Consider the following 57,671-nt stretch of genomic DNA (forward strand, 5'->3'; position numbering starts at 1 on the left):
GTTCGCGCTTCGTTCTCCGTTTGCCACACTCATATAACAGTTTCCGCTGAAAGAAACACATAAAGCTCCGGTTACGAAAAACTCTAATTCAACATCAGCGTGATCGTATATAGTTTTAATTTGATGCAAGTTTAATTCACGTGCTAAAACGACACGTTTGATACCAGCGTCTTTTAAGAATTTAATTTTATCAGCATCACGATTATTAGCTTGTGTACTGGCGTGAAGTACGATAGGAGGCAAGTCCATTTCCATAATCGCCATATCCTGAATAATCAAGGCATCGACACCAATATCATATAACTCCCAGATCATGGCACGACAGGTTTCTAATTCGTTATCATACAAAATGGTATTGATAACTACAAAAACTTGAGCGTTAAATAAGTGTGCATATTTTACCAGTTCAGCAACATCTTCAATTGAGTTGTTGGCATTTGAACGTGCTCCAAATTGCGGTGCGCCAATATAAACTGCATCGGCACCACTATTTATGGCTGCGATTCCTCCAATTAAATCTCTAGCAGGAGCTAATATTTCGATTTTCTTCTTCATTTCTAAAACTTTAGACTTTTGTGGTATTCCCGAAAAAAAGTGTGCAAAGGTCTAATAAATTATTCGAGTTTGCTAGTGATGAAGCGATTTTTTTGAAATTGTTAACTTAATATAGGACGATTCTGTAGTCACGGAATCTTTTATTAATTATTTTTTCTTTTTCTTATCAGCTCTTAAAAGTTTTTTTTCGTCTCCATCAAGTTTTCGTTGAAGTTTTTTTACATCTTCAGCTGGAGGCAGATTTTCAGGTATTATACCTCTTTTAGTCAACATATCTCTAACAGCAATATTATTGTCAGTATGTTCTATTTCTATTTTGTTTTGCCCTTTTAAGTCTTTACTTTGGACATTTAAACCTGTCATTTCTGCAGCTAAATCTTTTGCTTTTATGCTTATTGTAGGTAAGAAATCTGCAATGGGTCTATTTTCAGGAATTCCCATTTTCTTTTTCAACATATTAGTGGTCAATCTAAATAAAGCTTGATCTCCTTTGCTTCTTATTATTGCAAACCCATGATTATCAACTCCTCTTTCATACAAAATACCTGATAATTGTTTTTCGGTTTGGCTTAGTTTTTCTCTGGCTTTTATTCTCTCGAATTCCAAGAGACGTTGTTCAACCATTTCTGCTTTACGAGTTTGGACTGCAAAATAATTTTGTGCGAAAGCAATTTCCTCTTTTCGGCTGTCTCCATTCTGAGCAATCAAATAACATGCATAACGTGTTAATGCAATATCATTTATTGATCTTTCGGAATTAGAACCAAGTTCAACCATTTTCCTGACGTCAGGAAAATGGTTGTCTATTGTTTCACCAGCATTTTTACAGGCATCTTTAGCTTTTTGAATTACTTTTTCAAAATTTTCCCATTTACTATAACCTAATAATATTTGTAAATCACGAGCGCTCCAACATTCGATGCCTTCTAATTCTAATGTAGCAGATTCAAATTTTTCAAAAAGTTTTTTTATTTCGTCCGATTTCATATTCGTTTATTTTATAATCTAAGTGGCTTAAATATATAAAAAAACAAAAACAATAAGTAAGTTATTTCTTGTTTTTTTTTTTGAGATAAAAGATGAATAGCATAAGACCCAAAAAAACCACCCAATCCGAAGACTGAGCAGTTTTAAAAAAAAAAGCATGAATCGATCGACTAATTTGCTCTCATTTTAATTTGTGATAAAGTATTTTGAATACTGTTTAATTGTTTCGAAACAATGTAAACTTGATTGTGTTCAAGGTGATTCTCTTCGAGTGCATTTTTGTATTTTTCGATCGCTGCTTCTTCACCGGTAGCGCAGGCGTTGATGATTGCTTTGGTATCGCCTCCTGAAAATGATGATTTGATGTCAATCGAAGCTCGGTGTAAAGCGCCTAATGGCCCACCACCCGAAGTATCTGTTGATTTACCAAGTTTATTGATTTCGTCTTGTAGTTCTACAATGAATAGGGCACGTTCGCGGGCGTAATCAAGGAAATCGGCTTTCATGGCTAGATTTTCGACATGTTCAGCGGCGTTTGTATATCCTAGTTTTCCGTCTTCAAGAATTGAAATTAATCCGTTTAGTGTTTTTACGGTTTCGTCTGTGTTTACATCTGTATTTGTCATGACTAATAGTTTTTTAATTAATACATTACAAAGTTGATGATTTATAAAACGTTCTGTTTTACAGGATTATAGTTGAGGTTTTATAATATTGTGGAATGGGAATTTTGAAAGTGTTGATTTGAGTTTCACGCAGATTTAACAGATTTTAGCAGATTTTTTCTTTTGTAAATGATATTTCTCGTTTACGGTTTGCGTGAGGGATAGGAGCGGTATCCTTTTATGGCGGGGTTCGCCATAAAAGATATAGCGGATAGCCCGGCCGTAGGACACGCCCATAAAAAAAAACAGCTTAAAGTATAAAAGTGATGAAACTTTTGAACCTTAAGCCGTTTTAATAAAACTTATTATATTGTTATGCAGTCAAAGCTTCTTTGATTCTGCGTAATGCTTCTTTTAAAATATCGTCGCTTGTTGCGTAAGAGAAACGAATACAGTTTGGATTTCCGAAAGCATCTCCTGTTACTGTTGCAACGTTTGCTTCGGCTAAAAGATACATTGAAACGTCGTTTGCATCTTTAATTTCGTGTCCTTTTAATGTTTTTCCGAAGAAAGAAGAAACGTCTGGGAATACGTAGAATGCACCTTCTGGAACGTTGATTTTTACGCCTGGAATTTCTTTTAATAATCCAACAACTAAATCTCTACGTGTGTGGAAAGCCTGAACCATGTGGTTTAAAACGCTTGGATCTGCATCTACAGCTGTAATTGTTGCTCTTTGTGCTATAGAATTTGCTCCAGATGTTACTTGTCCTTGGATTTTTGTACATGCTTTTGCAATAAATTCAGGAGCTCCAATGTAACCAATTCTGTATCCTGTCATTGCAAATGCTTTTGCAACTCCGTTTACAGTGATTGTTCTGTCTAACATTCCTGGAATTGAACCAATACTGCAGAAAGTTCCTGAGAAATTGATGTGCTCATAAATCTCATCTGCAACTACGTAGATATTTGGGTGTTTTTCTAAAACTTTTGCAAGCGCTGTTAATTCTTCTCTGCTGTAAACTGACCCAGAAGGATTACATGGAGAAGAGAACCACATCATTTTTGTTTTTGGTGTGATGGCAGCTTCTAGTTGCTCTGGAGTGATTTTGAAATCTGTTTCAACAGAAGTTGGAACTTCAATAGGAACTCCGCCAGAAAGTTTTACGATTTCGAAATAAGAAACCCAGTATGGTGCTGGCAAGATAACCTCGTCACCATCGTTTAACATTACTTGCGCAATGTTGTATAAAGATTGTTTTGCTCCTGTAGAAACAACAATTTGAGTTGGTTTGTAATCTAATCCGTTGTCTCTTTTGAATTTTCTGCAAATTGCTTCTCTCAATTCAAGGTAACCTTCTACTGGAGAATAGGTGCTATAATTTTCGTCTACTGCTTTTTTAACAGCTTCTTTGATGAAATCTGGTGTATTAAAGTCAGGCTCACCTAAACTTAAACTGATAATGTCTTTTCCTTGTGCTTTTAATTCTCTTGCCAAAGCGGCCATTGCTAATGTCTGCGAAGTCGCAAGGTTGTTGATTCTGTCCGAAAGAATATGATTCATTATAAAAATTTTGAATATCCTTAAATTTGCTGTGTTGTTTAAGGAAGGTTAATTATTAATAGATTTTTTTTAGTTTTTATGCTAATTCTGGCTTCATTCCCAACTCACGTAAATGCTTGAAGTGAGCAATAACAGCACTTCGCATTGTTTTATATTCATAATAAGGCAAGTTGCACTCTTTTGCTGTTTCTTTTACAATTTTTGCAATTTTACCGTAGTGGATATGACTGATGTTTGGAAAAATATGATGCTCAATTTGATGGTTTAATCCTCCAGTGTACCAATTTACAATTGCATTTTTTGGTGCAAAATTAGTTGTAGTGTACAATTGATGAATGGCCCAAGTATTATCCATTTCGCCTAATTCGTTTGGTTCTGGATTAGTTGTATGATCCACAACGTGCGCTAATTGAAATACGATACTCAAGATTAATCCTGTTGTATAATGCATTACAAAAAATCCAAGAAGCACTTTCCACCAAGTAATTCCAATTACAATTGGCAAAACGATCCAGATCGATGCGTAAATGATTTTTGTGATGATTAAAGTTGTCCAAAGAATTTTTGGGCTTTTTGGTTCTCCATAAGATAATTTTCTTTTTAAGTAATTTCTCATTTGCTTGAAATCAGTTGTAATTGCCCAATTGAAAGTCAATAAACCGTATAAGAAAACAGAATAATAATGTTGAAAACGGTGAAAACTATGCCATTCAGCATGTTTTGTGAAACGGATGATTCGTCCCGCATCTAAATCTTCATCGTGGCCTGGGATATTTGTGTATGTATGGTGCAATACATTGTGCTGTACTTGCCAGTTGTAGACATTTCCAGCCAAAACATAAATAGTACCGCCCATTAATTTGTTGATCCAACTTTTGTTTGAATAAGAACCATGATTCCCATCATGCATTACATTCATTCCAACGCCGGCCATGCCTATACCCATTACGATAGATAATAAAAGCATTACCCAGAAAGGCATTGGAAGTGTAAGGATTAAAAAATATGGAGTCAAAAAGACAGCAAAAAGAATAACAGCTTTTAAATGCAGTTTCCAGTTTCCAGTTTTCTGAATATTATTTTCCTTGAAATAATTGTTTACGCGAGAGTTAAGCGTTCTAAAAAACTTCAGATTGTCTTGTCTTGCAAATGTAGGCGCAGGGTTATTCATAATTATTTTAAATAGGTTTCAAAGGTAATTATTATAAATTTTCAATTTGCAAAATTGAGTTAAATATTTCAATCGTAAAGTAGTACTTTTGTTAAAAATTTGAGCAATGGATGAGATATTGAAATATTTTCCTGATTTGACCGATATTCAAATCAAACAATTTCAGCAATTAGACTTTTTATACCACGATTGGAATGAAAAAATCAATGTTATTTCTAGGAAAGATATTGATTCATTATATACGAAACATATTTTGCATTCGCTAGGAATTGCAAAAATCATGAAGTTTGAGCCAGGGACAACGGTTTTAGATGTTGGAACAGGCGGAGGTTTTCCTGGAATTCCGTTAGCGATTCTTTTTCCTGAAACCCGTTTTTATTTAATTGATGTTATTGCAAAAAAGATAAAAGTGGTTCAAGGCGTTGCAGATGCATTAGGATTAAAGAACGTAAAAGCTGAGCAAAAACGTGCTGAATTGGTAAAAGGGGATTTTGATTTTATCGTAAGCCGTGCCGTAACTAATATGCCAGATTTTGTTTCTTGGGTACATGATAAAATTAAAAAGCAGCACAAACACACTTTGAAAAACGGAATTCTGTATTTAAAAGGTGGTGATTTGACCGAAGAGCTTAAAGATTTTCCAAATGCTACTTTATATGATTTGGCTGATCATTTTGATGATGAGTTTTTTGAAACTAAAAAAGTTGTGCATTTACCATTAAAATTTAAACCATAATCTTAAAGATTGAAAATAAACAACCCGGATTGAATTAAAAAAATTCTTCCGGGTTATTTTTGAATTAATAATTTGTTAAAATTAAGATGCCTTTTGAGATAAATGCAAAAACGGATTTGCTTTGTGATCTAAATTATTAATGAAATTATTTAGTGCTATTTCGCAGGCTGCTGGCGTATATTGAAATTTTGAATCAAAGAAAAATTCTCTGCATATCATAGTTTCAGAAGATGAATCATAAACATCTTCATCATTTTGATCTACATCTTTATAATTATATGGACATGGGTAAGCGTTTAGTAAAGCTGTAATGGTGTTGTTGAACCATTTGTCGAAAAACTTTTTCTTTGGCGTAATATGGCGTGCAAGCAAAACTAGCCCTATAAGTTCACTTTGTAGAAAGTAAGAGCCTTTTCTGTATCTTACATCTACCATTCGCACATTCATAAGTGCAACCCACAGAGGTCCATTTACCGAGCCAGTATCAGAAACATTCAAATCAGTATCAAAAACCAAGGGGTCTGTGTCATGACTATCATGAATAGAACACCAAAGTGCTTCTATGCGTTTTTGAACGTCATTTGTTGATATTGAATATCCAGCAAAACGCCATGAAACCCATTCTAATAGAGCCGCTGTTAGCCCCATACAAGCTTTGTGCCCTATTTTAGAAAGGACGTGTTCTAAATCTTCATTTCCTTCTAATGGATCCAAAAACTTTTCCATTTTTTTATTATTCCATTTAAAGTTGATTGGATATCCAATACTTTTTGATTTTAAAATTACTTCAGGTACATTGTTTAAGTTTCTCATATACTGTTGTTTATTTTGTTAGAGAATATTTTTGGCAAATTTATGGAGGTATCCTTTTTAGGAATGGAGCAAGAAGTTTAAAAAATAATAGAATAAGCTTTTTTGGATTTGTATTGTATTGATAATTAATATTATAAGAAAAGTATTACATTTGTATTTTGAGAAAGATGCTTCTTACAGAATGACTTTTTTTCCTTAATTTTAAGTTCACAAAAAAGAAAGAAAAATCGTTTATAGTTACTTGTTTTTAATCCATTTTTTAATTGTTAAACTTTTAAAATTATCATCAATGAATAAAAAAACACTTTTTACGATTATGTTGGCATCGATTTTTGTCGTTTCCTGTCAAAAGAAAGAAGCAAAAGATGCTAAAGAAACTGCGAGTGTAGATTCGTTACCAAAACAAATTCCTTTAAAAGAAAAAGTTCTTACTGCAGAAGAACAAAAGGCACTCACTCCCGATTATGTAATTCAGAGTTTAAAAGATGGCAACAAACGCTTTCGCAATAATGATTTGACTTTAAGAGATCATTCTGCATTGGTTCGTGACGCTACTGAAGGACAATTTCCAAAAGCAGTTATTCTTTCTTGTTTAGACAGCCGAATTCCAGTAGAAGACGTTTTTGATAAAGGAATTGGGGATCTTTTTGTTGGAAGGGTCGCCGGGAATTTTGTCAATGAAGATTTGCTTGGAAGTATGGAATTTGGATGCAAAGTTTCTGGAGCAAAATTGATTTTAGTGTTAGGTCACGAATCCTGTGGCGCTATAAAATCGGCAATTGATGAGGTGAAATTAGGAAACATAACGGCAATGCTTTCCAAAATAAAACCTGCAATAGCCAAATCACAAGATTTTAAAGGAGACAAAACTTCTAAAAATGATGAATTTGTAGAGTACGTTGCTAAGAATAATGTTCTTGAAACAATTGAAAATATTAAAGCCCGAAGTCCAATTTTAAAAGAAATGTCAGACAAAGGCGAAATAAAAATTATTGGAGCCTATTATGATCTTCATACTGGAGAAGTGGTTTTTCTTTAATTAAGTAAAAATAAAATCGGGTAATTTCAAATGAAATTACCCGATTTTATTATAATCTAAAATCTGAACTCTAAAATCTAAAATCAGATTACCCTAAGAAAGGATATCTGTAATCTTCAGGAGTTACAAAAGTTTCTTTGATAGTTCTTGGAGAAGCCCAACGCAATAAGTTCAGTGCAGAACCTGCTTTATCGTTAGTTCCAGAAGCTCTTGCTCCACCAAACGGCTGCATTCCTACAACAGCTCCGGTTGGTTTGTCATTAATATAGAAGTTACCAGCTGAATTTTGCAATTTAGTTGTAGCCACTTCGATAGCATAACGATCTTGGCTGAAAACAGCTCCAGTTAAAGCATATTCAGAAGTAGTATCAACTAATTCTAAAGTCTCTTCCCATTTAGCATCTTCGTAAACATAAATAGTGATAACTGGTCCAAACAACTCGGTTTCCATTGTAGTATATTTTGGATTTGTTGTTACAATAACCGTTGGTTCAATAAAGTACCCAACCGATTTATCGTAATTTCCTCCAACGATGATTTCAGCGTCAGCATCTTTTTTAGCTTGGTCAATATAACTTGCTAATTTGTCAAAAGAACCTTCGTGTATAACTGCTGTAATGAAATTTCCGAAATCTTCTGGAGAACCCATTTTCATAGATTTTACATCAGCAATTAATTGCGCTTTTACAGCTGGCCATAAACTTTGTGGAATATAAGCTCTAGAAGCGGCAGAACATTTTTGTCCTTGGAATTCAAAAGCTCCACGAGTAATTCCTGTAGCTACTTGTTTTACGTTTGCACTTGGATGCGCAATGATAAAATCTTTACCTCCAGTTTCACCAACAATTCTTGGGTAAGTTTTGTAATTGTGAATGTTTGCACCAATTTTAGCCCAAATATCTTTAAATACGTGAGTTGATCCTGTAAAGTGAATACCAGCAAAATCACGGCTCGCTAAAACTGTATCAGTAATCATTAAAGCATCTCCAAAAACTACGTTGATTACACCATCTGGAACTCCAGCTTCTTTGAATACATCAATGATAATTTTTGCAGAAAATACTTGGCTATCACTTGGTTTCCAAACTACAACGTTACCCATCATTGCTGCACTTGCAGGAAGGTTAGCAGCGATAGCAGTAAAGTTAAATGGAGTAATTGCATAAACAAAACCTTCTAATGGTCTGTATTCTACACGGTTCCAAACAGTAGAATCTGATTTTGGCTGATCGTTGTAGATTTGAGTCATAAACTCAACATTGTAACGTAAAAAGTCGATTAATTCGCAAGAAGAATCGATTTCTGCTTGGTGAATATTTTTAGATTGACCAATCATTGTTGCAGCGTTGATACGCGCTCTGTATGGTCCTGCGATAAGTTCAGCAGCTTTTAAGAAAATAGCAGCACGTTGTTCCCATGCCATGTTTGCCCATGCTTTTCTTGCTTCAAGTGCATTCGCAATCGCTTTTTCAATATGTTGTTTTTCAGCTAAATGATATTTTCCAACAACGTGTTTGTGATCGTGTGGAGCTGTAATGTTTCTTGTATTTCCAGTTTTGATTTCTTCACTTCCAATATATAAAGGAACGTCAATTTGAGAGTTCCACATTGTAGTGTAAGCTGCCTGAACTGCGGCTTTTTCTGGTGAGTTCGGTGCATAGCTTTTAACTGGCTCGTTTACCGCTTTTGGTACATGAAAGAATCCTTTTAACATGGGATAAATTATTTTAAAATTACGATTTTGTTCAATTTTTTACAAAAGTACAAATGATAATTTGAATTTATCACAATACAATATTAAAAAGTTGTATTTTGATAAACGGATGATTCAGGTTGCAGAATAATTAACATTTTAATTGTATAAAATCGAAATGATTTAAACAAAAATTAAATGTTTTCTTGAGTTTTATGAAATGAAAAAAAGATTGCTTAAACTATAAATTAGTTCAATGCAAAAGGAGCACACATTCTAAAAGTAGGAACAATTACTTTGAATGTTTTTGTCGTAGTAAAATTGATCATATTAAAATGACCTTTCATAGCGCCGTAAGGTGATGATAATAAGCAGCCAGAACTATAAGTATGATTTTCGCCTGGTTTTAGAACTGGTTTTTTACCAATTACGCCTTCGCCATCCACAATGTCTAAGTCGTTTAGCGAATCAAAAATTTCCCAGTGACGAGAAGTCAATTGAACAGAATCTTTGCTGTGGTTTTCAATTGTAACTACATAACTAAAAGCAAAATGAATCTTGTAGTTTTTGAAGTAAGTTCCTTCAAAACTAGTTAAAACTGATATTTTTATGCCTCTTGTAATTTGAGAAACCATACTAAAGTAGTATATATGTGTACGTTATAGTTGCAAATCTACGAAAAAAAATGATTGAAGTGAAAACGTTAACATTGTTTTAATTTACGATGTTTATTGAGTTTCCGTTTCCTTTTCCAATGACTCTTTGATAACGATCTGAAGTTTCTTTGTAATACACTAAGATGGTGTATTCATTTTCAGTCTGATAAAAATTTCCATCAACAGCATTTTCGTAATCGATATTTCCTTTTTTATCAACGGTTCTGTATTGATAATTGGTAAAACCTTGTTTGATCATGACAGCTTTTTCAAAGATTGCCTTGTCAGGATTATAATCCATTTTATATTCTGGTGAAAGGCTGTAATTATTAAACATTCCAGCAATATAGATGTCTTTGTTCAATTGAAAAGCTGGCGCCGATAACGTGAAATAAACCCAAGCATAATCAGCTTCGATTTCTTGTTTGAATCCGTTGATGTTTTTCACTACAAAATTTCCATTTACATCTTCATAAAGTGTGTAAATTTGGTTGCCTCTTGCGTGATTGGTGTACAAATAAGAACTGTAAACGTCATTGTTGGAACCCATTTTGGCGACATTATTGCTAGCCGCGCGAATGTCTTTGTTTTCAAAACACAAAAATTCATTACCTCCCCAAAATTGGGTTTCTTTATCGTATTTATACACCATTTGATTTCCTATGGTATATTGTGGAGGAACATTTTTGATGCTGGTTTTAAAATCACCATTTTGCAATAAAAGCACTTTTACGTTCTGCAAAGGGGTTTGAAAAGTAATGTCATTTGACAAAATAGTAAATTCAAGATTTTGCTTAAAATCAATATTGCTGAGGTTTCGGGTGCGTTTTACCAAACATGCAACTGTCGAATGATTTTCGTAAAGAACAAATTTTCTGGAGAAAACAACTTCCTTATCTTCATTTAGGATTTTCAACATATAATTACCCGAAATTCTAAGCTGTGTTGTGAATTGATTTGGAAAAGTCAATGTGTAATGCGTGTAACCTTGAAGCGTGTTGAATGAATTAGAAAAATCAGTAATTCTTTGATTATCAAAACCGCGAATGTATTCCGTTTTCGGAATATCTGACGGAATCCAATTGTAATCACAATGAACCAATTCAAAATAATAATTCGCTTCGTTGCCAAATAAATCATCAAATTGAAAGGAAAATACAGAGCCCAATTCAAAAATAGGAACCACATTTGAATCATTTTGAACGAATGATGCGGTCTTGATATTATATGGAGGATCTACTTCGTTTTGTACTTCTTGGGCTTTCGCCGAAGTAAAAATAAAAAGCAAAAGAAAGCTTATAGATAAAAATTTTGGCATTTGATAGATTGTAAGATTTGTAAATATAACAATTTTATACAACGAAAAATATGCCAATCTATTGGATTTAACAATTTACGAACCCAAAATGTATTCTAAATTTCCTTCAATTTCATCATTGATGTAGCTTTCCTCTAAGAGAGAATCCGATAACAGTTTTTTGTTTTCCTGAAGTTTGATGATTTTTTCCTCAACTGTATTTTTCGAAATAAAACGAATCACGTTTACTTTATTCATTTGTCCAATTCTGTGTGCTCGCCCAATACCTTGTTTTTCAGCAAAAGGATTCCACCAAGGATCTAAAAACAAAACATAAGAAGCTTTGGTGATATTTAATCCAACGCCTCCTGCTTTAAGCGAAATAAAAAACAATAGTGGATTTTCTTTTTCCTGAAAACGTTTTACTTCTTGTTCTCGTTTGCTGGCTGGAGTTTCTCCAGTAATTTCACAGAATTCAATTTTGTTTTCTTTACACCAATCAGTATAGAAATTCAAATTCGTAACAAATGAACTAAAAATGATTACTTTTTGTTTTGCTTTGACTAAATTTTCAAGATAATTGGTAACAGCAATAAATTTCCCAGAATCAATTTCCGATTCCTGATCAACCATTTTTGGATGATTGCTCAGTTGACGTAATTTCATTAAGGTGTTGATTATGCTGATTTTGTCAGGAGATCCGTCCGTTTTAAGCAAGAAATTACGAGCTTTAGATTTTTCTTTTTCGTATAATTTTTCCTGTTCAGGATCCATATCGCAATAGTAAATTTGCTCAGTCAATTCTGGTAAATCTTTTAAAACCTGTTCTTTGGTTCTTCGTAAAATATAAGGAGCGATAAGGTTTTTTAATTCACTTAAAACTTCTTCATTTTGTTTTTTCTCAATCGGATTTTTGAAGTTTTCCATAAAGAAGGCATAGCTTCCCAAAATATCCGGATTGATAAACTGCATTTGCGACCATAAATCGTCAAGCGAATTCTCAATCGGTGTACCACTCAAGGCAATTTTATGTCCCGTGCTGATTTTATTTATGGCTTTAAAAATCTTAGAGTTTTTGTTTTTGATATATTGACTTTCGTCCAAAATCAAATAACGGAAATCGTATTTTTCTAAAATAGAAATATCTCGGTGAATGATGCTGTAACTTGTAAAAATCAAATCAGTCGAATTGATTCTACTTGCTAAAATTTTACGGTCATTGCCGATATATTGCATTTTCGAAAAGTGCGGCGTGAATTTTCCGGCTTCATTAAACCAGTTAAAAACCAATGAAGAAGGCAAAACAATCAAAGCTTTTAAAGGCTCTCTTTCGACAGTTGTTTCGTTTGAGAATAAGTCAAAATTGGTTGTTTTGGTTGTAAAACCTAATTGTTCTTGTACAGAAACCAAAACAGACAACGTCTGTAAAGTTTTCCCAAGTCCCATATCATCGGCCAGACATGCACCCATATTAGAATTAAAATGCCCCAAAAGCCATTTTACACCATCAATTTGATAAGGTCTTAAAGTAGCTTTTATTAAATCTGAAGCCGTAAATTCAGCTTGGTGAATTTCTTCTAAATCATTGTCAATTTCTGAAATTCCATCTAAAGCCGTGAAATTGCTTTTACGTAAAAGTATTGCGCCGTTTTCTGTTTTGGCTAATTTTGCCAAAGAACCATATTTGCTGAACCATTCTAACGGAATCAAAAAATAGTTTCCGTCAGGCAATTGGAAAAGTCTTTCTTTGCTTTTTATATTCGGAATGATTTCACTGAAATTGATTTTGTAATTGCCAATTGTAATCATGATTTTAATGTCAAACCAATCGGCTTTTGTTTCTTTTGCAATTGAAATCGTATTGCTTTCTGTAATGATTTCTTTGCTTTCTAGTTTTAGATTTTGAATTGTAAAACCTAAATTTTCTAGTTTTTCTTTATTTTCAATGATCAATTGGATATTGATATAAGGATCCGAAGTTTCGGCTTCAGAATTTAATCCAAATAATTCGTTTTTAATTTTTTCTAAACCAATTTCGAGTAGTTTTTCGGCATATAAATTTTCATCCGCACTTCGTTTAAACTGAATTATTCGAGGCTCATTAGCTACACTGAAATCAACATATGAATGTGTTTTTTTGGTTTTGCTCCCATCAAATGTGTACCCATTGTAGTCAAAATACAAATTGAGATAATAGCAGTTTTTAAAGAAATCAAAAACGGGTTGAATCGTGCAGGATATAATTTGGTCACGAAGTTCAATTTCAAAACCATTGGCTTCGATATCAATTTTTTTGGCTATTTCGGGAATGAAATTCTTAAAATAATCATCAACTAATTTTGATGGAATTTCGATTGATTTTTTCTTTAAAAAAGGGGTCAGTTTTTTGCCATTCAATTCTTTTAGTTGTCCTAGTTTTTTATTGACAATTAGCCAGCCTGGCTCATCAGAAAGAATATCTACTTTATTGTCCATCGGCAAAAATGTAGTTTCATTTTCTTTTAAAGAAAGTGTATAAGTGATGCCTTCTGAATGTTTGTCGAATTGAATTTGAGGCTCAAAATCCAGCGGATCAATGTTGACTCTGGAACGGTAGAAATCTTTCTCCGGTCCTAAGTCAATAGATAGGGGATATTGTTCCTGTACAATTAAGCTGTAAAACGGACTTAAATTAATTTTTAAGTGCTGGCGAATAGCAAAATCAATTTTGGAGTCTTTCTGCAAATCGGCAATTGTTTTAGCTGATTTTACTTTTGCACTGAATTTTTTAAATACAAATTCAGGTTTTAAAGATTCGCAGATGTTGAGGATTCTTTTGGAATTGGAATCTAAATTTTCGAAATCAATTCCGAAACTTTCAATTATTGTTTTTGTTGCTTTTTTGTCTAGATATTTGATTTCGCTAGTATTTTCAACGATATATGCTGTTGGGATATAGGCATTCAGATTTTTTTCAAAACTGATGTCAAAACAGAACTGAAATGGTTTTGTAGGTTCCAAAATTTGTGGTTTAGTTGGCTTATAGTTTGGTTAGTTCTAAAATTTAAAAAGTTTTCAAAATAGGGCTATTCTGAAAACTTTCTAAATGAACTTATATCACTTATATGGTGAAAAAAATTAGTTTTCCTGTTTAAAGCAAAGCGGAATAATTTCGCCTTTTGCCAAACAGTATTTTTCAACTAATTCTGGTGCAATTTTGTTAGTGTAATCTTCTTCAATTACAATAAAACCAATACTTCTTAATTTATCGAAATAATCGCGTCCGTAAACACGAACGTGGTCGTATTGTCCGAAGATTTTAGCACGTTCTTTTTGGTCTGTAATCGAGTCATCTGCAAAAGTAACTTCGCGAGATAAATCCTGTGGAATCTGCAAAATCGCCATCCCGCCTGGTTTTAAAACACGGTATAATTCCAGCATCGCTTTAGTGTCGTCCGGAATGTGCTCTAAAACGTGATTGCACAAAATAACGTCATATTCGTTGTCTTTGAAAGGGAGATTACAGATGTCAGCTTTTACATCTGCCAAAGGCGAAAGCAAATCGGTTGTCGTGTAATCTAAGTTTTTTTGCTTGCGGAATCTTTTGTAAAAAGCTTGTTCCGGAGCAAAATGCAATACTTTTTTTGGTGCTGTAAAAAAATCAGTCTGATCGTTTAAATACAGCCAAAGTAAGCGGTGTCTTTCTAAAGAAAGCGTGCTTGGTGAAAGCACATTATTACGTTGTTTTCCGTATCCATAAGGCAGAAAAGATCTAAAACTTTTTCCGTCGATAGGATCAGTATATTTACTTCCTCTTAAAGATAAAGCTAAAATTGGTCGCGCTACATAACTCAAGCGAATTAATAATGGGCGCGGGATTGTATTAAGGACTAATTTAAATAGTTTTTTCACAGTTAAATAAATTTGAACACGAATTTCGCAAATTGACACGGATTAACGTTGTGCTGAAATTTCACGAACTTTTGATTTGGGTTAAAGTATTATTCTTTTGTATTTAAGGCTGTCTTCTCCAAAATTGACTAATAAACCAAGTTTGTTTTTTGACGCAGCTAAATAATTTAATGTCTGCTTAATTTCACTTGTTGTTAATGTTGCAATTGCTTTGAGTTCTAAAATGATTTCATCGAAAACAACAAAATCTGCAAAATAATAACTCGGTAATATAATCTCTTTGTAAACGATATTATATTTTAATTCTCGATTATACGGAATGTCATTTCTTTGAAATTCATATTCTAAAGCATCTCCATAAACCTTTTCGCTATGTCCTTTTCCTAATATTTTATGGACCTCCATACAAATCCCAATAATTTTATAGGATTCTTCTCTTAAATACAATTCACTCATTATTTTTATTTCGTTTTAGTGCAATTTTTATCAGAACACTAATCCGTGATAATTCGTGAAATTAGTGTTATAAAATAAGTGGTATTTGTCTGAATTCATCTTCTTCGTTGCTTTCGATTCCTAAAGCTTTGTAGATGTATTGAAAAGTCGATAATAATTCTGGTTTTCCATCAACTAAGGCAACGTCATGTTCAAAATGTGCACTAGGTTTTCCGTCAGCCGTTGTAATTGTCCAGCCGTCTTTGTGTTGTTTGATGTTTCTTGTTCCCATGTTAATCATTGGCTCGATAGCGACAACCATTCCTTCAACGAAAAGTTTTCCACGTCCTCGTTTTCCGTAGTTTGGCATTTCTGGTTCTTCATGCATTTTTTGTCCAACACCATGCCCAACTAATTCACGAACTACTCCGTAACCGTGAGCTTCAGTATATTTTTGGATCGCATTTCCAACATCTTCAACGCGATTTCCAGCTTTAAATTCTCTGATTCCAACGTAAAGAGATTCTTTTGTTACCTGAAGCAGTTTTTTTACTTCGGGAGCAACCTCTCCAATTTCGAAACTGTACGCGTGATCGCCGTGGAAACCATTTTTAAAAGCGCCACAGTCAACCGAAATTACGTCACCACTTTTAAGAGGAACATTATTAGGAATACCGTGAACAACCTGAGAATTTGGACTCATGCAAAGTGAATTCGGGAAATCGTACAATCCAAGGAAACTTGGAACTGCGCCGTGATCACGAATAAATTCTTCTGCTAATTTGTCAAGATATAATGTAGTAACTCCTTCTTTAATTTCAGAAGCAATCATTCCTAATGTTTTAGATACGATTAAAGCGCTTTCACGCATTAATTCAATTTCCTCTCTAGTTTTTTGGATAATCATATTTTTTCCATTTTTCAGTTCGCAAAAGTACAATTTTTATCTCATTTTTTGAGTAATTTTTTTCGCCACGAATTCGCGAATTTATGTAAATCTAAATTGGTGAAATTCAATTTTGCCAAATTTAGATTTTAGAGATAAAAAGAAAGTTCCTGAATTCGTGACTAATAATGCAAGCGCTTTTAAGAAAAAAGCCATAAATTAGTAGTAGAAACACATATAATCATGGAAACTATTACAGATAAAGATATAGCCAAAGTAAAAGCGCTGAAGAAAATGAAGAGAAATGCTTTGGGACTTTTGGGGATTGCAGTGTTGTTGTTTTTAGTTGCGATTTATTTTAAAATTCCAATGTTGCAGGCTTTTAGCGAAGCCGCGATGGTAGGAGGAATTGCCGATTGGTTTGCGGTTGTGGCTTTGTTTCGTCACCCAATGGGAATTCCGATTTGGCATACAGCAATTATTCCCACCAAGAAAAATGAAATAGGAGAGAATCTTGGGAATTTTGTTTCTGAGGAATTTCTTGATCGTGAAAAATTAGAAATTAAATTAGATGAATTCAATTTTGCAACCAAAGCTTCAGAATGGCTTTCGCACGAGGAAAATGCCAATAATATTGCCAATGCAGTTGCAGTGAGTGTTATCCCGGGAATTCTAAGAACTATTAAAGATGAAGATGTAAAGCAATTTATTCAAGTTCAGTTTAAAGAAAAAATAGAAGGAATAAATTTTGGAGAATGGGTGGCATTGGCATTAGAGCCTTTTCAAAAAGGAAATTTAAAAAATCAAATGCTTACGAATCTTCTTGAAGTGATGAGCAGCGAATTGACTAACAATAAGGATTTAATTCGACAGAAGGTAAAAGCTTCAACTCCGTTTTTAAGTTTCGGATTAGCGGATAAAAGCATCACTGAAGGTGTTTTTAATGGTCTGCAAGATTTTTTAAATGAAGCAAAAAAGCCAGAAAGTGCAGTGCGTTTAAAAATTGACGAGTATATTTTTAACTTTTTGGAAAAAGTCAAAAATTCTGAAGAAATGCGAGTTAAAATCAATGATATGATTTTGGGTTTTGTTGGAAAAAAAGAAGTTCAGGATTACATCAACGGAATTTGGGATGAAATCAAACTTTCTATTACAAACGATTTAAGTCGAGGCGACGATTCGTCAATAAAAAATAACATCGCAGATTTGATTCAAACTTTTGGAAACGGAATTAAGGAAGATGCTGTAATGATCGATAAAATAAACGGATTTATCAAGAATGATTTATTGTCAATGCTTTTGAACAATAAAAAAGTAATTGGAGATTTGATTTCATCAACCGTAAAAAGTTGGGATGGAAAAGAAGTTTCAGAAAAACTGGAATTAGAAATCGGAAAAGACCTTCAATATATTAGAATCAACGGAACTTTGGTTGGTGGATTTATTGGTCTTGTTATTTATGGGGTGGAGCAGATTTATCATTATTTTATAATGTGATATACGCAATTTTTGTCATTTCGACTGAAAGGAGAAATCACACTAGAAATTCCATAAAGTATGTCGTCAATCTTTGTCGAGTTCCGTGTGTGATTTCTCCTTTCAGTCGAAATGACAAAAAACAAAAAGAGGCTAATTTTTTAATTAGCCTCTTTTTTATAATGAAAAATGATTTCTATAATAATGAATGACAAGTCATTGCATTTGGCTGAGCCACTCCCATCAATTCTAAAATTGTTGGAGCGATGTCACCTAAAACACCATTTTGGATATTTTTCAATTCTTTGTCCACTAAAATAATCGGCACTGGGTTTGTTGTGTGAGCCGTATTTGGAGTTCCATCAGGATTAATCATGGTTTCGCAATTTCCGTGATCCGCAATGACGATTGTAGTGTAATCATTTGCAAGAGCGGCGTCGATAACTTTTTTCGCGCAAGCGTCAACAGCTTCACAAGCTTTAATAGCTGCTTCCATAATTCCCGTATGACCCACCATGTCTCCGTTTGCAAAGTTTAAACAAACGAAATCAACTTCACCTTTGTTCAATTCAGGAACAAGCGCATCTGCCAATTCGTAGGCGCTCATTTCTGGCTGTAAATCGTAAGTCGCAACTTTTGGAGAGTTTCTTAAAATTCTAGATTCACCTTCAAAAGGAGTTTCTCTACCTCCAGAGAAGAAGAAAGTTACGTGAGGATATTTCTCAGTTTCAGCAATTCTGATTTGTTTTTTGCCAGCTTTTTCTAAAACCTCGCCAAGCGTTTCTGTAATATTATCTTTATTGTAAACCACTTTTACGTTTTGATAGGTTTCATCGTAGTTTGTCAATGTTACATAATAAAGGTTTAGTTTGTGCATGTTTTGCTCGTGGAAATCTTGTTGCGAAAGTGCTTCAGTAAGTTCACGGCCTCTATCTGTTCTAAAGTTAAAGAAGATTACAACATCATCTTCAACAATTGTAGCAAGAGGTTTTTCGTTTTCATCAACAATAACTACAGGCTCAATAAATTCATCTGTTACGTCTTTTGCGTAGCTGTCAAGAATACTTGCAACAGCATTTTTAGAAGGTGTTCCAACTCCGTTTACTACAAGATCGTAAGCTAATTTTACACGTTCCCAACGTTTGTCACGGTCCATTGCGTAGTAGCGTCCAACGATAGAAGCAATTTTAACTGGAGTATTTTTAATGTGATCTTCAAGATCTTGAATGTATTTTGCTCCAGATTTAGGGTCAACATCACGTCCATCTGTAAAAGCGTGAACGTAAACTTTGTCTAAACCATATTCTTGAGAAGCATCAATTAATCCACGCAAGTGTGAAGTATGTGAATGCACACCTCCATCAGAAACTAATCCTAAAAAGTGTACTTTTTTATTGTTTTCTTTAGCATATGTAAATGCGTCAACTAAAACTTGCTCTTTTGCAAGAGTTTTGTTCGCTACAGCTAAATTAATTTTGGCTAAATCTTGGTAAACAATTCTTCCAGCTCCAAGGTTCATATGACCTACCTCGCTGTTTCCCATTTGACCTTCTGGTAAACCAACATTCAAACCGTCAGTTCTAAGTTGAGCACTTGGGTAATTTTTGTAAAGACTGTTTATAAAAGGAACATTTGCATTGTCTATTGCAGATACTTTAGGGTCAGGAGATTTTCCCCAACCGTCTAAAATCATAAGGATAACTTTCTTGTTCATTACTTTTTGTTTTCTACAAAGATAAGTCATTTCTAAACTTTGCAAGGGAACAGTGATACATTTATATTTAATAAAATGAAGCGTATCAAAAAATAATAATTTAATTGCAGAAGCCTTTGTTTTTTAAAATTAATTCACGCTAAGCTCTCTTTCTGAACTTATTTTTGACTGCATTGTAGTCAATAAAATATTTTACACTGATTGAAAAAGCATGTTTTAAAGCCTCATTATTCAACAAAGCGGTTACGTTGTCTTTATATTGTTTGTCTATAATACGCTCAAAATTATCAGCATTGTTGCGATATAATACCGAAACTTGACTTCCAGGAGCAAACCACCAAGAATAAGATAAATCGGCATTCCAGGAATAAAAACTTGAATTTTTGTTTTCATCATAATCAGGATAAGGTATTAGCGTGCCATTATCCTGAAGCTGCAAAATATCTTTGTTTTCCGCATAAGACCAATATTGTCTAACGGATAAATTTAGTGTCATTGTGCTGTTTAAAGCATATTTTCCGCCGAGTGTATTTGAGTATGTTACAACATTTCTATTGGCAAAAACAATAGTATTTGGAGTTGCATCATTATCATCTGCATCAACGCTATCAATATAGCCTTTGTTGTTGTTTTTTCTGAAAAAACTAAAATAATAGGTCAGCAATAATTTGTCGTTAAAACGATATCTTGGTCCAATGTCAATTCCATATGAAGTTCGGCCAGGCTCATCTAGAATCGCAATTGACGGATTTAAGTCGATTGCAAATTTGTGGTTGTAATTAGTAGAGATGCTTCCCCAGGCTTCAATTTTTCTTGGAATAATTACATATCTATTGTCTGCTCTTGGCTCATAATAATCGTGTGATTCCATCGGATAAACTGTAATTCCGCCACCATAATAGTTGTTTTTTACGGTTGTCAGGTTTACGTTTGCATTAATGCTGTTGTCTTGAATTAGCCCAGATTCTTTATTGAATTCAGCGTACATATTATAGTTGATTCTGAAACTGTTGAAAAGCTTTGTAGGATTTAAAATTCTATAATTTGCATTTCCATAAAAGTTGTAATAATTAGTATAAAAATTGATTCCGAGATCATTCGGGTCATAATCTTTGGTCACAAAATCAGAACCTATACTATAACGGTATTTTCCGCTCGTTTCAGCAAAACCAATAGTGGTAAAAACACCATTTTTGTCTTCTTCCATATTAATATGGCTGTATTTTGCATTTCCATATAAGCTGTAAGTGTTTGCTTTTGTGTTTAAATCCCAAGCCAGACCTGTTACATTGGCGTCTCTGTAATGGCCGTTTCTTGTCACATTGGTATTAATAAAGGTGACCGATGAATTTTTGCGAAAACGCTGATCTAGAACCAAGACATTGTAATTAGTCAATGGTTCAACAATTACACGACGTGTTTCGTTTGAGATCGTGTCTTTGATCGTTGCATATGTTTTCTCGGTAACGGCATTCAAAACCCCAATTCCCAATCCTTTTTTTGTTCTTCCAGAAACTTTTAAAGCATTGATTAAATTGACGTTTTGAACCGTTTCAATAACTTCTTCGTTGTCGTTTAGCTCCGGATCGATTGATGGGCTTCCGCCAATTCTACGCGAATAAAAAATATTACCTTTATTGAACAAGTCGGTTCCTTCTGTGAAAAAAGCACGATTTTCATTAAATTGCTGTTCAAACGGACTAAGATTCAAAATTCGGTCATCGTATTTTGTTTGCCCAAAATCCGGTACTAAAATAGCATCAAGTGTAAAAGCGTCGTTGATTCCGTATTTTATATCCATTCCGCCTTTCATTGTCCCATAGGTTTTTTGGCCGTCAGCTGCATTTAAATAATACGAAGCATAAGGCATAAAAAACAGTCGAGTAGGAGGTTTGATGTTTTCAATTCCAGCTAATTCTCCATTTTGCTGTGTAAATGTCCCAATTTTGGTGTCAATTAAATTCCATGTGTATTTTTTGCGTTCTCGCTTAACTTCCCTAAAAAAATTGATTCCCCAAGTTTGTTTGTTTTCGGCAGAAAAACGCAGAGCGGCATACGGAAGTTTTATTTCTACAATCCAGCCTTTGTCTGTAATTCTGGCTTTGCTTAACCAAACAGCGTCCCACGAATAATCTTCTCCAATAGCATCAGTCATAATACAATCGCCCTGGACATCTGCTGCCGAAACAAAAAATTCAAAGTTTTGCTGGCCGTCATTAAAACCATTTACAAAAACACCAAAAATATCAGCAGTTCCAAAATTGTCGCGTTGTGATATTTCTTTTAAAATCTTGTTTGGCTCGTCGTCATACATCATGGCGCCTATATAAATGGCGTCATTGTTATAAAGAACTTTAATTTCTGTTTTTTTTGCTTCGGTGATTGGTTTGCCATTATCCGGTTCGAACATGATAAAATTAGAGGCAATTGGAGCATTTGCCCAAGCTTCTTCATCTAATTTTCCGTCAATAGAAATTGATTCCGCAGTAGATTGAGCCTGAAGGGTTTTCTTTTGGCTGTAGCTGCAAAAAACGGATAAAAGAAGACTTAAGAAAACTAATTTTTTCATGGAATTTTAAAAGAAAATGGCTTTTCAAAATGATATTACTGCAGTAATAGACTCTGATTTGGTTTGATTGTTACACTTTTGAGCGTCAAAAATAATGTTTAATTGTGTTTTCTTTAAGAAAATGCCTAAAAACGTTTAGATTTTTTACACAAGTAAAAATCTTACAATAAAATCAGTTTTTGATCAAAAATGCAAATTTTTTACTGTTATTCTGTTAAAGTTTAGGCAAAAATGCACTGATTCAGCCTATTGAGTTTCGATCGCTATAATTTTTTTATATTTTTGCCCTACCCAAATTTAAATATTAACCTAAAGAAATTCAATGATTTACAAAATTTATCCCCTGTTTGTGTTTTTCCTGTTGTCTTTTGGTAAAGATTCAAAAAGCACTCCCGAAATTAAAACTGCAACAACAAAAAGCATTGCTAAAGTTGAAAAACTTACGGTAGATGCTAAGGTTGAAAGTGTGTACAGCAATTTAAATGCAAATCATTTTCAGTTGCCAGAACTAAAGACTTTTTCTGAAGCTTTGAAAGGGTTTTACCTTTTAAAAGAAAAAGGAGTAATTCAAAAAGATATTTTGACTTTGATCGATTTTAGTTTGTCATCAAACATGAAACGTCTTTGGGTAATTGACCTATCAACTAATACAATTTTATTTCAGTCATTAGTAGCGCACGGAAGAAATACGGGTGAAGAATTTGCTACTTCATTTTCAAACAATAATTCTTCTTATAAAAGCAGTTTGGGCTTTTATGCTACAGGCGAAATTTATCAAGGAAAACACGGAGCATCTTTACGTCTTGATGGCCTAGAAAAAGGGTTCAACAGCAATGCTCGTGAAAGAGGTGTTGTGATGCATGGTGCTGATTATGTGTCAGAATCATTTATAAGAGATCATAAAAGATTAGGCAGAAGCCAAGGTTGTCCTGCAATTCCTTTTGAATTGACAGACGAAATAATCGAAGCAATAAAAGGAAAATCGTGTTTGTATATTTATCATCCATCAAGAAGTTTCTCAATGGAAGAAAAGCTAATTTCTTAATTTAGCATACAAATCCAAATCTAGATTATAAATATCAGCTCTAAAAATGAGCTGATTTTTTTTGCTCCATGCTGTCCAATACCATTGATATAATGCATATTTTTTGGTGATTTTGATGCTTGTTGTTTTTTTGGAAGCAATTATGGTGTCAATTTTCGTTTTCGAAAAACGTATTGAATCGGCTAAAATATGTTCTGCCAATTCCAAAGGGTTTTCTATACGAACACATCCAGAACTTAAAGAACGGTTGTTTCGTCCAAAATAGTTGCGATGATTTGTGTCATGCAAATAAACACTATGATGATTAGGGAACAAAATTTTTACCAAACCTAATGAGTTGTTATAACCAGGACTTTGAATATATCTGTATTTGTGAGGTTTGTTTTCATTCCATGCATTTGGGGCAACTACATTTCCTGCAGTATCATATATAGTTATGTTTTTGTTGGCCAAATAATTTCGATTACGTTTCATAGCGGGCACAACATCTTCTTTTAAAATAGTTGGCGGAACAGTCCAAGTCGGGTTAAAGACCACCGTTCTTAACGTCGAAGTGATTATTGGAGTTTTTCTTTTGCTTGTGCCTACGACAATATTTCTGACTAAAGTTGTGTCTTGGTTTTCAACAACATTCAGGCTGTAATCTGGTATGTTGATAATGAAATAGTTTTCGGCAAAATCACTGGTAAACCATCTCCAGCGTTCTAAATTGGCAATGATTTGCTGTTTTCTTTTTTCTTTGGAATAATTTAAAGCGCTGATTGTTCCTTGGCCAATTACCCCATCAGCAGCTAGGCCATGTCGTTCCTGAAATCTTTTTATTGATTCAAATGTTTTGTTATCATAAGTTTTGGTAAAACTGCTGTCTTTTCCCGTCATGTCTCCCCAAAACAATAGCCTTTTTTTGATGTTGATTAGTGCAACATTGCTTTCGTTTAAACTTATTTTTTTTGTCAAAGAATCTGTAGTTATTTTTTCAATGTTTTCATCTGGAAATGTATTTATGATTTCAAGCGCTTTCAGCAGTTCTTTATAGGTCTCAGATTTTGGCTGAATGTTATCGACAATACTGTCTAATTTGTTTTTATTGAAAGCTTTAATAAGAACATCATTTATATCAAGAACTTTTTCTTCCAAATCCCAATCGGTGTAGATTGTTTTAGGATCTAGTTTTCCTTTGAAGAGATGGTTCAGGTATTTTTCAAAATTATAAGTAAGCAAAATGTCATAAGTTGCTAAGTCAGTATCGTTAAGCGAACCAATTCTTTTTTCGAATTTTTGCAATTGTGAAGCTTTGTAATCTTCTGGTTCTAAGCCAAGTTTGTCTGAATTTTGCAATTGTGACAAAACATAAGTTCTCTTCTTAAGATTCCCCCAAACAGTTTTATTTTCAGATGAAAGATAGAACTGTTTGAGAGTTTCACTTTTATACGCACCTATTATAGCGGTGTCAATTTCAACTTTTCTTTCATTAGTAAGTATGATTGCGGGGGTCTTTTTTTTGACAACAGGAATAATTTTTGGCTCTTCTTTTTTGCAACCAAAAAACATACATATCACTAAAAGAAAGTAAAGTTTTTTCATTTTATAATTTTTTATACATCAAGTAATGTTCGCCAACATCTTTAATGTCAAAAGGCTCTCCTACAGCCTTGTAATTCATTTTTTTGTAAAAGCCAACAGCGGCAGTTCGTGCGTTAAACCAAATTAAATCAACATTGTTTTCATTGCAATAATTTTCACAATGTTTTACAAGAGCTTCTCCAAATCCTTTTTTCTGATGTGTTTCTAAAACGGCCATTCCGCGAATTTGGGCTTGATTTTTTTCGGCAAATATAGAGTTGGTTTGCTGAAATAATGAAATTATTCCTGTTAAATTTTTATTTTCAAATAAACCAAAATGATGTGTTGTGTCTAAATCATCGCCTTCAAATATGCAACTTTCAATAGGTTTTCCTGCTCTTAAAACAGGTTGACGAACAGCATAAGTTTCTTTTGAGGGGATTTCTTTAATAATAGTCATGATTTTTTTTAATTTTTTTTAATTTATAACTTTTTAATTTTAAATGTGTTATAAATTATTGTTGTTTTTTATTGAATTTTTTTGCCTAAAAGCTTGTTTTGAACTTAACTTTCTTTCTATATTTGCACCACCAATGCGAAAGTAGCTCAGTTGGTAGAGCTCCAGCCTTCCAAGCTGGTTGTCGCGAGTTCGAGCCTCGTCTTTCGCTCTAAAATAAATAATTTTAGATTTTATTTTTTTAGAAATTAAAATTATTTATATTTGCAGCACAAATGCGAAAGTAGCTCAGTTGGTAGAGCTCCAGCCTTCCAAGCTGGTTGTCGCGAGTTCGAGCCTCGTCTTTCGCTCTTCAAAAGCCTCAAACATTGTTTGAGGCTTTTTTGTTTTTCTTTTTTTTAAACCATATAAGTTATATAAGTAAAGTAAGTTTTTGTTTTGAGCCTTTTTTAAATGGACTTATATAATTTATTTGGTGAAAAAATTATTTCAGATTGCTTAAGTCGCTTTCGGGTTCTAGCTCTTCTGGAGTTTGGTTTTGTTTAAAAAGCCTTGCTTGCAAATCTCCTTTCAAAGTAATTTTTTCGCCTTTTACTTCCAGCCAGCTTCCTTCTCTTAAACCTAAAACTGGGATTGAATTGAAAGCGTGAAATTCCTTAATTCTAGTTTCGCGTGTTTCGCCCATATGCTTAGATTGCAAATCTGGATCTAAATAATGCGGATTTAAATTGAATGGAATTAGTCCCAAAGTCTGAAAGCTTGGCGGATAAATGATAGGCATATCGTTTGTAGTTTGCATTGACAAACCGCAAATATTGCTTCCGGCGCTTGTTCCTAAATATGGCGTGCCGTTTTTTACAGTTTCGGCAAGAAGCTGCATAATGTCGTTTTTGTAAAGCTGTGTTACAAGTAAAAATGTGTTTCCGCCACCTGTGAATATACCGCTTGCATTTTTGATTGCATCTTTTGCATCTTCAAATTCATGAATTCCTTTTACTGAAATGTTGATAGTTGCAAAAGCCTGCGAAACTTTTTGCGTGTATTCGTCATGCGAAATGCCGCTCGGGCGCGCATACGGAATAAATAAAATGCTTTTACAATTTTTAAAATGAGATTGTAAAGTAGGTAATAAGTACTCTAAATAACTGCCTTCATGAAGTGTAGAGGTGCTTGCAATAATAATGCTTTTCATAATTTTTTAAAATCAGATTCTGTACGCTAAAGATATTAAAAACTCTCATTTTTGGGAAGATTGCCAAGCTTTAATTAACATATTTTTACCAAGTTCTTAATATTAAATTTTGAACACATTAAGATATTTTTACGGCTTTAAGAATAATTTTAATTTTTTGTCATTTTGATTAATAAAATTGCTTGTTTTTTGTTGGTGTTTTGTGGGCAGAATGCCATTTCGCAAGTTGAGGAACGAACGGTCATTAACGGGAAAATTGTTTCCAGTTGTGCTGATTTGGAGGGGGTTTATGTGGTTAATGCGCAAACTGAGGCAATGACTGTGACAGACAAGTCTGGTGGTTTTTCTATTTTGGCAAATGTTGGAGAAACTCTTGTTTTTTCATCGATACAATTCAAGGAAAAAAGGATTTTATTGACGGCTGATAATTTTTCAGATCTTAATTTTACAGTAAAATTGAGTATGGTCATGCATCAGCTTCAGGAAGTTGTGGTTAGAAATTATAGCGGAATTAATGCAGAATCATTAGGAATCGTTCCATACGGGCAAAAAACATATACCCAGGCAGAAAGAAGACTTCGTACTGCAACAGCCTTAGATGCGCAAGCAAATGGCGGAACAATGGCAGGAGGATCAATTTCTGCAGATCCATTGTTGAATTTTTTCTCAGGTAGAACGGCTATGCTTAAAAAAGAAGCCGAAGTGGAGAAAAAAGAAGTTTTTATGAAACTTTTGGAACGCATGTTTACTCTAGAGCATTTTGTGAATGTTTTGAAGATTCCTAGCGAATATGTGAAAGGTTTTGAGTATTATGCCGTCGAAAATGACAAGTTTACGGTGATTTTGAACTCAAAGAACAAAACTTCGACAGAATTTTTGTTGGCAGAATTGGCAACAAAATATAAAGAAATGATTGCCAGTGAAATCAAATAATACTTTACATATACTATTTTTTTTGTTTCTGATGCAGTTTGGCTTTGGTCAAAACTTGGTCAGAAAAGAGATGCTTGGGCAAATTTTTGAACAATCAACTTCTGTTGATGGTGTAAACATTGTCAATAATACAACGCAAGTTTCTACAATTTCAGATGCTAACGGAATGTTTTCTATTGCTGTAAAAGAAGGAGATGTGTTGGTTTTTTCATCTGTAAATTTGGATCCGCTAAAACATAGAATTACTGCTGAGGATTTGAACTTGGATAAAATTCAGATCAAAATGTCAGCGAAAGAAATTGAGTTGAAGGAGGTTGTTGTAAATGAAAATCCCTCTATTACAACTGAAAACCTCGGAATTGTCCCGCACGGACAAAAAACATACACGCCTGCTGAGAGAAAAGTTTATACGGCCACTTCAACTTCAATTGATAAATTATTGAATAAGATTTCAGGACGAACTGCAATGCTTAAGAAAGAAGTTGTTATAGAGAAAAAAGAAATGCTTTTTAGAAAATTAGAGTACCTTTTTGAAGAGAATTATTATACTGACCGATTGAAAATTCCTGTAGATGATATCAAAGGATTTCAATTATTTTGTGTGGATGATGCTCAATTTGCCGTATCTTTGAATACAAAGAACAAAACAATGAGTATGTTTTTAATCACAGATTTAGCCAGAAAGTATTTAATTATTCTAGAAAATGAAAAATAGTTTATCAGTATTCGTTGTTTGCTTGTTTTGTCAAATTGCATTAGGGCAAAATACAACCAGGATACCACTTCACGGACAAGTGGTGAATAAATCGTTAGCGATAGAAAGTGGTCATGTAATGAATATTAATGCAAATACCAGGACTTTTATAGGTGTTGGGGGATTGTTTGATATTCTGGCAAGGCCAAAAGACACTTTGGTGTTTACCGGAATGGCTTTTCAGTCAAAAAAAATTGTATTGACAGAAAAGGATTGTGCAGAAATTCTTTTTGTTGTGCCATTAGAACTGGTTAATAATCAATTAAAAGAAGTTGTTGTTCATAAGGAATTAAAAGTGAAAACTTTAGGGGTAGGTTCTCAGGCAATTGTGGATATGCAGTTTGAAGACGATAAGCAATCAACAGCAAAAAACAGTGCAATGTACTCTGATCAGACTATTAAATATGGTACTGATTTTGTTAGAATCTTTAAAGATGTTAAAAAGCTTTTGAGGAAAAAAGACGATGTGAAAGAAGAAGAGATATCTGATATTGCTTTTGTTGCTTATGTTAAAGATAATTTTCAGCCCGATTTTTTTACTAAAACCTTAGAATTAAAAGAAGATGAAATAGATCTGTTTTTAATGTATTGTTCGAATGATCCAGAGTCTAAGCGACATGTTAATCCAGATCAAAAATTTGAATTGATAGATTTTCTGATCAATAAGAATAAGGAATTTAAAAAATCGAATGTTACCGAAAAATGAAAAAAAGATTGATTTACCCCTTAATTGGGGTTTTATTTTTATTGCTCTCGGCATTTGCCTTTCATAAATTTTACATGGGCGTTTTCCAGGTAAATTATGCTGCCGAAAAAAAAATGATTCAAATTACATCTCGAATTTTTGTTGATGATTTGAATAACGGAATAGAGAAGAAATACCATAAAAAAACATTCATTGGTACTGAAAAGGAAACGCCGGAAGATGTTGAACTTTTGAAAAAGTATCTTGCTGAGAATTTTACTATGAAAGTTAACGGCCAGCCAAAAGTGATTACATTTTTGTCAAAAGAAGTAGAATCTGGAGATGTTTTGGTTTGTTACTCTAGAATAAAAGATATTGATAAATTCAAGACACTCGAAATTTCAAACACGATTTTAGTAGATTGGAATGCTGAACAGCAAAACATTACACATATTTCAGCGTTTGGCACAAAAAAGAGTGTGCTTTTTACAGAATCTTCAAGGAAAGAAGTGTTAAAGTATTAATGGATAGGTGAAATTATCATTTTAATTGTTATTTTCACACCCTGATAAAATTACCATTAAACTTTTATGAAAAAACTTTCGCTATTATTACTTTTTCCTGCGATGTTGGTTGCTCAAGAAAAAGCAAATACTCCACCAGTTCCAAGGCAACAAGGAAAGTATGACACAAACAAATTTAGCCAAATGTATGATTTGTTGGCTACTCCAAATATGTTTCGTACTGCATCTGGAGCTCCAGGACCAGCTTATTATCAACAACAAGCAGATTATAAAATTGATATCGAACTAGACGATAAAAATTCAAAAATTACAGGTTCTGAGGTTATTACTTATTCTAACAACTCACCAGACAGTTTGGAATATTTATGGATTCAGCTTGATCAAAATCAGGCAAAAGCAAACGGACAGACTTCTTTAGCAGAAGGCGAAAAATTGAGCCAGGTTTTGCCACTTGAAGGATTTGCGAATAAATACCTTAAAAAAGATCTTGAGCGCGGTTTTAATATCGAACAAGTAAAAGATGCAAAAGGAAACCCAATGTCATATACCATCAATGAAACAATGATGCGTATTAACTTGGCTACACCTTTAAAGCCAGGTGAAAAAATTTCTTTAGCTATTAAATGGTGGTACAACATCAATAATTATAGAAAAGAAGGTGGACGTTCTGGTTATGAATTATTTGAAAAAGACGGAAACAAATTATATGTAATCGCGCAGTTCTACCCAAGAATGGCAGTTTACAATGATGTTGAAGGATGGCAAAACATGCAGTTTTGGGGAAGCGGAGAGTTCGCTCTTCCTTTTGGAAACTTCGACGTAAATATTACAGTTCCTGCTGATCACGTAATTGATGCCACAGGAGAATTAATGAACAGAAGCGAAGTTTTCACTGCTGAACAAGTGAAACGTTATGAGCAGGCTCAAAAATCATTTGATAAGCCTGTTGTGATTGTAACGCAAGCTGAAGCTGAAGCGGCTGAAAAAGGTTTTTCTGAAAAGAAAAAAACATGGAAATTCAGTGCAAAAAATGTTCGTGATTTCGGAATTGCATCTTCAAGAAAGTTCATTTATGATGCCATGGCTGTTAAGTTAGGCGGAAAAGTGGTTATGGCAGAGTCTGTTTATCCAAAAGAAGCAAACCCGCTTTGGGGAGAAACATCTACAATGGTTGTAGCACACACTTTAAAAAGCTATTCATCTCATACTTTTGATTATCCTTATCCAAAAGCAGTTTCTGTTTCGGCAGAAGATCAAGGTATGGAGTACCCAATGATTTGCTGGAATTTTGGTCGTCCTGACGAAAATGGAGTCACAAGCAAAGAAGTTAAAAATGGAATGATTGGTGTTGTTATCCATGAAGTTGGACACACTTTCTTCCCTATGATTGTAAACTCTGATGAGCGTCAATGGACTTGGATGGATGAAGGTTTGAATTCATTCTTAGAATATTTAGCAGAGCAAGAATTAGATCCAACATTCCCATCAAGACGTGGGCCAGCTAAAAATATTGTTCCTTACATGAGTGGTGATCAAAAGTTTTTAGAGCCAATTATGTCAAACTCTGAAACAATTGCTCAATTTGGTAATAATGCTTACGGAAAACCAGCTACAGGTCTTAATATTTTGAGAGAAGTAGTTATGGGAAGAGAATTATTTGATTATGCTTTCAGAACATACGCAAACAGATGGAAATTCAAACATCCAACTCCAGAGGATTTCTTCAGAACTATGGAAGATGCTTCGGCTGTTGATTTAGATTGGTTTTTCAGAGGATGGTTTTACTCAACTGATTTTGTAGATATCGGAATTAAAGAAGTGAAGCAATATTATGTTTCTGAAACTCCGACTGCAGATTTAAAAGATGTTAAAGTTAGAAAAGGACGTTTTGGTTTAGATAAAGGACCATTCGTATATTTAGTTGCTGGAGATAACGCTGAAGTTAGCGCATCAAGCAAAAAAGCTTTAAAAGTTGACGACGTAAAATTGTTATCTGATTATGTAAATCAAACTTTTACAGCGGAAGAAAAAGCAGGTTTAAAATCTCCTAAATATTTCTACGAAGTAGAATTCAATAAGCCAGGAGGAATGATTATGCCAATCTTAGTAGAGATTACGTACGAAGATGGTTCAAAAGATAATTATCAGTACCCAGCACAAATCTGGAGAAAGAATAACGATACTGCTAAAAAAGTTTATGCAACTTCAAAAGCAATCAAAAGTATTCAGATTGACCCAAAATTAATGACTGCTGATATTGATGTAACCAACAATGCTTGGCCAAAAACAGAAGAAAAATCAAAATTTGATTAAGAATAAACTAAAAAAGACTCTGAAAAGAGTCTTTTTTTTTTAAGTAAATTTTAAAACTCTACGCAGCAAAATTTAATATCTTTGTGACCACACAAAATTAAAAAGATATGTTCGGTATAGGAGGAGGAGAATTAGTTTTCATACTGTTTATAGTATTAATGCTTTTTGGCTCAGATAAAGTGCCAGAAATTGCTCGTACAATGGGTAAAGCTATGGCGCAATTAAAAAACGCTACCAATGATATTAAAAGCGAGATTCAAAAAGGAGCTGAAGCAAACGGACTTGATACAAAATCACTTAACAGTATAACAGGCAATATCAACGCTCAAATCAATGAAGCAAAATCAAATATTTTAGGAGATTCAGGAAATCTTTTAGGGGATACAGCTACAGAAATTGATAAAGTAAAAGAAGATATTGATTCGCTTTCAGGACCTATAAAACGACAAATGTAATATGCTTGAAAAAATACAAGAATTAGATACAAATCTCTTTGTGTATCTGAATGGTTTGGGTTCTGAAACATACGATAAACTTTGGCTGATTATTACACAGCAGTTGTATTGGACACCACTTTTCTTATTAATGTTTTATCTTATTTATAAAAAAATAGGAGGGAAACAAACCTTGTATTTACTGCTTTTTATAGCAGTTTTGATTGCTTTTACAGATCAGACTTGTAATTTATTCAAACATACTTTTGCGCGCTTGCGTCCGTGTAATAACCCCGAATTAAAATCGATTATTCGTATTGTTCAGGTTAGAACATCTTATAGTTTTTTCTCTGGGCATGCAGCAAATACAATGGCGGTTGCAACTTTTTTATTCTTAGTTTTAAAAAGCCGTTTCAAGTATTTGGGATTTATCTTTTTATGGCCATTAATTTTTGCTTACAGCCGAATTTATTTAGGATTGCATTATCCAGGTGATATTTTGGCTGGGTATTTCTTTGGAGCTCTTTTTGGATCGCTAATTTATTTGGTTTACCGAAAATTGAAACCACAATATTTTCCAGGATAAAAAAGATTCTAAGTTTCTAAGCTACTAAGATGGTAAGAATTTAATAAATTATAAAAAAACCTTCAGCTTTAGCTGGAGGTTTTTTTATAGACCAAAGCCTTTTGTAAAAGAAAAAAAAATCAGAATCTTAGTGTCTTAAAAAGGAATTAATTTAGAATCGTTTTTTCGCTCCATTCAAGTCCTGAAGGAAGTTGTTGTTTGCTGAATTCAATATGAATAACCCTTCTTCTTTCGTTATTTGTGGTTTTGTTTGAAGCATGAAAAAGTAAGGGTTTCATAATCATAATGCCGCCTTTTTCAACTTCGCATATAGTCTCGGTTTCTTTTTCAAAATCTAAATTTTCGATTCTCAAAATTCCTTTTGAATGCGAATTATTTATGACTTTTAAAGCGCCATTATCTTTTGTTGTCTTGTCTATATGAATTCTGATAGTGAAATTATCCTCTAAAATTTCTTTTGGAGGCTGAACGGCAAATTGATTTTGTTTTACGGTCCAGTTTTCAAAATTTTCGACTTCAATTTTTTTATCCACAGAAATAGTCAAATCTTGATGATAAGCCACAAACCAATTTGATTTTTCTGGCTTATCGAAATAAATAGATTTTGTTATAAAATATCCTTTTCCAAAGTTTGTTTCGATAATGTTCTGTAAATTCTGATTGAAGATAAAAGGTAATGTTTCAGGAATTTCTTTGTGAAATTGTCTGATTGCAAATAAATCTTGAGATTTCCTAAAAGTGGTATTTTTTGGATTATTTGCAGTTTTGTTTTCAATCGACGAAACCAACTTTTCGATTTCATTTTCTGTATAAACATTGTTTATAATAGAGAAACCTTCATTTTCGATCTGGTTTGAATAATTCATTTAAATGCATTTAAAAATAAAAAGCTTAGAATCTTAGTAGCTTAGTGCCTTAGAAACTTTTTCAGAGTACTCTTGAAACCGTCAATCCATCACGAATTGGCAATAAAACCGTTTCAACTCTAGGATCATCTTTCAAAAGTTGGTTATATTCTAAAAGAACTTTTGTGCTTACATCATTTGGATGAACGGGTTCCAAAATCTTTCCACTCCACAAAACATTGTCGGATAAAATAATGCCACCTTTATTCATTTTAGGAACAATCATTTCCCAATAATTCAGGTAATTTTCTTTATCGGCATCAATAAAAACGAGATCAAATTTTACATCAAGAGTTGGGATAATATCGATAGCTTCACCTAAATGCTGAAAAATTTGATTTCCCCAAGGTGAGGCATCAAAATATTTTCTCTGAAAATCAACTAGTTCTTCTTTAATGTCAATAGTATGCAATTGCCCATTTTCCTGCATTCCTTCGCACAAGCATAAAGCAGCATAACCAGTATAAGTTCCAATTTCAAGAATGTTTACTGGACGAATCAATTTAGAAAGCATGCTCAAAACACGTCCCTGAAAATGGCCACTCAACATTCTCGGCAAAAGAATTTTTTGATACGTTTCTTTGTTGAGTTTGGCTAATAAAGCTGGTTCGTTTTCAGAATGCTGTTCGATGTAATCTTCAAGTTCTTGTGAAATAAAATGCATTTTGTTGAGTCTTATAATTTGAAGCAAAAATACAAAAATATAAGCTCAATTTTGGAGCATAAAAAAACCATTCGTTTTAGGCGAATGGCTTCTAATTGATTTTTAAATGAAATTATTTTTTCAAAGCTTCATTTACTTCTTTTGCTGTTTTTACAGTTCCGTCTTTTGCTGCTTTTGCTGCATTTTCAACTTTTTGAGCTCCTTTTTTAGTCGCGTCTTTTACGTCATCTGCAGCTTTTTTAGTTGCATCTTTTACATCGTCAGCAGCCTTTTTAGTAGCATCCTTAACATCCTGAGCGGCACTTTCAGTTTTGCTTACTGCGCTGTCTTTTACTTCTTCAATATCTGAAGTTAATGAATCAACTTTGTTTCCAAGTGTTAATTCGTCATCTGCAGGTTTTGGTTCTTTTTTATCGCCACATGATTGTACGGCGAAAGCTAATAAAGCAACAAAAGCTAAGCTTAAAATTTGTTTTTTCATAATGAATTGTCTTTTTTAGGTTTATTAAAAAATAAAGGTTATATCGTCGAAATCATAAAATTACAAATTTTAAAATTAGTGCGCGCTTTGTAAGATTATTTTTCCTTAAATGAGCTAGACAATTCTTATGCCAAAATTTTCTGTTAGAATGAAAACCTATTTACTTTAAGATTTTTTTAAGTATAATTTTTAAACTACTTGTCTAAATCTTTATTTGATAACTAAAACATTTTCATTTCTTGCAAAATCGGTTAAAGTAATATTGAAAAGAATAGTTAATTCTTTGCCAGCTTTAACCACTCCAAGTGCTGCTGATGGTGGCGTCATTTCAAAATCAGTAAAAGTTACTCGATTAGAGCCTTGTAAGACAAAAGTGTCGTTGTCTATAGTTGATACTTTTACTTGCGTTTTAAAATCTTTGCTGACGCCTGAAATGGTATATGTTCCAGTGAAAATCCAAGTTGTTTCGTTTATTTTATCAGCTGATTTTAAAGTGTATTTTATGTTTTTATGTGTTTTGGTGTCTAAACATTCGTAAGCGACATCATCCATACTGGTTTTGCTGCTTTTTATGCTTTCGGCAGGCAATGTAATGGCTAAGTTTTTAATGTCTGTGAGTTTTGAATCCGTGATGGTTAAAATTGCGCTACCAGTACCATCTGAAGATCGCATTACCCAATCATGTATGTTAGATGTTCCTGCAACTTCAAAAGTTGATTTTGTGAGAGAATATCTTTTTTGTGCGCTTACTTGTAAACATAATGTAATTACTACGGCTAATAAAATTGATTTGATCGTTTTCATTTGTATGTGGTATTTGGTTAAAACTAGATAGATTATGATTTCTATCTTTTTCTTGAGTCAAAGGTATTTTGAAGAAATCGCACAAGAGCTGATAAAAATCATGGTTAAGATTTTATTTAAAGCTTATTATAGAAAAGCAAAATAGTGGCTTGTTACTGGGATTTTTTTGATTTTGATTTAAGAATGCATCTAAAAATCAAAAAAAAGCGCAAAAGTGATTAACTTTGCAGCATGCAAATCGAAAAGAAAGACATAAGAGCCTTATCAAAAGAACAATTGCGTGATTTTTTTGTCGCAAACAATGACAAAGCTTTCCGTGGAAATCAAGTTTATGAATGGCTATGGAGTAAAGGCGCGCATAGTTTTGACGATATGACGAATGTTGCCAAAACAACGCGTACAATGCTTGAGGAGAATTTTGTTATCAATCATATTAAGGTTGATACCATGCAGCGCAGCAGTGACGGAACGGTAAAAAATGCCGTTCGCTTGCATGACGGCTTAGTGGTAGAATCAGTTTTGATTCCGACAGAAACTAGAACTACAGCTTGTGTTTCTAGCCAAGTTGGTTGTAGTTTGGATTGTAATTTTTGCGCAACGGCAAGATTAAAACGAATGAGAAATCTTGAACCAGGTGAAATTTACGATCAAATTCTAGCAATCGACAAAGAAAGCCGTTTGTATTATAATCATCCGCTTTCGAATATTGTTTTTATGGGAATGGGAGAGCCTTTAATGAATTATAACAATGTCATTAAAGCAATTGATATGGTCACATCATCAGAAGGTTTAGGAATGTCGCCAAAACGTATTATGGTTTCGACATCGGGTATTCCGAAAATGATCAAAAAAATGGCCGATGATGAAGTGAAATTCAAATTGGCAGTTTCGCTCCACTCCGCAATTGACGAAACGCGTGCGAAGATTATGCCTTTTAGCAAAAATTTTCCTTTGAAAGATTTGCGTGAAGCATTGGAATATTGGTACAGAAAAACAAAAAGCAAAGTCTCGTATGAATATGTAGTTTGGAAAGGAATAAACGACGATAAAGCTTCAGTTGATGCATTGGTTAAATTCTGCAAATATGTGCCTTGTAAAGTCAATTTGATAGAATACAATCCAATTGACGACGGAGAATTCCAACAAGCTTCAGAAGAGTCAATTATGGCTTATATAAAAGCGTTGGAAAATATTGGAGTAGTGGTAAAAGTAAGACGTAGCCGAGGAAAAGATATTGATGCTGCTTGCGGACAATTAGCAAATAAAGAGGCGTAATGGTTTGTCCCTATGGGACATATTGTTATATAACACATTTGTTTTCTACCGATATTTTATTCCTAGCGGAGTATATATTCTGTAAATAATATTGGTAAAAAAAAATCTCATGGGATTTCTCCCAGAGAATTAAAGTAAATATGCTCCGTTAGGAGCAATATATTTGTAGAAAGAATCTACACAATACAGATATGTCCCGTAGGGACTACACATTTATATATTGATAAAAACAAAAAAGCATTAAAAACGAGAGAGATCTTGTTTTTAATGCTTTTTTTTGGGCAAAAAGGATTCTATTTTTTCAAATCGACTTCTTCCGTTACGCCGTCTTTTGTAATTGTTGCAAGAGTATTGCATGTTCCGTCACCATAATCAATAACAGCTGTAGCGCCATTTTTGGTTATAGACAAAACTCCTTTGACAGGGAGAGATGTTTTGCATGATGCTTTAAATTGTAATGGGGTTGTAATTTCAGCAGAAAAAGTATCTCCGTTAGGGAAAGTTGTTGTACCGCTTCCAGTTACTAAATAAGCATTATCATCCCAGTTGAACCAAGTGTCAAAACCTTCAACTTGTTCCTTAACCAGTGTGCCTTTTCGAGTGTAAACGCCTCCGTCATCAAAAGTAATTGTCATGTCGATTGCTGCTGTAAAAACCGGATGTGCAGTTGCAAGCAAATCAGTTGTTTTTACAGTTCGCACTATGCTTTTGCTTCCTTGAAGTTTTTTGCCATTATGATAAAATCCGTCAAAAGTATAACTAATCGTTTGTGTAGATGATGCAAAATCATTAGAAAAAGAAATGACCATTTTTCCTTTTACGGTATTTCCGTTTTCAAGCGTACAACCTTCTACGCCAAAATCGACAGTTCTTGTCCAGGTGTTGTTCGTTAATACTGTTGTAATTGTAGCACAACTCGGAAGGAAATTTTTTACCATACCGCTAGGTTTGGCAGTTACATTTTGTTGTGCGCTAAATTGATCTTCGGCAATATTGGTCACATCATCAATTGAGGCGTCAATTTTTGAATTTTTGATGATTTCATCTTTTGTAATTGCGGCAGATGATCCGTCATTAGTTTTTTCGTCAGAATTACAGCTGACAAAAAAAGATAAAGCGACTAACGTTCCAATACATAAAATTTTTGTTTTCATAATAAATTAGTTTTACGTGATTTTAATTAATTGAATTCAAATTAGGCTTTAAATAAAATTTGGTGTTTTTGGTGGGAATTTATATTAGTGCACAAATTGTTGATATACTAACATAAAATTGATAACGTTTTTTTATTTAAAATAGTATATTTGGAATCGAAATGAATATTACTTCCCAAATAAAACAGCCCATTTTTAACGAGATGGAACTTTTCGAAAAAAAGTTCCATGAATCGATGACTTCAAAGGTTGCATTGCTGAACCGAATTACATACTATATCGTAAATCGAAAAGGAAAGCAAATGCGTCCAATGTTTGTTTTTCTTACTGCAAAAATGGTTTCTGGAGGTGTTGTAAACGAAAGAACCTATCGCGGTGCTTCGGTAATCGAATTGATTCATACGGCAACTTTGGTGCATGATGATGTTGTGGACGATAGTAATCGCCGTCGCGGATTTTTTTCTATCAATGCGCTTTGGAAAAACAAAATTGCCGTTTTAGTTGGAGATTATTTGCTTTCAAAAGGATTGCTTTTGTCAATCGATAATGGTGATTTTGATTTGCTCCGAATCATTTCTGTTGCTGTTCGCGAAATGAGCGAAGGGGAATTACTTCAAATAGAAAAAGCCCGAAGACTCGATATTACCGAAGATGTTTATTACGAAATTATCCGTAAGAAAACCGCAACGCTTATTGCTGCTTGTTGTGCACTTGGTGCAAAAGCTGTAATTGAAGATGATGCGCAGGTTGAAAATATGCGCAAATTCGGAGAATTGATCGGAATGGCTTTTCAAATCAAAGACGATTTATTCGACTACAGTGAAGAAGCAATCGGAAAACCAACAGGAATCGATATTAAAGAGCAAAAAATGACTTTGCCTTTAATTCATGTTTTAAATACTTGTACTCCACAGGAAAAAAAGTGGCTGATAAACTCCATCAAAAACCATAACAAAGACAAGAAACGCGTAAAAGAAGTTATTGCCTTTGTGAAAAATAATAATGGTTTGGCTTACGCCGAAAACAAAATGGTCGAATTCCAGCAGGAAGCGCTTTCTCTACTTCAAAACTTCGAAGATTCTGAGTATAAAGCTGCGCTGACTTTGATGGTGAATTACGTAATCGAAAGAAAAAAATAATTAGATAATTAGAAAATTTATCAATTAGATAATTGGTTTTACTTTGTTGTAAATCAATTATCTAATTGATAAATTTTCTAATTGCCCAATTTTTTTTCACCTCCATGCAACCATTTTAAACCGATAATCGTCTATGCTAATAGAAGTCTGTTTCTAAAACCAAAAACCGAAAAGCTTATTAATGAAAATTATTTCGTTACATCAAGAAGAAACCAAAATCATAAAGCTGGCTGTCGAGAACAATCGTCAGGCACAGCAACAGATTTATGGGAAATATTCTTCAAAAATGCTAAGCGTCTGCAGACAATATATAAAGGATATTCAGCTGGCAGAAGATGTAATGATAACGGCTTTCATGAAAGTATTTACGAATCTGAAAAACTTTGAACACAAAGGAAGTTTTGAAGGCTGGATCCGCCGAATAATGGTTAACGAATGCATTTCCTATTTAAGAGTTCAGAAAAAAGTAAAATTTGCTGAAGATGAGTTTTTTGTCGAAGAAAGTTTTAATGAAATCGACAGCCAATTTACAGTCGAACAAATTCAGTTTTTAATTGACGCTTTGCCGGATGGCTATAAAATGGTTTTCAATCTATACGCAATCGAAGGCTACAAACACAATGAAATTGCCAAGATGTTAGGAATTAATGAAGGAACATCGAAATCGCAATTGTCGCACGCTAGAAAAATGCTGCAAACACAAATTACTATTTTAAAAAAACAAGATAATGGAACCGAATAATTTTGAAAAGGATTTCCGTGAAAAATTAAATCAGCGTGAAATTGAGCCAAGCAACAAAGCCTGGGATCGATTAGATGCCATGTTGAGTGTTGCCGAAGAAAAGAAACCTAAAAAAAGCAAAAAATGGCTTTATGTCGCAGCGAGTGTTGTGGGATTTTTGTTGGTTGGAACTTTTTTCTTTAATCATAAAGAAAATACAATTGAAGGGCCTAAAAATTCAGTTGTTGTAAAAGATACAGAGAAAGATTTGAATAAAAATTCAGTTGAAAAAACGATTTTAAACAACATCGATTCTTCAAAAACTGAAATCGCAATTTCAGAAAATCATTCAGAAGAAAGCTTAAATCAAGAAGCAAAAATCAATCATCAGAAATCAGATAAAATCAGTAAAAATGAATCAAATCAAATAGCGGAGTCTTCAATCATCATCAAAAACAATCAAGAAAAACAATCCACCAACAATCAAACTGCTGTTGCCGAAATCTCTAAAAAAGAAAGTGTAGATCAATTATTAGAAACTGCTGAAAATAAGGTTGTAGCTGAAAATTCGGCTAAACCAAAAGCAAAAATTAAAGTCAATGCAAATGATTTGCTGCATCAAGTTGACGGCGAATTAGAGGAATCCTTTCGTGAAAAAGTAATCACAAGAGTCAATAAAAATTATCAGACAGTAAAAGTGGCTTTGGCAAATAGAAATCAGCAGGAGTAGAGGATTAGTATTAAGTATCAAGAATTAAGTATTAAGAAAAAGAATATAGATTTTTTAGTTCCGGAGGAACGATCCATTTTGTAGCGTCGGGTTTCAACCCGATGGACAATGAATTGATCATTCACAATTAACATTTTACAATTTACAATTAATAATTAATCATCATCAATCACAATCAATTAAAAAATCAATCATGAAAAATTTTACCATTCATCTCGTAATTTTAATCTTTTTATTTGTCAGTAAGGTTTTCAGTCAGGAAACTTTTGAATCAAAAGCGAAGAAAATTGCCAATAAAATAGAAAAGGTTACTAAAGAAGAAAAAGAAACCTTAAAACAAGAAGTTGAAGCCGTAAACGTGCAATTGTCTGAAGGGAAAATCACGCAGGAACAAGCGGATAAACGCAAAAAAGAATTAGCAGAAGCGAGAGCCGTTATCATTGAGGAAAAAGTAACGTTGGCACAAAACGAACTGAATGATCTTGTACAGCAAAAAGTAGATGGAAAACTGAAAGAACAGGATTCTACCAAGAAAAGCAAGATTGTTATTTACTGGGATAAAAACGACTGGAACCATAAGAAATGCAAAGATTCTCTTCGTGGAGAAAAAAGAACCACTTCGCAATTTGTTTTTGCAATGGGTTTGAATAATATGATGGTTGACGGAAAATATCAGGATTCAAATTACAGTTTTATAGGTTCGCATTTTTATGAGTGGGGTTTTACATATAATTCAAGATTAATGAAAAATGATAATTTGCTTCATGCGAAGTACGGACTTTCATTAATGTACAATAATATTCGCCCGACAGATAACCGCTATTTTGTGGTAAATGGGGATCAAACTAATTTAGAAACCAACGCTGTAAATTTAACCGAATCACGTTTTAGAAATGTGTATTTAGTAATGCCAGTGCATTTGGAATTCGATTTTACGAGGCCGACAGTAAAAGATGGAAAGACGTATTTTAAAACGCATAAAAGTTTCCGTTTTGGAATTGGAGGTTATACCGGAATCAACGTAAAATCAAAACAGATTTTGAAATTCGAAGAAGACGATTTAAAATATAAAAGCAAGGCTAAAGGCGAATACAATGTAAATAATTTCATTTATGGTGTAAGCTCTTACATAGGATATAAAGAATTAAGCTTGTATGTAAAATACGATTTGAATCCGTTGTTTCAAGACAATTTAGTTAAGGAAAACAATATTTCAATGGGACTTCGTTTTGATTTTAATTAAGTTACGGCTTTAAGTTTAGTTAGTAGAAAAAGTGCTTCGCAAGAGGCACTTTTTTTTAGCTTAATAAATAAATTTCAGGAAGGATTTATGTACTTTTACAGGCTTTCAACTTTAAAAAATAAATTTACGTTTTGATTTCACAAAGTACAATTGATGCTGTTTTTGAAACTGCTCGAGTAGAGGAGGTTATTGGCGATTTTGTTAATTTAAAACGTGCCGGAAGTAATTTCAAAGGGTTGAGTCCATTCTCAGATGAGCGTTCTCCATCGTTCATGGTTTCGCCTGCAAAAGGAATCTGGAAAGATTTTAGTACGGGAAAAGGAGGGAATTCAGTTAAATTCCTAATGGAGCATTCGCAGTTTACGTATCCAGAAGCGATTCGTTATTTGGCTCGAAAATATAATATTGAGATTGAAGAAACGGAACAAACAGATGCTGAAAAAGCGATGACGGATGTTCGTGAAAGTATGTATTTGGTTTCAGAATTTGCAAAAGATTATTTTCATAAAACGCTTTTAAATTCGGAAGAAGGAAAAGCGATTGGGCTTTCTTATTTTAAAGAAAGAGGTTTTACGAATGAAACCATCAAGAAATTTAGTTTAGGATATTCTCCAGAGACTTGGGATGCTTTAACAAAAGAAGCATTAGGGAAAGGATATAAATTAGAGTTTTTAGAAAGTACAGGTTTAACCATTCCAAGAGAAGACCGTCCATTTGATCGATTTAAAGGACGTGTAATGTTCCCAATTGAAAGTATGTCGGGACGTGTTTTAGGTTTTGGAGGACGTATTTTAACCAATGACAAAAAAGCGGCAAAATACCTGAATTCACCAGAAAGTGATATTTACCATAAAAGTAAGGTTCTCTATGGTATTTTTCAGGCAAAACAATCGATAGCAAAACAAAATAATTGTTATTTGGTTGAAGGTTATACCGATGTGATTCAGTTTAATCAATCTGGAATTGAGAATGTTGTGGCGTCATCAGGAACTGCTTTGACTCCAGATCAAATCCGATTGATTAATCGTCTTACCCGAAATATTACCGTACTTTTTGATGGTGATGCGGCAGGACTTCGTGCAGCCATTCGAGGAATCGATTTGATTTTGGAAGAAGGCATGAATGTGAGGGTTTGTGCATTTCCAGATGGAGAAGATCCAGACAGTTTTGCAAGGAAAACGCCTCATGATGAATTGGTAGCTTATTTAGAAAACAATAGTAAAGATTTTATACAGTTTAAAGCTTCGATTTTGATGAACGAAGCTAAAAACGATCCAATTAAAAAAGCCGATTTGATTCGCGATATGGTTGCGAGTATTTCTAAAATACCAGATCGCATTCAGCGCGAAGTATATGTTCAGGAATGTGCCCGAATAATGGATATTTCAGAGCAGGTTTTGGTTAGTACATTGGCACAGTTGATTCAAAAGGATATTGCAGAAGCGAATAAAAAGCAAAAACAAGAGCAAAAACCTTTTGAAGTTCATAGAAACCAACCTCCACAAAATGCAGGCAGTTTTTCTGGAGGAGATCCAGAAGATCCAAGAACTGGCCCGCCGGAAGGTTATGATTATCCAGGAGATATGGGCTATCAAGAACCGTCTCAAAAAGTCGATATTTTATATGGTTTCGAAAGAAAAGTCATTGAATTATTATTGCTTTATGGAAGTGTGGAAGAAGATTTTGAAGATGTTTTCTTGAAAGCAGATGAAGAAGGAAATGTCAAAGAAGTATCCGAAAAACGAAAATATAGGGTTTTTGAAAAAATCTATTTGAGTTTGCAAGAAGACGAAATCGAACTTTCGAATCAGTTGTTCCAAGATATTTTCAAAAACTTGATCAATTTTTTCAATCAAAATGAAGTTTTCAGTTTAGACAAATATTTGATGCACTTGCAGCCAGAATTTGCTCAAGAAGTAACAAATATTTTAATGGAAGATGAAAAAGTGGTCATTCACGATTGGGAAGGACAAAATATTTTCCCAAAACATAAAAATGTGACTATTGAGCAAAATGTTTCAGATACTATATTTTCATTAAGATGGTTTTTGGTTTCAAAAATTATTCACGATTTGAAAAATTCCTTGATTACAGATCCACAAGATGATAATTCAGAAGTTTTGTCGATGGTTGTAGATTATTCTAAGTTGTTGAATAATTTTTCGAAGAAATTAGGAAGAGTAGTTGTTCCTTATCATTAAAAAATCAAAAAGCTCTATATTGACAAGCAATACAGAGCTTTTTTATTACTGATGATTGCCGAAGCAAATCAACATTAAATTAAATAATTTCTAAAGTCTTAGCTTTGTTTACTAAGTCAACTAAATTAGTAACATTTAATTTAGTCAATAATCTTAATTTGTAAGTACTGATCGTTTTTTCGTTCAGATTTAAGATTTTAGAAATTTCATTGTTTTTCTTACCGTCACTTAAGTAACGTAAAACTTCAATCTCGCGATTAGAAAGTTTTCTGTACAAACGTTCGCTCTTGCTTTGTTTAGCAATAAGGGCCATGTTTTTGCGAACTGTTTCGTTGATAATAATTTTTCCTTCGTGTACTTTAATAATAGAAAGACCTAATGTTTCAAGTTTTTCTGTTTTGTGTACATACCCCGAAACCCCCGCTTTAATTGCATTTGGAGCATACATTTGTTCAGCGAGGTCACTAAAAATTACAATTTTTGTTTTTGGGAAGTTTTTCAAGATAGATTTCACTTCAAAGATACTTGAAAGACCTTCTAACTCTAGATCTAGAATTAGGATGTCGATCTCCTTCGTTTGAAGAATATCTCTAACCATTGAAAAATTGCCTACGTTGGCAACAATTGAAATTTGATCGTGGTCTTTAAAATAAGACTTAACGCCAAAGTGCGTCACAGGATGATTGTCTGCTAGACATACTTTAATCATAATTTTTACCTTTTTAGAATTGTTATCATGTTTTTGGAACGGTAAAATTAATAAATAAATTCTGTAGTTTATAGCTGACAAATGTTAAAACTTTTATTTTAACGTTTTTGGTATTAAACAAACAGGAATTGCTTCCATTTTATGCTTGTTGCTGGTGTTTAATCGTTTATAAATTTCAAAGACAGTTTTTTCTCTTCCGCTAAAGTCAACCGCCGTCTTTCCTGACTCCGCCGTTAACATCGCCCATTCTAGTTCATCATAACTTGCGCCAAGTTGATCTTCATCGGTACGATTATCGCCAAATAATCCATCTGTTGGAGCTGCTGTTAAAATTGATTGCGGAATTTGCAAAAATTCTCCTAAAGCATAAACATCGGACTTCATTAAATCAGCAATCGGACTCAAATCGACACCTCCATCACCATATTTTGTGTAAAATCCAACACCAAAATCCTCAACTTTGTTTCCGGTTCCGGCAACTAAAAGACCGTGTATTCCAGCCAAATAATATAATGAGGTCATTCTGATGCGAGCACGTGTATTTGCTAAAGAAAGATTGACTTTCGCTTCGTCGTCAGTTTTTGGTACTGCGCTTTTAAAAGCTTCAAAAGTAGCGGTCAAATCAGTTTGTACGCTTGAAACGTTTGGAAAACGCTTTTTTAATTGTTCAATATGCTCTTTTGCTCTTGAAACTTGACTTTCGGCTTGATGAATTGGCATTTCAATACATAAAACCTGTAAACCTGTCTGAGCACACAAAGTAGAAGTCACCGCAGAGTCCACTCCGCCAGAAATTCCAATTACAAAACCATTTACTTTTGCGCTCTCAGCATAATTTTTTAGCCACTCTACAATGTGGATGTTCACTTTTTCTGTTTGAATTGTACTTTTTTTAGCCATAATAGTTCAAGTTTTAAGATACAGGGATGTATATTTGCACAAATATTTTTAAGTATGTATTTATTTAAATTTATGCAACACAAATCTAATTAAAATAAAATGAAATTATATCGCTTTGCAGTGCTTCTGTGTTTGTTTTTTTTGTCCTGTGAACAAAAAAGCAAAGTCGAAAAACAAGTTGAAGAAATTCCAGTTGATATTAAAGTTGAACGTTTTGATAAAGCATTTTTTGAAGCCAAGCCAGAAGATCTTGGGAAATTAAAAAAGCAATATCCATTTTTCTTTCCAGCAGGAAATGACGATGCTGTCTGGATCCAAAAAATGCAAGAGCCAATTTGGCGTGAAGTATATGCTGAGGTGCAAAAAAAATACTCCAATTTTGAGCCGGTACGTGAAGAGTTCAATTCACTTTTTCAGCACGTGAAATATTATTTTCCTAAAACTAAAACGCCAAAAGTAATTACGGTAATTGGAGAAATGGATTATAATACAAAAGCAATTTATGCCGACAGTTTAGTTATTGTGGCTTTGGAATTGTATTTAGGTAAAGAACATAAGTTTTATGAGTTTCCTGCTTATTTGAAACAAAATTTTGAAGAGAAACAAATCATGCCAGATGTGGTTTCTAGTTTTACATACAGAAATATTCCAGCTTTTCCAGATCGAAATTTGATTTCGCAAATGATTTTCGAAGGAAAGCAACTTTATGCAAAAGATTTGCTTTTGCCTGAATATACAGATGCCGATAAAATTGGATATACGCCAGAGGAAATAAAATGGTGCGAAGAAAATGAAGCCTACATGTGGCGCTATTTTTTAGAAAAAGAGATGCTGTACAGCGATGATCCAAAACTTACAACTCGATTTATTGCGCCAGCACCGTTTTCTAAATTTTATTTAGAAATCGATAATGAGTCGCCAGGAAGAGTAGGCGCGTGGATTGGATGGCAGATGGTGCGTTCGTACATGAAAAATAACAATGTATCTTTGCAGGAATTGCTAAAAGTAAATGCAAAAGAGATTTTTGAAAAGTCAAAATATAAACCTAAGAAATAATGTCAAATACAATAAACTCAGAAATTAAATTCAATATAGAATTAGACGAAAACCGTGTTCCAGAAAAATTATCATGGAGCGCACAAGATGGCGGGGTTCGCGATGAAGAGGCAAAAGCAATAATGTTGTCTATTTGGGACAGTAAAGCAAAAGAGACAATGCGTATCGACTTGTGGACAAAAGATATGCCGGTGGATGAAATGAAAATCTTTTTCCATCAGACTTTAGTGGCAATGGCTGATACTTTCAAACGTGCAACAGACGACGAAAAAATGTCGGATACAATGAAAGATTTCTGTGATTATTTTGCAGAAAAACTGGAATTAACGAAGTAATAAAATTCCAATATTAAAAAATCCAAATTCCAAGTATTACAATTGGAATTTGGATTTTTTTTATGGATTATTTTAAGCTTATTTGACTGATTTTTTATCAATGTCGTTTAAAATTTTCTTCAAAGCTTTTGTCATCAATTGGTTGGAGTTTTTGTAAAATGCAATATTGTCTATAAGTTTGTCTGATTTTTCGGTTTGCCACATTGGCTCTGAAGCTTCTTTTCTTGTGATTCCTACTACGTTTTGAGAATAGATTATTTGTTGCAGATTTAAATCATAAATTTCAACAATTACCGAAGCTTCATTTTTTCCTGTTTCACTGTCGCTCTGATATAATTCGATTGTAGAGAAGTCGCTTTTGTTCTTTTTTGTAGAAATATTGATGAAGAAGTCAAATCCTGTGCCTTCTTTCAGTTCTTTTAATTTTGTTTTGTTAGGATTCAAAGGGATTTTTCGAGGAACAAGCAATCCATTTACATCATGAATATATGATATGCGTTCTCCAAGGTTTTTTCTGAAGAATTTCATGGATTCATCTGTTAGATGATCTTTGGAATTTTTAGGCGCATCTATTTCGTTTAAAAGCCATTTTCCTGAAGTGAAATCGACTCCAGTTTGCTTAGGTGTTAAAAAAAGAAATGATGGTTTACTACAAGAAAAGAAAAGGATGCAAAGTAAAATTGTACTACAAATGAATTTGTTTTTTTTCATGAACGATAAGTTAATTCGTTCAAAAGTAGGAAAAGAAAACCCAATAAAAAAATCCCAAATTCCTCCCGAAGCCTCGGGATTAAATTGGAATTTAGGATTTTGTGTACTGTATTTTTAAAAGTTGGAATTTAAAATTGGTTGTTGTTTTTAAAAACTTCCTGATTCACTTCGTCGATGTAAGTCAAAAGCTCTTCTTTACCAATTGATTCTGTCGATGAGGTAACGAAATAATGAGGCATTTCGGCCCAATTGTTAGCATACATTTGTTTCTTATATGCTGCAATATGCGAGTCAACTTTTGTTCTGCTGATTTTGTCTGCTTTGGTGAAAATAATGCAAAACGGAATTTCGCTTTCGCCCATATACGACATGAATTCAATATCGATATTTTGAGCTTCGTGGCGAATGTCGATCAAGACAAAAGCACAAACAAGCTGTTCTCTGTTTTCAAAATAATCAGTGATAAATTGCTGAAAAACAGATTTGGTTTTTTTAGAAACTTTTGCATATCCATAACCTGGCAAATCGACCAAAAACCAATTATTATTGATTTTGAAGTGATTTATCAATTGTGTTTTTCCAGGTTTTCCTGATGTTTTTGCTAAATTTTTATGATTGGTAATCATATTGATCAAAGATGATTTACCAACATTTGATCGGCCAATAAAAGCGTATTCTGGCAAAAATTCAGCCGGGCATTTTGATGCGTCAGAATTGCTGACAATGAATTCGGCAGAAGTAATTTTCATGTTTTTTTGTTTTTAAACTTTCTTAAAAATGGAAAGTTAGATACTATAATTTCTGCTCAGTAAGCCATTTTTCAAGAATCTCGTTGAATTCATCAGGATGTTCCATCATAGCGGCGTGTCCACATTTGTCAATCCAATACAAAGTTGAATTTGGCAATAATTTATCAAATTCTTCGGCAACATTTGGAGGTGTTACAGAATCATTTTTACCCCAAATGATGCAGGTTTCTACGGTCATTTTTGGTAAATCTTTAGCCATATTATGACGAATTGCACTTTTGGCAATCGTTAAAGTCTTGATTAATTTGATTCGGTCATTAGCAGTTGCATATACTTCGTCGATAAGTTCCGGAGTAGCGATTGCGGGATCATAAAACACATCTTCAGCTTTCTTTTTGATGTATTCATAATCGCCTCTTCTTGGGTAGCTATCTCCCATTGCGCTTTCGTAAAGACCAGAACTTCCGGTAATTACAAGTCCTGCAACTTTTTCGGGATATAGTTTTGTGTGGTACAATGCGATATGTCCTCCCAATGAATTTCCTAGTAAAATAACTTTGTCAAAACCTTTAAAAGCAATAAAATCTTTTACGTATTTGGCAAAACTTTTCACATTTGTTTTTAAAATGCTTTGCGTGTAGATTGGCAAATCCGGGATTACCACTTTGTATCCTTTCGACGGAAAATATTGCGCTACACCATCAAAATTACTAAGGCCTCCCATTAATCCATGTAAAATTACGATAGGAGTTCCTTCTCCAGCTTCAAAATAGCTGTATTTGCCTTCTTTTTTGTAGTGTTTGTCCATTTAATCTAATGCCAATTTCAATTTGGACAAATATAGGGTTAAATAAATAAAAATGAATTTTTGCCGCCGTTTTTTAACTAGATAATTTATGTAGAATTTATAAGTGGTTAAAAATCAGCTTTTAGGGCGTTTTTTGATGAAAAAGCCAAATGTTAAGAAATCGATATAAAAATCATTTTTTTAAGAAAAATAGTGCTTAATTTTTTCGAATGATTAATGTTATTAAGAAAACGCTATTAATAAGTTAAACTATTGATTGTCTAGGGCTTAGTGAAGGTGGTAGAAAAGTGGTTAAACTTATTAACAAAGTGGTATATTGTGGTAAAATGTGGTAATATTTTTTATATTTTTGTCCTATAACATCTTAATTGATTTTTTTGAACACAATTGTTGGAACATATGAGTGTAAAGTCGATGCTAAAGGAAGGCTAATGATGCCTGCGCCTTTGAAAAAGCAATTGGCTTCATCGCTTCAAGACGGTTTCGTTTTGAAACGCTCCGTTTTTCAGCCGTGTTTAGAATTATATCCAATGGAAGAATGGAATTTGATGATGCAAAAAATCAACAAGCTTAATCGCTTTGTGAAAAAAAACAATGATTTCATTCGAAGATTTACTGCTGGAGTTAAAATGGTAGAGATTGATGCATTAGGAAGATTGCTGGTGCCGAAAGATCTGGTTGCTTTTTCAAGTATTTCTAAAGATGTTGTTTTTTCTTCTGCGGTTAATATTGTGGAAATTTGGGATAAAGATTTATACGAAAAATCAATAAGCGGCGAAGATATGGATTTTGCTGATTTAGCCGAGGAGGTAATGGGAAATATTAATGACGACGACAATGGAATATCATAATCCGGTTTTGCTTCATCCAACAGTTGATGGTTTAAACATTAAACCTGATGGTATATATGTAGATGTAACCTTTGGCGGAGGCGGACATTCAAAAGAAATTTTGAGACGTTTGGGGCCAAATGGAAAATTGTTTGCTTTTGATCAAGACGAAGATGCACTTGCAAATGCATTGCCAGATGAAAGGTTTACTTTAATTAATGAGAATTTTAGATTTATAAAAAGGTTCTTGCGATTTCATGGTGTTAGAGGTGTTGATGGAATCTTGGCAGATTTAGGAGTGTCATCACATCAGTTTGATGTTCCTGAAAGAGGTTTTTCAACAAGATTTGATGCCGAGCTTGATATGCGGATGAGTCAAAAAAATGATTTGAATGCTTATCGGGTGGTTAACGAATATGAAGAACAGGATTTACGTCGTGTTTTTTTTGATTATGGAGAGTTGAAAAACGCACCAGCTTTAGCCAGAACAATCGTTGAAGCGAGAAGAGATTACCCAATCAAAACGACTGATGAGTTGAAGGAAGCCTTGAAGAAATATTTGCCTGAAAAAGTTAGGAATAAAGTATTGGCTCAGATATATCAAGCAATCAGAATTGAGGTGAATCAAGAAATGGACGTTCTGAAAGAATTTATTGAGCAGTCATTAGAAATTTTGAATCCGGGTGGGAGACTTTCAGTAATCTCATATCATTCTTTAGAAGATAGATTGGTAAAAAGATTTATCAAAAACGGAATGTTTGAAGGAGAGCCAGAACGCGATTTTTATGGAAATTTTTCAGTTCCATTTAAAACTATCGGAAAATTGATTGTTCCAGATGATGCTGAAATCAAAATCAACAATAGAGCGAGAAGTGCAAAATTGAGAATTGCTGAAAAGATATAATATATAGGTAGAAATGAAAAGTGGAGTATTTGGCATATTAAAAGCAAGATTCTTGATCAATGACGACGCAATTAAAAACTGGCGTTTCATTGTCTTCATCATTTTGTTGGCCATTTTGATGATTGCAAATACACAGCGATACGAACAAAAGGTTTTTGAAATTGCAAAACTGAATAATGAAGTAAAAGAATTAAGATCGGAATTTGTAGATCGACGTTCAGAATTGATGAAATTAAAAATGGAATCGACGATATCGGATAAAATGCTTGAAAAACAGATTTTTCCATCAACGGTTCCTCCAATTAAAATAGAAGTTAAAAAAGAAGAAGAAAAAAGTTTCTTTAAAAGAATATGGCAGTAGACGATAAACATATATCCTACAGAATTTACCTCGTAGCAGTTTTCATCTTTTTGATGGCAATTGCTATTGTTGTTAAATTGACCAATATTCAATGGGTTCAAGGTGATCATTACAGACAATTAGCAAAACAGCGAACGGTCAGAAATTTTGTGATTCCGGCAAACAAAGGAAATATTTATTCGGCTGACGGAAGTTTATTGGCAACATCAATCCCGAATTACGAAATTCGTTTTGATGCAAAAGCGCCAAAAACAGAAACTTTTGAGAAATATGTAAAAGCACTTTCAGATTCATTAGCAACTGTTTTGGATCGACCTGCGGGTTATTATGAACAAGAGCTAAGAAGAGCCAGAGCAAATAAAAATCGTTATTATTTAGTTGCTAGAAAGCTCAGTTATACGGAATATGTAAAAATTAAAGGTTTTCCATTGTTCAATTTGGGCGCTTTTAAAGGCGGAATCATAATTGAACAGGAAACGGTTAGAAAACATCCGATTGGTAAAATTGCAGAGAGAACTATTGGTTACGACCGAATTGATCCTGCAACTGGAATTGAAGTTGGAAAAGGAATTGAATGGGCTTTTAAAAGCTATTTGAATGGAAAAGATGGCAGGATTTTAAAGCAAAAAATTGCAAAAGGGCAATGGAAGCCTATTCGAGATGTGAATGAAATAGATCCAGTTGATGGTTATGATGTGATTTCGACAATTGACGTATTTATTCAAGATATTGCACATCATGCTTTGCTGAAGCAACTTGAGGATTATGAAGCAGATCACGGTTGTGTGGTCGTAATGGAAACAGAAACAGGTTATGTGAAAGCGATTTCAAATTTAGGAAGAGGTGAAGATGGAACATATACTGAAACGACCAACTATGCTGTAGCAGAATCTCATGAACCTGGATCGACTTTCAAATTGGTTGATTTAATGGCAATTTTAGAAGATAAAGTAGCGGATACAAGTACTGTTTATGATAGCCACGGAGGTCAAGTTAGATATTATGGGCGTCCAGTAAATGATTCGCATCACGGTGGTTACGGAAAAGTTTCATTAGCGCGTGGATTTGAACTTTCGTCAAATACAGTAATGGTTCAGGCGGTTTATGATAATTACAAAAGTAATCCGTCAAAATTTGTAGATCATATTAGGAATTTTGGTTTAGACAAGCCTTTAGGATTGCATTTTAAAGGAGAAGGAAGGCCGATTATTCCTCATCCTGGAGACAAAAGTTGGTCTGGAATTTCACTTCCTTGGATGGCTTTTGGGTATTCAGTTGCCGTTACGCCAATGCAGACATTAGCATTTTACAATTCAGTTGCAAATAATGGTGTGATGGTAAGGCCACAATTTGTGTCTGAAATTAAGGAATGGAACAAAACAATTAAAAAGTTCGATACCGAAGTAATTAATCCAAAGGTTTGTTCGCAAGAAACGATTAAGAAATTAAAAGCTGTTTTATTGAATGTGGTAAAAAAAGGAACAGCTTCTAAGTTGTATTCGAAAGATTTTTCGATGGCAGGAAAAACGGGGACCGCTCAGATGAATTATGGTGGGAAAGAAGGAAAATCAGCATTGTATTATGCTTCATCTTTCGTAGGATATTTTCCAGCTGATCATCCAAAATATTCTTGTATTGTGGTGGTGCATAAGCCAAATACAGCCAAAAACAATTATTACGGAGCAGACGTTGCAGGGCCAGTTTTTAAAAGAATTGCTCAAAAGATTTTCACAGATGCGCCTTCGACAAATAAAATAAAACAGCTGGATTCTAGGATTCCAAAACAGGAAATCAGTTATGCAAAGTTTGATAAAGTATCAAATACGAAAACAAATGTGATTCCGAATTTAAAAGGAATGCCAGGAATGGATGCAATTGCTTTGCTTGAAAATTTAGGTTTGAAAGTAAAAGTAAATGGAATTGGAAAAGTGAAGAATCAATCGATTCAAGCGGGTCAAAATATTAGCAAGAACGCAACAATTGTATTAGAATTATCGTGAAAGTATTAAAAGACATATTATATAAAGTAGCTATTGAATCTGTAAAAGGTTCAACGGATATTGCTATTCAGAAAATCGAATTTGATTCGCGTAAAATAGAGGCAAATGATATTTTCGTGGCAATTCGTGGCTCGCTTTCAGATGGGCATGATTACATCGAAAAAGCAATTCAGCTTGGAGCAAAAGCAGTTATTTGCGATACATTTCCAGCAAATATAGCAAATGATGTAACTTATATTCAGGTAAAAGATACCAATACAGCGTTGGCTTTTATGGCTGCTAATTATTTTGAAGATCCATCAGCAAAACTAAAACTAGTTGGCGTTACGGGTACAAACGGCAAAACAACAATTGCTTCATTACTGTTTCAGTTATTCAAAAAAGCAGGTTTTAAAGTTGGTTTGCTTTCAACTGTAAAAATTATGGTTGATGAAACAGAATATCCTGCAACGCATACAACACCAGATTCAATTACGATCAATCATTATTTAAATGAAATGATCGAAGCAGGAGTGACGCATTGTTTTATGGAAGTGAGTTCGCACGGAATTCATCAAAAACGCACTGAAGCTTTGCATTTTGTGGGAGGAATTTTCACGAATCTTTCGCACGATCACTTAGATTATCATCCAACTTTTGCTGAATATAGAGATGTGAAAAAATCATTTTTTGATTCGCTTCCAAAATCAGCTTTTGTTTTATCAAATATTGATGATAAAAATGGGTCAGTAATGCTGCAAAATACCGTGGCTAAAAAGCTGACATATGCATTAAAATCTTACGCAGATTACAGAGCGCAGATTTTAGAAAGCCAATTATCAGGTTTGTTGTTGAAAATTAATGATAATGAAGTTTGGGTAAAGCTAATTGGTACTTTCAACGCATACAATGTTTTGGCAATTTATGGAACAGCTGTAGAATTAGGAATTGATAGTTTAGAAGCGTTACGATTACTGTCTGATTTAGAGAGTGTTTCGGGCCGTTTTCAGTATATTGTTTCAAATGAAAAGATAACAGCGGTAGTTGATTATGCACACACTCCGGATGCGCTTGAAAATGTCTTAAAAACGATAAACGACATTCGTACAAAAAATGAACAGTTAATCACTGTTGTTGGCTGTGGTGGCAACAGAGATAAAACAAAAAGGCCTATTATGGCGAAAAGTGTTTCTGAATTGAGCGATAAAGCAATTTTGACTTCTGATAATCCAAGAAACGAAGATCCTGAAGTGATTTTAGATGAAATGGAAGCAGGAGTTGAAGGGCAAAACTATAAAAAGATTCTAAGAATTACGGACAGAAAACAAGCAATAAAAACCGCTTGTCAATTGGCTCAGCCAAATGATATTATTCTTATTGCAGGAAAAGGGCACGAGACTTATCAAGAGATAAACGGTGTTCGCCATCATTTTGATGATATGGAAACTGTAAAAGAAATTTTAGAGCAACTAAACAAATAATAATAAATTTTTAAGTTCAAATACCACCAGAATAATTGGAATTTGGAGTTTCAAAATTGGAATTTAAAATAGAAAAATATGCTATACTACTTATTTGAATATTTTGACAAAACATTAGATATACCAGGAACGGGAGTTTTTCAGTATATCACTTTCAGATCGGCTTTGGCTTTAATGCTTTCGTTGCTTTTGTCTACGATTTACGGAAAAAGGATCATCAACTTTTTGCGTCGTCAGCAAGTAGGGGAAACGGTTCGTGAGCTTGGTCTTCAAGGGCAAAATGAAAAAGCTGGAACGCCAACAATGGGAGGTTTGATTATCATTTTTGCAACCCTTGTGCCTGTTTTGTTGTTTGCACGTTTGCATAATATTTATATCGTATTGCTTATTGTGACTACACTTTGGATGGGCGCAATTGGTTTTATTGATGATTATATTAAAATATTCAAAAAAGATAAAGAAGGTCTAAAAGGAATTTTCAAAGTTATTGGTCAAGTTGGTTTGGGAATAATTGTAGGTGCGGTTCTTTATTTTAGCCCGGCTGTTACAGTACGAACAGACACTGGAAGAACAGATGTTTTTAAAGCATCGCAAAACACAACCGTTGTTTTGCCTGCACCAGTTGAGGAAAAATCAACAGCAACGACAATTCCTTTTGTGAAAAATAATGAATTTGATTATGCTGAACTATTGGCTTGGACAGGGGAAGGATATGAAAAATGGGCTTGGTTGATTTTTATTCCGGTTGTAATTTTCATCATCACAGCGGTTTCTAACGGAGCAAATCTAACAGACGGAATTGATGGTCTTGCCGCCGGAACTTCCGCAATATCAGTGCTCGCACTCGGGATATTTACATTTGTTTCTGGAAATATTATTTTTTCTAATTATTTAAATATCATGTATATCCCAAATTCGGGAGAAATGACCGTATTTATATCGGCATTTGTTGGGGCTTTGATTGGGTTTCTTTGGTACAATTCTTATCCAGCATCTGTTTTTATGGGAGATACAGGAAGTTTGACAATTGGTGGAATTATTGCGGTTTTAGCAATTGCTGTTCGTAAAGAATTATTGATTCCATTATTGTGTGGAATCTTTTTAGTGGAGAATTTCTCAGTGGTTTTACAGGTGAGTTATTTCAAATTTACTAAAAAGAGATATGGCGAAGGACGAAGAATTTTCTTGATGTCGCCTCTTCATCATCATTATCAAAAGAAAGGATACCATGAAAGTAAAATTGTGACCAGATTCTGGGTTGTTGCCATCATGTTAGCTATTTTATCAATTGTTACTTTAAAATTAAGATAGATGAGGCTGGTTGTGCTTGGAGGAGGAGAAAGTGGTGTGGGGACCGCCATTCTCGGAAAGAAAAAAGGATACGAGGTTTTTGTATCGGATTTTGGAAAGATTAAAGAGAGTTACAAAGAAGTTCTTATCATTAATAAAATTGCTTGGGAAGAAGAACAGCATACAGAAGATTTAATTCTGAATGCTGATGTGGTGATGAAAAGCCCTGGAATTCCTGAGAAATCGCCAATAGTAAAAAAACTGATTGCGGCCGGAATAAAAGTAATTTCAGAAATTGAATTTGCAAAGCCTTATACAGAAGCGCTTACAGTTGGAATTACTGGGAGCAATGGTAAAACGACAACAACAATGTTGACTTACCATTTACTAAAATCGGCAGGATTGAATGTGGGATTGGGAGGAAATATTGGAAAAAGTTTTGCTTGGCAAGTTGCCGAAAATAAGTTTGATGCATACGTTCTTGAATTAAGCAGTTTTCAGCTTGATGGAATCATAGATTATAGACCAGATATTGCCATAATTACGAATATCAGTCCGGATCATCTCGATCGATATGAATATAAATATGAAAATTATATCAATTCGAAGTTCAGAATAACAATGAATCAGACTGAAAGTGATTATCTGATTTATGATGCTGATGATGAAGCAAGCACAGAATGGTTAAAAAATAATACAACAAAAGCGAAATTAATTCCTTTCTCATTGACTAAAAATCTTAAAGAAGGAGCTTCTATAAATAACAACAAAATGGAAATAAAGATCAACCAAGAAGAGTTTACAATGGATACAGAACACATTGCGTTAGAAGGAAAACATAATATGAAAAATGCAATGGCAGCAAGCTCTGTAGCAAAATTGATGCAAATTAGAAATGCAACAATTCGTGAAAGTCTATCTAATTTCCAAGGTGTTGAGCACCGTTTAGAAAAAGTATTAAAAATTCAGAATGTACAATATATCAACGATTCAAAAGCAACAAACGTTAACGCTACTTTCTTTGCTTTAGACAGCATGAATGTTCCAACTGTTTGGATCGTGGGCGGAGTTGACAAAGGAAATGATTACAACGAATTAATGTCTTTAGTTCGCGAAAAAGTTAAGGCAATCATCTGTTTAGGAATCGATAACAGAAAAATTATTGAAGCTTTTGGAAATGTTGTTGATATTATGGTGGAAGTGAATAATATGAATGATGCAGTGAAAACTGCCCAAAGATTAACAGAAAAAGGTGACGCTGTTTTATTGTCTCCTGCGTGTGCAAGTTTCGATTTGTTCGAAAACTACGAAGACAGAGGGAAGCAATTTAAACAAGCGGTACACAATTTATAATTTTAGATTTTAGAGTTCAGATTTTAGATTTTTCCAAACTTTGAATTCAAAATAATATAAGTTCTTTTTGATAATGACGACAGATGAAATGAAGTCGAGAACAAAAAAGTTCTCTTTGAGTGTAATTGGTTTAGCTGAAAAATTACCGGGCACATATATTGTGAAAGTAATTGCAAATCAAATTGTAAGAAGTGGTACGTCTGTTGGAGCAAATTATAGGGCAGTTTGCAGAGCAAGAAGTGATAAAGAATTTATTTCTAAAATGAATATAGTTTTTTAGAAGAAGCTGATGAAACTTTATTTTGGTTGGAAATT

The 57,671-nt window shown here is 33.7% G+C and carries 56 protein-coding genes and 2 tRNA genes (2 of these 58 running past the window's edge); 30 read left to right on the forward strand and 28 right to left on the reverse strand.

All coding sequences use genetic code 11. The features are described 5' to 3' along the window. The 5 genes from EYY60_RS10830 to EYY60_RS10850 all read right to left on the reverse strand — a co-directional run. Window positions 1-555 carry the 5' portion of a peptidase U32 family protein gene (locus EYY60_RS10830; RefSeq protein WP_132989362.1) on the reverse strand. 1,320 nt of this gene lie to the left of the window's left edge, so the window shows 555 of its 1,875 coding nt (coding positions 1-555); it begins with the start codon at window positions 553-555; its stop codon lies off the left edge, out of view. A 147-nt stretch (window positions 556-702) separates the two neighbouring features. Beyond that, window positions 703-1,542, reverse strand: a complete 840-nt coding sequence (gene dinD / locus EYY60_RS10835) for a DNA damage-inducible protein D (protein ID WP_132989363.1) — start codon at window positions 1,540-1,542, stop codon at window positions 703-705. Between the two features lie 170 nt (window positions 1,543-1,712). Beyond that, a complete protein-coding gene (locus tag EYY60_RS10840) occupies window positions 1,713-2,168 on the reverse strand; it encodes a ferritin-like domain-containing protein (protein WP_132989364.1) in 456 nt (151 codons plus the stop codon). Between the two features lie 352 nt (window positions 2,169-2,520). Further along, window positions 2,521-3,711 carry a pyridoxal phosphate-dependent aminotransferase gene (locus tag EYY60_RS10845; RefSeq protein ID WP_132989365.1) on the reverse strand — a complete coding sequence of 397 codons (1,191 nt, stop codon included), beginning with the start codon at window positions 3,709-3,711 and terminating at the stop codon, window positions 2,521-2,523. Window positions 3,712-3,787: 76 nt separating this feature from the next. Then, on the reverse strand, window positions 3,788-4,882 hold the full coding sequence (locus EYY60_RS10850) for a fatty acid desaturase family protein (protein WP_132989366.1): 1,095 nt from the start codon (window positions 4,880-4,882) through the stop codon (window positions 3,788-3,790). A 106-nt stretch (window positions 4,883-4,988) separates the two neighbouring features. On the opposite strand from EYY60_RS10850, the gene rsmG reads away from it, so the two are divergent. Beyond that, window positions 4,989-5,618, forward strand: a complete 630-nt coding sequence (gene rsmG / locus EYY60_RS10855) for a 16S rRNA (guanine(527)-N(7))-methyltransferase RsmG (protein ID WP_132989367.1) — start codon at window positions 4,989-4,991, stop codon at window positions 5,616-5,618. Window positions 5,619-5,699: 81 nt separating this feature from the next. Here the strand turns inward: rsmG and EYY60_RS10860 are convergent, their stop codons facing one another. Continuing rightward, window positions 5,700-6,431: a hypothetical protein gene (locus tag EYY60_RS10860; RefSeq protein WP_132989368.1), complete on the reverse strand. Its 732-nt coding sequence runs from the start codon at window positions 6,429-6,431 to the stop codon at window positions 5,700-5,702. A 289-nt stretch (window positions 6,432-6,720) separates the two neighbouring features. On the opposite strand from EYY60_RS10860, the gene EYY60_RS10865 reads away from it, so the two are divergent. Beyond that, a complete protein-coding gene (locus EYY60_RS10865; RefSeq protein WP_132989369.1) occupies window positions 6,721-7,470 on the forward strand; it encodes a carbonic anhydrase family protein in 750 nt (249 codons plus the stop codon). 88 nt (window positions 7,471-7,558) lie between these two features. Here EYY60_RS10865 and pruA read toward each other — a convergent pair whose 3' ends face one another. From pruA to map, 7 genes are all read right to left on the reverse strand, one after another. After that, on the reverse strand, window positions 7,559-9,184 hold the full coding sequence (pruA, locus tag EYY60_RS10870; RefSeq protein WP_132989370.1) for an L-glutamate gamma-semialdehyde dehydrogenase: 1,626 nt from the start codon (window positions 9,182-9,184) through the stop codon (window positions 7,559-7,561). A 227-nt stretch (window positions 9,185-9,411) separates the two neighbouring features. Beyond that, a complete protein-coding gene (gene apaG / locus EYY60_RS10875) occupies window positions 9,412-9,798 on the reverse strand; it encodes a Co2+/Mg2+ efflux protein ApaG (protein ID WP_012023834.1) in 387 nt (128 codons plus the stop codon). Between the two features lie 79 nt (window positions 9,799-9,877). Next, a complete protein-coding gene (locus EYY60_RS10880) occupies window positions 9,878-11,137 on the reverse strand; it encodes a type IX secretion system plug protein (protein WP_132989371.1) in 1,260 nt (419 codons plus the stop codon). Between the two features lie 75 nt (window positions 11,138-11,212). Continuing rightward, window positions 11,213-14,116 (reverse strand): DEAD/DEAH box helicase, encoded by a 2,904-nt coding sequence (locus EYY60_RS10885; RefSeq protein ID WP_132989372.1) that lies wholly within the window; start codon window positions 14,114-14,116, stop codon window positions 11,213-11,215. A gap of 117 nt (window positions 14,117-14,233) precedes the next feature. After that, window positions 14,234-15,007 (reverse strand): class I SAM-dependent methyltransferase, encoded by a 774-nt coding sequence (locus EYY60_RS10890; RefSeq protein ID WP_132989373.1) that lies wholly within the window; start codon window positions 15,005-15,007, stop codon window positions 14,234-14,236. Window positions 15,008-15,088: 81 nt separating this feature from the next. Continuing rightward, the gene (locus tag EYY60_RS10895; protein ID WP_132989374.1) at window positions 15,089-15,463 is read right to left on the reverse strand and encodes a GxxExxY protein; all 375 of its coding nucleotides are present in this window, start codon (window positions 15,461-15,463) and stop codon (window positions 15,089-15,091) included. A gap of 67 nt (window positions 15,464-15,530) precedes the next feature. Next, window positions 15,531-16,349 carry a type I methionyl aminopeptidase gene (map, locus tag EYY60_RS10900; protein WP_132989375.1) on the reverse strand — a complete coding sequence of 273 codons (819 nt, stop codon included), beginning with the start codon at window positions 16,347-16,349 and terminating at the stop codon, window positions 15,531-15,533. A gap of 222 nt (window positions 16,350-16,571) precedes the next feature. Between map and EYY60_RS10905 the strand changes: the two genes are divergently transcribed. After that, window positions 16,572-17,825 carry a DUF445 domain-containing protein gene (locus EYY60_RS10905; RefSeq protein ID WP_132989376.1) on the forward strand — a complete coding sequence of 418 codons (1,254 nt, stop codon included), beginning with the start codon at window positions 16,572-16,574 and terminating at the stop codon, window positions 17,823-17,825. 175 nt (window positions 17,826-18,000) lie between these two features. Here EYY60_RS10905 and gpmI read toward each other — a convergent pair whose 3' ends face one another. Together gpmI and EYY60_RS10915 are read right to left on the reverse strand one after the other, a co-directional pair. Next, window positions 18,001-19,518: a 2,3-bisphosphoglycerate-independent phosphoglycerate mutase gene (gene gpmI / locus EYY60_RS10910; RefSeq protein ID WP_132989377.1), complete on the reverse strand. Its 1,518-nt coding sequence runs from the start codon at window positions 19,516-19,518 to the stop codon at window positions 18,001-18,003. Between the two features lie 139 nt (window positions 19,519-19,657). Next, window positions 19,658-22,087 carry a DUF5916 domain-containing protein gene (locus EYY60_RS10915; protein WP_132989378.1) on the reverse strand — a complete coding sequence of 810 codons (2,430 nt, stop codon included), beginning with the start codon at window positions 22,085-22,087 and terminating at the stop codon, window positions 19,658-19,660. A 322-nt stretch (window positions 22,088-22,409) separates the two neighbouring features. Between EYY60_RS10915 and EYY60_RS10920 the strand changes: the two genes are divergently transcribed. Then, a complete protein-coding gene (locus EYY60_RS10920) occupies window positions 22,410-23,132 on the forward strand; it encodes a murein L,D-transpeptidase catalytic domain family protein (RefSeq protein WP_132989379.1) in 723 nt (240 codons plus the stop codon). Here EYY60_RS10920 and EYY60_RS10925 read toward each other — a convergent pair. Together EYY60_RS10925 and EYY60_RS10930 are read right to left on the reverse strand one after the other, a co-directional pair. Further along, the gene (locus tag EYY60_RS10925; RefSeq protein WP_132989380.1) at window positions 23,121-24,716 is read right to left on the reverse strand and encodes a L,D-transpeptidase family protein; all 1,596 of its coding nucleotides are present in this window, start codon (window positions 24,714-24,716) and stop codon (window positions 23,121-23,123) included. The genes EYY60_RS10920 and EYY60_RS10925 overlap by 12 nt on opposite strands. A 1-nt stretch (window position 24,717) precedes the next feature. Continuing rightward, entirely contained in the window at window positions 24,718-25,155 is a 438-nt protein-coding gene (locus EYY60_RS10930; RefSeq protein WP_132989381.1) for a GNAT family N-acetyltransferase, read from the reverse strand. Window positions 25,156-25,290: 135 nt separating this feature from the next. Between EYY60_RS10930 and EYY60_RS10935 the strand changes: the two genes are divergently transcribed. Both EYY60_RS10935 and EYY60_RS10940 read left to right on the forward strand, forming a co-directional pair. After that, window positions 25,291-25,363 (forward strand) — tRNA-Gly (locus EYY60_RS10935). Between the two features lie 66 nt (window positions 25,364-25,429). Continuing rightward, window positions 25,430-25,502: transfer RNA gene (locus EYY60_RS10940), tRNA-Gly, on the forward strand. 134 nt (window positions 25,503-25,636) lie between these two features. Here the strand turns inward: EYY60_RS10940 and pepE are convergent. Further along, the gene (gene pepE / locus EYY60_RS10945; RefSeq protein ID WP_132989382.1) at window positions 25,637-26,344 is read right to left on the reverse strand and encodes a dipeptidase PepE; all 708 of its coding nucleotides are present in this window, start codon (window positions 26,342-26,344) and stop codon (window positions 25,637-25,639) included. A 165-nt stretch (window positions 26,345-26,509) separates the two neighbouring features. Between pepE and EYY60_RS10950 the strand changes: the two genes are divergently transcribed. From EYY60_RS10950 to EYY60_RS10980, 7 genes are all read left to right on the forward strand, one after another. After that, a complete protein-coding gene (locus tag EYY60_RS10950; RefSeq protein ID WP_132989383.1) occupies window positions 26,510-27,277 on the forward strand; it encodes a carboxypeptidase-like regulatory domain-containing protein in 768 nt (255 codons plus the stop codon). 55 nt (window positions 27,278-27,332) lie between these two features. Beyond that, window positions 27,333-27,992: a carboxypeptidase-like regulatory domain-containing protein gene (locus EYY60_RS10955; RefSeq protein ID WP_235832320.1), complete on the forward strand. Its 660-nt coding sequence runs from the start codon at window positions 27,333-27,335 to the stop codon at window positions 27,990-27,992. Then, window positions 27,982-28,737 carry a hypothetical protein gene (locus EYY60_RS10960; RefSeq protein ID WP_132989384.1) on the forward strand — a complete coding sequence of 252 codons (756 nt, stop codon included), beginning with the start codon at window positions 27,982-27,984 and terminating at the stop codon, window positions 28,735-28,737. Before EYY60_RS10955 ends, EYY60_RS10960 begins: the two co-directional genes overlap by 11 nt. Further along, complete coding sequence (locus EYY60_RS10965; protein WP_132989385.1) at window positions 28,734-29,240, forward strand: DUF6702 family protein; 507 nt, start codon at window positions 28,734-28,736, stop codon at window positions 29,238-29,240. Before EYY60_RS10960 ends, EYY60_RS10965 begins: the two co-directional genes overlap by 4 nt. Window positions 29,241-29,306: 66 nt before the next feature. Then, window positions 29,307-31,553, forward strand: coding sequence for a M1 family metallopeptidase (locus tag EYY60_RS10970; protein ID WP_132989386.1), 2,247 nt, complete (start codon window positions 29,307-29,309; stop codon window positions 31,551-31,553). Window positions 31,554-31,660: 107 nt separating this feature from the next. Next, window positions 31,661-32,008 (forward strand): Sec-independent protein translocase subunit TatA/TatB, encoded by a 348-nt coding sequence (locus EYY60_RS10975; RefSeq protein WP_132989387.1) that lies wholly within the window; start codon window positions 31,661-31,663, stop codon window positions 32,006-32,008. A gap of 1 nt (window position 32,009) precedes the next feature. Then, window positions 32,010-32,573, forward strand: coding sequence for a phosphatase PAP2 family protein (locus EYY60_RS10980; RefSeq protein ID WP_132989388.1), 564 nt, complete (start codon window positions 32,010-32,012; stop codon window positions 32,571-32,573). Between the two features lie 146 nt (window positions 32,574-32,719). On the opposite strand, the gene EYY60_RS10985 is transcribed toward EYY60_RS10980, so the two are convergent. The 4 genes from EYY60_RS10985 to EYY60_RS11000 form a co-directional block, all read right to left on the reverse strand. Then, complete coding sequence (locus EYY60_RS10985) at window positions 32,720-33,439, reverse strand: phytanoyl-CoA dioxygenase family protein (RefSeq protein WP_132989389.1); 720 nt, start codon at window positions 33,437-33,439, stop codon at window positions 32,720-32,722. 61 nt (window positions 33,440-33,500) lie between these two features. Further along, a complete protein-coding gene (locus EYY60_RS10990) occupies window positions 33,501-34,142 on the reverse strand; it encodes an O-methyltransferase (RefSeq protein WP_132989390.1) in 642 nt (213 codons plus the stop codon). Between the two features lie 112 nt (window positions 34,143-34,254). Continuing rightward, window positions 34,255-34,623 (reverse strand): hypothetical protein, encoded by a 369-nt coding sequence (locus EYY60_RS10995; protein WP_132989391.1) that lies wholly within the window; start codon window positions 34,621-34,623, stop codon window positions 34,255-34,257. A 210-nt stretch (window positions 34,624-34,833) separates the two neighbouring features. Further along, a complete protein-coding gene (locus EYY60_RS11000; RefSeq protein ID WP_132989392.1) occupies window positions 34,834-35,427 on the reverse strand; it encodes a YceI family protein in 594 nt (197 codons plus the stop codon). A 231-nt stretch (window positions 35,428-35,658) separates the two neighbouring features. Here EYY60_RS11000 and rlmN point away from each other — a divergent pair, with 231 nt between their 5' ends. After that, window positions 35,659-36,702 (forward strand): 23S rRNA (adenine(2503)-C(2))-methyltransferase RlmN, encoded by a 1,044-nt coding sequence (gene rlmN / locus EYY60_RS11005; RefSeq protein ID WP_132989393.1) that lies wholly within the window; start codon window positions 35,659-35,661, stop codon window positions 36,700-36,702. 293 nt (window positions 36,703-36,995) lie between these two features. Here the strand turns inward: rlmN and EYY60_RS11010 are convergent, their stop codons facing one another. Further along, window positions 36,996-37,856: a hypothetical protein gene (locus EYY60_RS11010; RefSeq protein WP_132989394.1), complete on the reverse strand. Its 861-nt coding sequence runs from the start codon at window positions 37,854-37,856 to the stop codon at window positions 36,996-36,998. A 161-nt stretch (window positions 37,857-38,017) separates the two neighbouring features. Here EYY60_RS11010 and EYY60_RS11015 point away from each other — a divergent pair, with 161 nt between their 5' ends. From EYY60_RS11015 to dnaG, 5 genes are all read left to right on the forward strand, one after another. Beyond that, the gene (locus tag EYY60_RS11015; RefSeq protein WP_132989395.1) at window positions 38,018-38,995 is read left to right on the forward strand and encodes a polyprenyl synthetase family protein; all 978 of its coding nucleotides are present in this window, start codon (window positions 38,018-38,020) and stop codon (window positions 38,993-38,995) included. Window positions 38,996-39,176: 181 nt separating this feature from the next. Beyond that, window positions 39,177-39,737 (forward strand): RNA polymerase sigma factor, encoded by a 561-nt coding sequence (locus EYY60_RS11020; protein ID WP_132989396.1) that lies wholly within the window; start codon window positions 39,177-39,179, stop codon window positions 39,735-39,737. After that, the gene (locus EYY60_RS11025) at window positions 39,724-40,446 is read left to right on the forward strand and encodes a hypothetical protein (RefSeq protein ID WP_132989397.1); all 723 of its coding nucleotides are present in this window, start codon (window positions 39,724-39,726) and stop codon (window positions 40,444-40,446) included. The genes EYY60_RS11020 and EYY60_RS11025 overlap by 14 nt, the downstream gene beginning before the upstream one ends. A gap of 193 nt (window positions 40,447-40,639) precedes the next feature. Beyond that, on the forward strand, window positions 40,640-41,689 hold the full coding sequence (locus EYY60_RS11030; protein ID WP_132989398.1) for a coiled-coil domain-containing protein: 1,050 nt from the start codon (window positions 40,640-40,642) through the stop codon (window positions 41,687-41,689). 131 nt (window positions 41,690-41,820) lie between these two features. Then, window positions 41,821-43,890 (forward strand): DNA primase, encoded by a 2,070-nt coding sequence (gene dnaG, locus EYY60_RS11035; protein ID WP_132989399.1) that lies wholly within the window; start codon window positions 41,821-41,823, stop codon window positions 43,888-43,890. Between the two features lie 79 nt (window positions 43,891-43,969). Here the strand turns inward: dnaG and EYY60_RS11040 are convergent, their stop codons facing one another. Both EYY60_RS11040 and nadE read right to left on the reverse strand, forming a co-directional pair. Next, entirely contained in the window at window positions 43,970-44,599 is a 630-nt protein-coding gene (locus EYY60_RS11040; protein ID WP_026730588.1) for a response regulator transcription factor, read from the reverse strand. Between the two features lie 93 nt (window positions 44,600-44,692). Further along, a complete protein-coding gene (gene nadE / locus EYY60_RS11045) occupies window positions 44,693-45,499 on the reverse strand; it encodes an NAD(+) synthase (RefSeq protein WP_132989400.1) in 807 nt (268 codons plus the stop codon). A gap of 99 nt (window positions 45,500-45,598) precedes the next feature. On the opposite strand from nadE, the gene gldB reads away from it, so the two are divergent. Together gldB and gldC are read left to right on the forward strand one after the other, a co-directional pair. Beyond that, window positions 45,599-46,555: a gliding motility lipoprotein GldB gene (gldB, locus tag EYY60_RS11050; protein WP_132989401.1), complete on the forward strand. Its 957-nt coding sequence runs from the start codon at window positions 45,599-45,601 to the stop codon at window positions 46,553-46,555. After that, window positions 46,555-46,890 (forward strand): gliding motility protein GldC, encoded by a 336-nt coding sequence (gene gldC, locus EYY60_RS11055; protein WP_162847875.1) that lies wholly within the window; start codon window positions 46,555-46,557, stop codon window positions 46,888-46,890. The genes gldB and gldC overlap by 1 nt, the downstream gene beginning before the upstream one ends. Before the next feature lie 78 nt (window positions 46,891-46,968). Here gldC and EYY60_RS11060 read toward each other — a convergent pair whose 3' ends face one another. The 3 genes from EYY60_RS11060 to EYY60_RS11070 form a co-directional block, all read right to left on the reverse strand. Then, a complete protein-coding gene (locus EYY60_RS11060; protein WP_132989402.1) occupies window positions 46,969-47,601 on the reverse strand; it encodes a hypothetical protein in 633 nt (210 codons plus the stop codon). 128 nt (window positions 47,602-47,729) lie between these two features. Next, window positions 47,730-48,350 carry a ribosome biogenesis GTP-binding protein YihA/YsxC gene (gene yihA, locus EYY60_RS11065; RefSeq protein ID WP_132989403.1) on the reverse strand — a complete coding sequence of 207 codons (621 nt, stop codon included), beginning with the start codon at window positions 48,348-48,350 and terminating at the stop codon, window positions 47,730-47,732. Between the two features lie 43 nt (window positions 48,351-48,393). Next, window positions 48,394-49,158: an alpha/beta fold hydrolase gene (locus EYY60_RS11070; protein WP_132989404.1), complete on the reverse strand. Its 765-nt coding sequence runs from the start codon at window positions 49,156-49,158 to the stop codon at window positions 48,394-48,396. A gap of 377 nt (window positions 49,159-49,535) precedes the next feature. On the opposite strand from EYY60_RS11070, the gene EYY60_RS11075 reads away from it, so the two are divergent. From EYY60_RS11075 to EYY60_RS22510, 9 genes are all read left to right on the forward strand, one after another. Next, window positions 49,536-50,009, forward strand: coding sequence for a division/cell wall cluster transcriptional repressor MraZ (locus tag EYY60_RS11075; protein WP_026730580.1), 474 nt, complete (start codon window positions 49,536-49,538; stop codon window positions 50,007-50,009). Then, window positions 49,984-50,892: a 16S rRNA (cytosine(1402)-N(4))-methyltransferase RsmH gene (gene rsmH, locus EYY60_RS11080; protein WP_208749470.1), complete on the forward strand. Its 909-nt coding sequence runs from the start codon at window positions 49,984-49,986 to the stop codon at window positions 50,890-50,892. Before EYY60_RS11075 ends, rsmH begins: the two co-directional genes overlap by 26 nt. 13 nt (window positions 50,893-50,905) lie before the next feature. Next, window positions 50,906-51,253 (forward strand): FtsL-like putative cell division protein, encoded by a 348-nt coding sequence (locus EYY60_RS11085; RefSeq protein ID WP_035651754.1) that lies wholly within the window; start codon window positions 50,906-50,908, stop codon window positions 51,251-51,253. Beyond that, a complete protein-coding gene (locus EYY60_RS11090) occupies window positions 51,244-53,253 on the forward strand; it encodes a penicillin-binding protein (RefSeq protein ID WP_132989406.1) in 2,010 nt (669 codons plus the stop codon). The genes EYY60_RS11085 and EYY60_RS11090 overlap by 10 nt, the downstream gene beginning before the upstream one ends. Further along, window positions 53,250-54,713 (forward strand): UDP-N-acetylmuramoyl-L-alanyl-D-glutamate--2,6-diaminopimelate ligase, encoded by a 1,464-nt coding sequence (locus EYY60_RS11095; RefSeq protein WP_132989407.1) that lies wholly within the window; start codon window positions 53,250-53,252, stop codon window positions 54,711-54,713. The genes EYY60_RS11090 and EYY60_RS11095 overlap by 4 nt, the downstream gene beginning before the upstream one ends. 78 nt (window positions 54,714-54,791) lie before the next feature. Continuing rightward, window positions 54,792-56,024, forward strand: coding sequence for a phospho-N-acetylmuramoyl-pentapeptide-transferase (gene mraY / locus EYY60_RS11100; protein WP_132989408.1), 1,233 nt, complete (start codon window positions 54,792-54,794; stop codon window positions 56,022-56,024). Beyond that, window positions 56,025-57,356, forward strand: a complete 1,332-nt coding sequence (gene murD / locus EYY60_RS11105) for a UDP-N-acetylmuramoyl-L-alanine--D-glutamate ligase (RefSeq protein WP_132989409.1) — start codon at window positions 56,025-56,027, stop codon at window positions 57,354-57,356. A gap of 88 nt (window positions 57,357-57,444) precedes the next feature. Next, a complete protein-coding gene (locus tag EYY60_RS22505; RefSeq protein ID WP_262711207.1) occupies window positions 57,445-57,636 on the forward strand; it encodes a four helix bundle protein in 192 nt (63 codons plus the stop codon). A 26-nt stretch (window positions 57,637-57,662) separates the two neighbouring features. Further along, window positions 57,663-57,671 carry the 5' end (the start) of a hypothetical protein gene (locus tag EYY60_RS22510; RefSeq protein WP_262711208.1) on the forward strand. The gene runs 120 nt beyond the window's last position, so 9 of the gene's 129 nt are visible here — the first part of the coding sequence; the start codon lies at window positions 57,663-57,665; its stop codon lies off the right edge, out of view.

Source organism: Flavobacterium zhairuonense (assembly GCF_004352915.1).
Lineage (GTDB): Bacteria > Bacteroidota > Bacteroidia > Flavobacteriales > Flavobacteriaceae > Flavobacterium > Flavobacterium zhairuonense.

Coding starts and splice junctions, on each gene's coding strand:
- dinD (WP_132989363.1), bottom strand. CDS start 1,542: ATGAAATCGGACGAAATAAAAAAACTTTTTGAAAAATTTGAATCTGCT.
- EYY60_RS10840 (WP_132989364.1), bottom strand. CDS start 2,168: ATGACAAATACAGATGTAAACACAGACGAAACCGTAAAAACACTAAAC.
- EYY60_RS10845 (WP_132989365.1), bottom strand. CDS start 3,711: ATGAATCATATTCTTTCGGACAGAATCAACAACCTTGCGACTTCGCAG.
- EYY60_RS10850 (WP_132989366.1), bottom strand. CDS start 4,882: ATGAATAACCCTGCGCCTACATTTGCAAGACAAGACAATCTGAAGTTT.
- rsmG (WP_132989367.1), top strand. CDS start 4,989: ATGGATGAGATATTGAAATATTTTCCTGATTTGACCGATATTCAAATC.
- EYY60_RS10860 (WP_132989368.1), bottom strand. CDS start 6,431: ATGAGAAACTTAAACAATGTACCTGAAGTAATTTTAAAATCAAAAAGT.
- EYY60_RS10865 (WP_132989369.1), top strand. CDS start 6,721: ATGAATAAAAAAACACTTTTTACGATTATGTTGGCATCGATTTTTGTC.
- pruA (WP_132989370.1), bottom strand. CDS start 9,184: ATGTTAAAAGGATTCTTTCATGTACCAAAAGCGGTAAACGAGCCAGTT.
- apaG (WP_012023834.1), bottom strand. CDS start 9,798: ATGGTTTCTCAAATTACAAGAGGCATAAAAATATCAGTTTTAACTAGT.
- EYY60_RS10880 (WP_132989371.1), bottom strand. CDS start 11,137: ATGCCAAAATTTTTATCTATAAGCTTTCTTTTGCTTTTTATTTTTACT.
- EYY60_RS10895 (WP_132989374.1), bottom strand. CDS start 15,463: ATGAGTGAATTGTATTTAAGAGAAGAATCCTATAAAATTATTGGGATT.
- map (WP_132989375.1), bottom strand. CDS start 16,349: ATGATTATCCAAAAAACTAGAGAGGAAATTGAATTAATGCGTGAAAGC.
- EYY60_RS10905 (WP_132989376.1), top strand. CDS start 16,572: ATGGAAACTATTACAGATAAAGATATAGCCAAAGTAAAAGCGCTGAAG.
- gpmI (WP_132989377.1), bottom strand. CDS start 19,518: ATGAACAAGAAAGTTATCCTTATGATTTTAGACGGTTGGGGAAAATCT.
- EYY60_RS10915 (WP_132989378.1), bottom strand. CDS start 22,087: ATGAAAAAATTAGTTTTCTTAAGTCTTCTTTTATCCGTTTTTTGCAGC.
- EYY60_RS10920 (WP_132989379.1), top strand. CDS start 22,410: ATGATTTACAAAATTTATCCCCTGTTTGTGTTTTTCCTGTTGTCTTTT.
- EYY60_RS10925 (WP_132989380.1), bottom strand. CDS start 24,716: ATGAAAAAACTTTACTTTCTTTTAGTGATATGTATGTTTTTTGGTTGC.
- EYY60_RS10930 (WP_132989381.1), bottom strand. CDS start 25,155: ATGACTATTATTAAAGAAATCCCCTCAAAAGAAACTTATGCTGTTCGT.
- pepE (WP_132989382.1), bottom strand. CDS start 26,344: ATGAAAAGCATTATTATTGCAAGCACCTCTACACTTCATGAAGGCAGT.
- EYY60_RS10960 (WP_132989384.1), top strand. CDS start 27,982: ATGAAAAATAGTTTATCAGTATTCGTTGTTTGCTTGTTTTGTCAAATT.
- EYY60_RS10965 (WP_132989385.1), top strand. CDS start 28,734: ATGAAAAAAAGATTGATTTACCCCTTAATTGGGGTTTTATTTTTATTG.
- EYY60_RS10970 (WP_132989386.1), top strand. CDS start 29,307: ATGAAAAAACTTTCGCTATTATTACTTTTTCCTGCGATGTTGGTTGCT.
- EYY60_RS10975 (WP_132989387.1), top strand. CDS start 31,661: ATGTTCGGTATAGGAGGAGGAGAATTAGTTTTCATACTGTTTATAGTA.
- EYY60_RS10980 (WP_132989388.1), top strand. CDS start 32,010: ATGCTTGAAAAAATACAAGAATTAGATACAAATCTCTTTGTGTATCTG.
- EYY60_RS10985 (WP_132989389.1), bottom strand. CDS start 33,439: ATGAATTATTCAAACCAGATCGAAAATGAAGGTTTCTCTATTATAAAC.
- EYY60_RS10990 (WP_132989390.1), bottom strand. CDS start 34,142: ATGCATTTTATTTCACAAGAACTTGAAGATTACATCGAACAGCATTCT.
- EYY60_RS10995 (WP_132989391.1), bottom strand. CDS start 34,623: ATGAAAAAACAAATTTTAAGCTTAGCTTTTGTTGCTTTATTAGCTTTC.
- EYY60_RS11000 (WP_132989392.1), bottom strand. CDS start 35,427: ATGAAAACGATCAAATCAATTTTATTAGCCGTAGTAATTACATTATGT.
- rlmN (WP_132989393.1), top strand. CDS start 35,659: ATGCAAATCGAAAAGAAAGACATAAGAGCCTTATCAAAAGAACAATTG.
- EYY60_RS11010 (WP_132989394.1), bottom strand. CDS start 37,856: ATGAAAACAAAAATTTTATGTATTGGAACGTTAGTCGCTTTATCTTTT.
- EYY60_RS11015 (WP_132989395.1), top strand. CDS start 38,018: ATGAATATTACTTCCCAAATAAAACAGCCCATTTTTAACGAGATGGAA.
- EYY60_RS11020 (WP_132989396.1), top strand. CDS start 39,177: ATGAAAATTATTTCGTTACATCAAGAAGAAACCAAAATCATAAAGCTG.
- EYY60_RS11025 (WP_132989397.1), top strand. CDS start 39,724: ATGGAACCGAATAATTTTGAAAAGGATTTCCGTGAAAAATTAAATCAG.
- EYY60_RS11030 (WP_132989398.1), top strand. CDS start 40,640: ATGAAAAATTTTACCATTCATCTCGTAATTTTAATCTTTTTATTTGTC.
- EYY60_RS11040 (WP_026730588.1), bottom strand. CDS start 44,599: ATGATTAAAGTATGTCTAGCAGACAATCATCCTGTGACGCACTTTGGC.
- nadE (WP_132989400.1), bottom strand. CDS start 45,499: ATGGCTAAAAAAAGTACAATTCAAACAGAAAAAGTGAACATCCACATT.
- gldB (WP_132989401.1), top strand. CDS start 45,599: ATGAAATTATATCGCTTTGCAGTGCTTCTGTGTTTGTTTTTTTTGTCC.
- gldC (WP_162847875.1), top strand. CDS start 46,555: ATGTCAAATACAATAAACTCAGAAATTAAATTCAATATAGAATTAGAC.
- EYY60_RS11060 (WP_132989402.1), bottom strand. CDS start 47,601: ATGAAAAAAAACAAATTCATTTGTAGTACAATTTTACTTTGCATCCTT.
- yihA (WP_132989403.1), bottom strand. CDS start 48,350: ATGAAAATTACTTCTGCCGAATTCATTGTCAGCAATTCTGACGCATCA.
- EYY60_RS11070 (WP_132989404.1), bottom strand. CDS start 49,158: ATGGACAAACACTACAAAAAAGAAGGCAAATACAGCTATTTTGAAGCT.
- rsmH (WP_208749470.1), top strand. CDS start 49,984: ATGACGACGACAATGGAATATCATAATCCGGTTTTGCTTCATCCAACA.
- EYY60_RS11085 (WP_035651754.1), top strand. CDS start 50,906: ATGAAAAGTGGAGTATTTGGCATATTAAAAGCAAGATTCTTGATCAAT.
- EYY60_RS11090 (WP_132989406.1), top strand. CDS start 51,244: ATGGCAGTAGACGATAAACATATATCCTACAGAATTTACCTCGTAGCA.
- mraY (WP_132989408.1), top strand. CDS start 54,792: ATGCTATACTACTTATTTGAATATTTTGACAAAACATTAGATATACCA.
- murD (WP_132989409.1), top strand. CDS start 56,025: ATGAGGCTGGTTGTGCTTGGAGGAGGAGAAAGTGGTGTGGGGACCGCC.
- EYY60_RS22505 (WP_262711207.1), top strand. CDS start 57,445: ATGAAGTCGAGAACAAAAAAGTTCTCTTTGAGTGTAATTGGTTTAGCT.